This is a genomic window from Microbacterium phyllosphaerae (assembly GCF_050628115.1).
GTDB lineage: Bacteria > Actinomycetota > Actinomycetes > Actinomycetales > Microbacteriaceae > Microbacterium > Microbacterium phyllosphaerae_A.
In genome coordinates, this window is the sequence record NZ_CP192502.1 from 3318204 (window position 1) to 3373182 (window position 54979).

The following is a 54979-nucleotide window of genomic DNA, read 5'->3' on the forward strand; positions in this document are numbered from 1 at the left end:
AGCTCGAGCTCGAGCTCACCCGACAGGAACTGGCGTTCGAACTCCTTGTTCTCACCGACGTAGGACGACGTCATCTTGCGGATGCGCTGAGCGGCCAGCAGGACCCCCAGCCCCCAGTCGTCGACACCGCAGTTGTTGCTCACGATGCTGAGGTCGCGGGTTCCCTGCGCGAGAAGGGCCTCGATCAGGGCGATCGGATTGCCGGAGAGCCCGAATCCGCCCACCGCGAGCGAGGAACCGTCCTCGATGTCCGCGACGGCCTCTGAGGCCGATGCCCACTGCTTGTCGATCACGCGTGCTCCTTCGAAGACGTGCCTGAGTCCAGCATCCGCCCGCGGGCGCCCTTGACGGAAGGCGACTCTTGCGATGTGGACGCTTCACGACGTAGCGTCCACATTATGGAATCCGTTTCGCGCAGCGTCCCCGGCGCCCAGGCCATCGCACGGGCCGCCTCGCTCCTGAGACTGGTCACCGCGGGCGGCCCCGACGGCGCGTCGCTGCAGGAACTCGCCCGCTCTGCGGATCTGTCGCGATCGACCGCCCATCGAATCCTGTCGGCGCTGCGAGCCGAGGGGCTCGTCGACCGCGATGCCGAGAGCACGAGGTGGATGCCAGGGCCCGAGCTGTTCCTGATGGGCTCCGTCGCCGCAGCGCGCTATGACGTGACGGCACTGGCTCGCGACATCGTGCGCTCACTCGCGGTCAAGACGGAGGAGAGTGCCTTTCTCTCGGTGCGGCGCGCGGATGAGACCGTCTGCCTGCTGCGCGAGGAGGGGTCCTTTCCGATCCGCTCCTTCGTTCTGAGTGAGGGCGTGCGCTTCCCCCTCGGCGTCGCCAGCGCGGGGCTCGCCATCCTCTCCTTCCTTCCTGACCACGATGTGGACGCATATCTGGAGAGACATCCCGACCTCGAGACCGCCTGGGGGCGTCCACACGGAGAGAGCCCGCTTCGCACGAGGATCGCCGAGACCAAGGAGCGCGGCTATGCCGTCAATCCCGGGCTGATCGTCGAGGGCAGCTGGGGCCTCGGTGCTGCGGTCTTCGACAGGTCGGGCCGACCCGAATGGGCACTGAGCCTGACCGGTGTCGGCTTCCGGTTCGGCCCCGATCGGATCGCCGATCTGGGGCGCACCCTGCTCGCTCACGCACACCAGCTCTCCGCGCGGATCGCGGGCTCACGGCGTTGAGCCTGCATCCCTTTACATACCATCGGGTATATACTCAATGGTATGCAACGCCAGGAAGTCATCCCCTCGCTCGTGCTCTCCGGGTACGCCCTGGGCCGAATAGCCGCCAAAGACGCCGGGAATGAGGCGCCGGCCGCTCAGTGGCGGGTGCTCAACCTGCTCGAGCAGTCCGGACCGAGACGCGTGGGCGAGCTCGCGGCCGCGGCGCGGACGACACAGCCGGGAATGACCCGGCTGATCGGCACCCTGGAGCGCGAGGGCCTCGTGCTCCGCTCCCCCGTCGCCGAGGACTCCCGGGCGATCGCCGTGGCGATCACGTCTATGGGCTCGGACGCGCTGAAGGCCTGGCGTGCGGAGTTCCGCGACATCCTGACCCCCCGCTTCGCGGGCCTCGACGACGACGAGTGGAGCATCCTCACCCGCGCCGCGGAGATCCTCGCGGCGCACACCGAAACCGACTCGACAGGAGCATCAGAGTGAGCACCACCACCACCTCAGTGTGGAAGCAGCCAGCACAGGTATGGGCGGTCGCCTTCGCCTGCGTCGTCGCGTTCATGGGCATCGGCCTGGTGGATCCGATCCTGCCCGCCATCGCCGAGTCGCTGCAGGCGAGCCCGTTCGAGACGGAGCTGCTGTTCACGAGCTACCTCGCGGTGACAGGACTCGCGATGCTCGTGACCAGTTGGATCTCGTCTCGTATCGGAGCGAAGAAGACGCTCCTGATCGGACTCGCGCTCATCGTGGTGTTCGCCCTGTTCTGCGCGCTCAGCGGCAGCGTCGATGCCGTGATCGGCTTCCGCGCAGGCTGGGGGCTCGGCAACGCGCTGTTCATCTCCACGGCGCTCGCGACCATCGTGGGCGCAGCGTCCGGCGGCAGCTCCGCGGCGATCATCCTCTACGAAGCCGCCCTCGGTCTCGGCATCGCGATCGGACCCCTCCTCGGCGGACTGCTCGGCGAGCAGAGCTGGCGTGCGCCGTTCTTCGGAGTCGTGGTGCTGATGGCGATCGCCTTCCTGGCCGTTCTCGTCCTCCTCCGTGGTCCCGGCGAGAAGCGCACTCCCGTCCCGTTCTCGGCACCCTTCAAGGCTCTCGGCCGCCCCGCGCTGGCGATCCTCGCCGTGGCCGCGTTCTTCTACAACATCGGGTTCTTCATCCTCCTCGCCTTCTCGCCGTTCCCGCTCGGCTTCGGCGCGATGGGCATCGGCTTCACCTTCTTCGGGTGGGGACTGGCTCTCGCCGTCACCAGCGTGTGGGTGGCTCCCCTGCTGATGCGTCGGATGTCGCGTACCAGCGTCATCCTCAGCGTCCTGCCCCTCCTCGCGATCGATCTGATCGTCGCGGGGTTCCTGGTCGAATCCGCGACCGCACTCGTCGTGTGCATCGTCATCGGCGGACTGCTCCTCGGCGTCATGAACACCGTGCTCACAGAAGCCGTGATGGAGGCGACCGACCTGCCTCGTTCGGTCGCATCGTCCGCGTACTCCTCGGTGAGGTTCCTCGGCGGCGCGATCGCCCCGCCGCTCGCCGCGGCCCTCTGGCACGCGTTCAACGCGACGATCCCCTACGTCGTCGCCGCGGTCGCCGTCCTCATCGCAGCCCTCACCGTCTTCCTCGGCCGCAGGATCCTCTCGCACATCGACGACGAGCCCGAGGACGCCACGACCGAGGACGCCGAGGCGATCCTGATCGGCGACGCCGCCTGATCCGCGAGTCTGCTGAGTTCGGTACCGTGAGCCCATGAGCGCCCTCCCCGAACGCAGCAGACTCGTCCAGCAGCATCTCGCAGAGGCGGGCGTCGAGTCGGGTATCCGTATCCTCCCGGACTCCGCCCGCACCGCCGCCGAAGCCGCAGCGGCCATCGGATGCGACGTCGCAGCGATCGCCAACAGTCTCGTCTTCGTCGCAGACGGATCCCCCGTGCTCGTGATGACGAGCGGCGGCCACCGGGTGGACCTCGAGGTCCTCGCCCGGAGCATCGGCGCAGACGCCATCGGGATGGCACCGGCATCCGTCGTCCGCGAGGCGACCGGGCAGGCGATCGGTGGTGTCGCACCGGTCGGGCACCCGGCGCGGTTGCGAACCTACATCGATGAAGCGCTCGGTGACCACCCGCAGATCTGGGCCGCCGCGGGCCACCCGCATACGGTCATGCCGCTCACCTTCGAGAGCCTGAGGATGCTCACCGACGGCGAGGTCATCGCCGTCGACTGAGCGGGTCACTTGACCGTGACGGTGATCTCCGCGGTCTCCTGATCGCTGACCTCCTCGGGAACGGACCCGCGGAACTGGTACTCGAACTGAATCACCGTCGTGCCGTCGCCGACCGGCGCGAAGCGATACGACAGCTGGCTCGGAGCGCCGGCTTCGCCGTCCTCGCCGAGGTACCGGGAGCGTTCGTCTCCCGACCCCAGCACTTGCGGGTCGGGCTCCTGGGTGATGACCCACTCATCGCCGACCGTGTGGTTCACCTCGCCGAAGTCGACGACGAGCGCTTCGCCGGGTGCCAGCGTCACGGAGGACGTCGTGTGGTCGACCGTCTTCTCCATCACCGCGGAACAGCCGCTGAGCGCCAGCCCGACGACCGCCGTGACAGCCACGACGGCGCACCTTGCCACCAGTATCCCCATCGCCATCCCCTTAGCGTTTGCATCAAACTAGCGCACAGGACGCGATCCGGGCAGTAGCACCGCGGACGCGAAAAAGCCCCGATGACTGGCGAGAGTCATCGAGGCTGATCCGTGCACCCCCTCGGACTTGAACCGAGAACCCACTGATTAAGAGTCAGTTGCTCTGCCGATTGAGCTAGAGGTGCGTGGCCCGGTGAATCCCCCGGCCGAGGAATTACATTACCAGCCGATGGCCCCCGTGCGAAATCGAGGCGGGTCCATCGCGTCCGCCGCGCGTGTCGCCATGAGTCCACCCCTCTCTGAGGCCGCCATCGGCCGGTTATCCTAAGAGAGTGACCGCCTCCCCCAGCGCCGACGACCTCTCCCGCGACCTCGAGCTCGCCCTCCGGCTGGCCGACGCCGCCGACGCGCAGTCGTTGCCGCGATTCGACAGTCCCGACCTCGAGATCTCGACGAAGGCCGACCACTCGCACGTAACCGATGCCGACCTCGCGACCGAACGAGCGATCCGCGAGATCCTCGCGTCCGAGCGCCCGGAAGACGGGATCTTCGGCGAGGAGTTCGGCGCACAGGGAAGCACGCATCGTCAGTGGATCATCGACCCGATCGACGGCACGGCGAACTTCCTCCGCGGCGTACCACTCTGGGGCACCATGATCGCGCTCGCGATCGACGGCGTTCCACAGGCCGGAGTCGTCAGCATGCCGGCGCTCGGCCGGCGCTGGTGGGCAGCCGCAGGATCCGGCGCATGGACGGCGACGGATGCCGAGCCCCGCCGCATCCGCGCATCCTCGGTGTCATCTCTCGATGACGCGAGCGTGAGCTTCCAGAGCATCGCGCAGTGGGCGGAGTCCGGACACCTCGATCAACTGCTGAAGCTCGCCGACCGCGTCTGGCGGGACCGCGCATACGGGGACATCTACGCGTACATGCTGCTGGCAGAGGGACGCATCGACATGGTCGCCGAGTTCGGCGTCAAGGAGTACGACGTCGCAGCCGCCGTGCCGATCGTGCGAGAGGCCGGTGGCCGCATGACCGGGTTCGACGGCACCGAGACGATCTCCGATCTCTCGACACTCGCCAGCAACGGCGTCCTCCACGACGCGTTCCTCGAGCTTCTCCACGACTGACGAAGGCACCGCGATGATCACACGCACGACCTCCGCCGCATTCGGCGCACTGCTGCTCGCAGTGGCGCTCACCTCGTGCGCCGGCACACCTGACGCGGAGGCGACCCCGACTCCGAAGGCTCCGAAGCCGTCCCCCACTGCGACCGCTGAGCCGGTCGCGACGCAGCCTCCGGAGACCGCGACGGAGGCGACCTGCGACACGATCGTGTCTGCGGGCACCGTGCAGGCGCTCACGGACGCGGGGTGGACGTTCGAGGAGAAGGAGTTCGTGATCGGTGACGTCACGCTCTCCGAGGGCCTGCTCTGCTTCTGGGCGGACTACACGGTCGCGTCCGATCACGGCCAGCTCTACGGGTGGTCGGAGATCTCCGCCGACGACGCGGCCCAGGCGCAGTCGTCTCTCCTCTCACAGGGGTGGACCCGCGAAGACGGCTCCGACGGCATCTACATCACAGAGAACCCGCAGTTCTCCATGGGCACCGACGAAGACGGCTACGGCATGACGTACCTCTTCGGAGACGGCTGGGTGAAGTTCGCCGACACCCGTCAGGGGCTCATCCTCATCGAGTGGGCCGGCTGACGCCGCTTATCCCTCCTGGGGCGCACGGCCCTCGGTCGACTCGCCGAGCGATCACGGAGCAGGCGTGTCGATGACCTCGTCGACCAGAAGGATGCCACCCGTCGAGTTGACGGACTGCATGAGGTCTTCGATCCACCGCGCGTTCAGCCGCGGCTGCTCCGGCTCGTCGAACGTGAATCGGAGCGGGATGGATGGGTGGATCCAGATCGTGGATCGCCCGCCGGGCTCCCCTTCCGGATGACGCCAGGACAGGGTGAAGCTCTCCTGCCTGCGGAGCTTCGTCGCGATGACGATCTTCAAGTGCGCGAGCGCGCGATCCTCGATATGGATCGGAACATCGGATGCTCCGTAGAACAGCGTTGCCATGCGCCCAGAATACTGGTTGTAGCGCGAGGCGCCGAGCAGAACCGGCGTCACTGAGCTCGGGTTTCTCGCGGTGTATCGTCTCTCGCATGGAGCCCTCTCTCGCAGACATCGCTGTCGAGCTCTATGTCGGGCCTCCGGCTGGATTCGTGGCCGCACGTGACGCCCATGCCGCCGAGACCGCGGATCCGGCCCTGGCAGCTCGAATCCGCGCCCTGAAGAAGCCCTCGGTCGCGGCATGGGTGGTCAATGTGTTCGCACACGAGCGCGCCGCCCAGCTGGCCGAGGCACTGCACCTCGCACAGGAGCTGCGAGAGGCGCAGGAGGATCTGGATGCTCGGGCGCTCTCCCAGCTCGGCCGTGACCGTCGTGCGCTGACGAGCAGGCTCGCGACTGCTGCCACCGAGCTCGCCGAAGCACGAGGCGAGCGGATCACGGCTTCCACTCGGGAGGCTGTCCAGCAGACGATCACCGCTGCGTTCTTCGACCCGACGGCCGCGGCTGCCGTCGCCTCCGGCCGACTCATCCGCGAACTGGAACCCTCGACCGCTTTCGCCGAGCTCGCGGACACCCTCGTCGGCGGAGGTGCGCCCGTCCTGCCCGAGACCACCGCCAGACCTGTCGACGAGGTCAAGGCGCGCCGCGATCGTCGAGATGCGGAACGAGCCGTGCGCGATGCGGACAGGGCGCATGAGCGCGCTGTCCGCGACGCCGCTGCGGCGGACCGCGCTCTGCGCGTCGCCTCGCTGCGAGTCGAAGAGCTGGATCGGCGCCAGCGGGACCTGGAGGCGGAACTTGAGACTGTCCGGAACGACGCGAAGCGCGCTCGCGCCGAGGTGCAGCATGCTGGCGAGGAGCAACAGGAGCTCGCTCAGCAGATCAGCGACACCGAAGCTTCGTCGCAGGCCGCGCAGGCAGCTCTGGATGACCTCGGCCGCTACTGAGCAGAGCTGCGATCGCAACGTCCGTGCACAGAAGAACCCCGAGGTCGACACCTGCGTGCCCATCTCGGGGTTCTCTCTCGTGACAGCGACCTGGTGGAGCTGGGGGGAATCGAACCCCCGTCCAACGCTGAGTCTCCACGCCTTCTCCGGGCGCAGTCTGTGCAGACGTTCTACTCGGCTCCGACCTTTGTCACAGACACCTAAGTCGACAAGCCCAGCCTGGGAAGAGTCCCACGTGACGTCCAGACGCCATCACGCAGCAAGATTCCTAAATGACGCCAGGATCCGTATCGGAATCACATACGGCCTGACGGACTATCGGGCTCGCTTATGCAGCGAGGGCGAAGTCGTTGCGCTTGGTTTCGGCAACTATTGTTTTGCAGAGAGCGTTTACGAGATAACTCTGCATCCTCGGCCCGCTTCTCGTGGATTCACAGGCGCTGTCGAAACCGATCAGCCCCGTGGTCCTTCTCTCGAAGGAGCCGCTGTCACTCTGTGGAATTTCCAACTCGGGAACCGGAGTACCCGAGCATCACAGACTACAACGTTCGTCGCGGCTTCGCCATTCCGCTCGTGCGCCAAGGGCTGGCGTAGAGTCACCCCATGAGCGAAGTCACCGTCACCGTCCGCGGCGAGCATGAGGCGCGGGTCGCGCCGGAGCGCGCCACCATCCGTGTGAGCGTCCGCGCCGAGGGGCCGGAACGTGCCTCCGTGGTCGACCGGGCGATGAAGCTCGCCGAACCGGTGCGCGACGGCATCACGACGCGCAAAGAGGCCGGAACCGTCGTCGAGTGGACGAGCAAGCGGCTCTCGGTTCGCGCCGAGCGCCCATGGAACAACGAGGGCAAGCGACTGGCCCCGGTCTACTACGCGAGCATCGACTTCACCGCGACCTTCGCAGAGGCGTCTGAGCTCTCCATCTGGGTGTCGGACGTGTCGCCCTGGGACGGTGTCGAGGTCGGCTGGGTGAATTGGCACCTCACCCCTGAGACGAACTCCCGGATTGAACGCGAGGTCGCCGCCGAGGCGGTCGGGGTGGCCGTCGCGCGAGCTCAGGCGTACGCGACCGCCCTCGGGCTCGGTGACGTGATGCCGATCGAGATCGCGGATGTCGGACTGATCGCCCCGACGCCCGCGCCGCCGTTCGCAGGCATGGCGAAGGCGCGAGGATCCGCGCTCGCGTCCGCCGATGCCGGCAGCGCATCGATGGAGTACGAGCCGGACGAGATCGTCATTTCCGCCACCGTCGAGGCGCGCTTCCTCGCGCGCTGAGACGACTCAGGCGTCCGCTGCGAAAGGAGCGAGGTCGGCCGCCAGACGCTCGGACACCCGAGCATGCACGGCGGTGCCGTTCTCCCGATGCTCCACCGACAGCAGCATCCCGGTCTCGTGGATCGCCGCGACGAGATCGCCTCGGTCGTAAGGGACGACCGCGTGCACCTCGACCGCGGGCTTCGGAAGAGCCTCCTCGATGGCTGCTCGGAGCTCCTCGACGCCCTCACCTGACCGCGACGAGACGAAATGCGCCTTCGGTTCGAGTCCGCGCAGCACGAGTCGTTCGCTGTCGTCTATGAGGTCGGCCTTGTTGAACACGACCAGTTCGGGCATGTCCCGCACACCCACGTCACCCATCACGTCGCGGACGGTCTGCAGTTGACCGGCGGGATCAGGGTGCGCACCGTCGACCACGTGCAGCACGACATCTGCGTCGCCGACCTCCTCAAGCGTCGACCGGAAGGCCTCGACGAGCTGGTGCGGGAGATTGCGGACGAACCCGACCGTGTCTGTGAGCGTGTAGACGCGCCCGTCCGAGGTCTCGGAACGGCGCACGGTGGCATCGAGCGTCGCGAACAGGGCGTTCTCGACAAGCACACCCGCGCTGGTGAGCGCGTTGAGAAGACTCGACTTGCCCGCGTTCGTGTAACCGGCGATCGCCACGGACGGGATCGTGTTGCGCTTGCGTTCGGCGCGCTTCGCCTCTCGTGCGGGACCGAAGTCGCGGATCTGGCGGCGCAGGAGCGCCATCTTGGTGCGGATGCGGCGACGATCGAGCTCGATCTTCGTCTCACCGGGACCACGTGAGCCCATACCGGCTCCGCCGGCACCGACCTGGCCACCGGCCTGGCGGCTCATCGAATCGCCCCAACCGCGCAGACGCGGCAGCAGGTACTCTAGCTGCGCGAGTTCGACCTGCGCTTTGCCCTCACGACTCTTGGCGTGCTGGCTGAAGATGTCGAGGATCACGGTGGTCCGGTCGATGACCTTGACCTTGACGACGTCTTCGAGGGCGCGTCTCTGGCTGGGCGCGAGTTCGGTGTCGGCGATCACCGTGTCGGCGCCCGTGGCGGCGACGATGTCTTTGAGCTCCTGAGCCTTGCCGCGTCCGATGTAGGTCGCGGCATCCGGGTGCGGGCGACGCTGCAGCACACCGTCGAGCACGACCGCTCCCGCGGTCTCGGCCAGAGCGGCGAGCTCCCGGAGCGAGTTCTCGGCATCCTCCTGGGCGCCCTGCGGGTACACGCCGACGAGCACCACGTTCTCGAGTCGCAGCTGGCGGTACTCGACCTCGGTGACATCTTCGAGCTCGGTCGAGAGACCGCCGACGCGCCGTAGCGCATGACGATCCTCGAGGTCCCATTGGTCGCCGTCCGACGAGGCGTGAGACGCCGTCGATCGATCCCGCAGCGCCTGCGCGTCGCCGAAGACACGCGCTTCGATGCGCGTTTCCGCATTCGCGAGCACGCGATCGACTGCTTCGTCACCGGTGGAGTGTGTGGTGGTCTCCGTCATCCGTCCCTTATCTCTGGGTTTTGTTGCGAGCCTTAACCTTAGCCCGCGCTGTCCGCTACGCTCACGGTATGGGGTCCGACCATTACTTCACCGCGGCCCCGGCAAGCCCCGAGAACCTGCGATCGATCCGTGTGACGCTCGCAGGCCGTGAGCTGGACGTCACCACCGCTGGTGGCGTCTTCAGCCCGGATCGGCTGGATGCCGGTACTGCCGTCCTTCTCGCAAACATGCCTCCCGTTCCGCCGGGAGGTCATCTTCTCGACCTCGGAAGCGGGTGGGGGCCGATCACTCTGTCGATGGCACTCGCTGCGCCCCACGCGACGGTGTGGGCGGTCGATGTGAACGAACGCGCACTCGACCTGGTTCGCCGCAATGCCTCGGCTCTCGGTCTCAAGAATGTCAACGCATCCCTGCCTCAGGATGTTCCCGCCGAGGTGACCTTCCGCTCGATCCGTTCGAACCCGCCGATCCGTGTCGGCAAGAACGAGTTGCACGGCCTGCTGGAGAAGTGGATCCCCCGACTCGACGAGCGCAGCGACGCCTGGCTCGTCGTGCAGCGCAATCTGGGCGCGGATTCCCTGCAGCGGTGGATCGGAGCGACATTCCACCCCGGCTTCAGTGTTCACCGGACGGCGACGGCCAAGGGATACCGGGTGCTGAAGGTGCGCAAGCACGGCACTCCGCCGACCGAGCCCATCACGCTCGTCTGACCGATCGCCTCTTCCTGCTCACCGGCGCAGCAGCCCCGGAAGGTCGAGCATGTCTGAGAAGACGGTCGCTCCTTCGCGCGCCAACCAGTCTGCCGGGGTGAGTCCGCCCGCGTAGCCGAAGACCCGCATCCCCGCGGCGCGTGCGGCCTGGACCCCGAATCGGCTGTCCTCGACCACGGCGCAGCGTTCCGGTACGACACCGAGGTGCTCGGCCGCGTGCAGGAAGAGGTCCGGAGCGGGCTTTCCGCTCTGCACATCGTCTGCGCTGAAGATCCGCCCCACGAAGCGCGGGAGGAGTCCGGTCGATCCCAACGTCCGTCGGATCTTCGCATGTGTCCCGCTCGACGCGACGCAGGTCGCCACCGGGATCTCGTCGAGCGCGGCCTCGACGCCCGGCACCGCCGTCAGATCGCGCTCGAACGCGTCGACATACCAGGACTGGTAGGGCGTCTCCCAGTCGTCCGGAAGCGGTCGACCGAGGTATGCCTCGACCTCGGCGCGGAAATACGCGGAAGAGCGTCCCACGAAGCGGTGCAGGATCTGCTCGCGCGACAGCGGCCACCCGAGATCGGCGAGGACCCGACGGTCGACCTCGATCGAGAGCCTCTCGCTGTCGACGAGGACTCCGTCGCAGTCGAAGATGACCAGGTCGATCGGTTCGATCGGTTCGAGCGGCCGCATCAGATCAGGTCGACCTCGCCGCTGAACACGAGCTGGGCGGGCCCCGACAGCGCGACGTGCTCGCCGTCCTCCGCCGGGAACATACGCACCCCGAGCGTGCCTCCCGGCACCTCGACGCGCCAGTTGTGTGGGGCCTTCTCACCCGCCCAGTGGCGGACGGCGAGAGCCGTGGCCGCGACACCCGTGCCGCAGCTGAGCGTCTCTCCGACGCCGCGTTCGGACACCCGCATGCTGACGTGTCCGACCCCGTCGCGCACGAGCGGCTCGCCCGGGACGACGAACTCGACGTTGGCGCCCGCAGGAAGAACCGGTTCGAGCGCCGGAGCGTGGTGCAGCTCCAGCGAGGCCAGTTCGGCTTCGGATGCGAGAGCGACCACGACGTGCGGGTTGCCTACGTCGATGCCCAGCCCGGGGCGGGTGACCGGAAGGCCGTCGGCCGTGACCAGCGGGTCATCGCCGGAGAGCTTCCACAGTCCGAGATCGACCTGGTATCCCGTCTCACTGCGCGTCACATCACGCACTCCCGCGCGGGTGCCGATCGGAAGCGTCGATCCGGGTTCGATGGTGGCGAGGCCGGACCGCACGAGGTAGTGCGCGAACACACGGATCCCGTTGCCGCACATCTCGGCGATCGACCCGTCGGCGTTCCGGTAGTCCATGAACCACTCGGCGTCCGGTTCCTCAGCGAGCGCCGCCCGGCCGTCGGCGATCGCGGCGGAGCGCACGACACGGAGAACGCCGTCGGCCCCGATGCCGAAGTGTCGGTCGCACAGCACAGCGACCTGCTCAGCGCTCAGATCGAGAGCCCCGTCGGGGTCGGCGATGATGACGAAGTCGTTGCCGGTGCCGTGTCCTTTGGTGAATGCGACCATTCGACCAGTCTAGAGATCCCGGCTATGCGTCGACGATCAGACGCTTTCCCGTGTTCGAGACCGAGAACCGCTCGTACCCGAGAGCGTCGTAGAGACCCAGCACTGTGTCGTTGCCCTCGCGGACCATGAGCTGCACCTTCGGGCACCCCAGCGCGAGAAGAAGTCGCTCGGCCTCTCCGACGAGTGCGCAGGCGATCCCCTGGCGCCTGTGCGTCGTCGCGGTCGCCAGGTAGTAGAGCCACCCGCGATGGCCGTCGTACCCGGCCATGACGGACCCCACGATCGCAGACTCTTGCTCCCCTGCCGCGGAATCCTCGACGACGAGGAAGAGCTCGGGCTGTACCGTGAGCTTGCGCTCGATGTCGAGTCGCGGGTCGTTCCACGGACGAGTCAGACCCGCCTCATCCCACAGCGCGACCACCGATTCCGTGTCGGCGCGTTCGAACGCCCGTACCACCCAATGCATGCCTGCAAGTTTAGGATCGATGCCGCATCAGCCGCGCACCACGCGGTATCGCCCGCACATGAAATCACGGTTGCGCGCGACGTCGATGAGCTCGAGATCCAGGCTCCGTGGGAGGAGCGGAGCCCCGGATCCGAGCGTGACCGGCGCGTACTGCACCCACACCTCATCGAGCAGGCCCGCATCCGCGAACTGCCCCGCCAGGTCTCCGCCACCGACGATCCAGAGATCCTCGCCGTCCGCCGCGTCGACCATCTCGCCGTGGACCTCAGCGACGTCGCCCTGCGCGATGCGGATCGCGGCCCCCTCGGGCACTTCGAGGGCTCGGTGCGTGAACACCCAGGTGGGCTGCGTGTAGCCCCAACGCCCGTCTTCGTGTCGCATGACCCACTCGTAGGTCGAGGCCCCCATCGCGAGAGCTCCGATCGTCTTCTCGAAGGCGGCGTAGGCCATCGGGCCGTCGTGGTCGATGTCCTGCTTCAGGAGCCAGTCGAGAGAATGCTGGTCGGTCGCGATGAAGCCGTCGAGGCTGCTCGCCGTGTAGAAGTGGGTGGCCATGCGCTCACCTTCGCATAGACCACCGACATCGGGCACCGGTCGCGGACGTGGCGTCACACGCACATCATGGCTCAAGGAGCGCGGCGGCGTCGACAGGCGGTTCGTGCCAGGTCAGCCCGGGGTAGCGCTTGAACCACGACACCTGGCGGCGGGCATACCGGCGTGTGAGTGCCTGCGTCTCCTCGATCGCCTCGGCACGGGTCAATCGTCCGTCGAGCTGTCCGAGAGCCTGGGCATATCCGATCGCCCGCGAAGCAGTCGCACCACGCTCGAGCCCCTGCTCACGCAACACCCTCACCTCGTCGACGAGCCCGGCCTCCCACATCCTGTCCACTCGAGCATCGAGTCGGTCGACCAGGGTGCCGCGGTCCACCTGCAGGCCGATCAGTCGTGTGTCGCTCTGCCAGAGAGAAGGCTGCTCCGGAAGCGCTGCGCCGTGTGTCGCGCTCCCCTGCTCGAGGACTTCGAGAGCGCGGATGACGCGCCGGCCGTTCCGGGGATCCACCTTCGAGGCAGCTGCGGGGTCGAGGGCTCTCAGCCGCTCGAGCAACGCACCGACTCCATCGGTCTCGAGCTCACGCTCGAGCCGCTCGCGGATCACCGGGTCGCGCGGGGGGAAGTTGAAATCGAAGACGATGCTGGACACGTACAGACCCGAGCCGCCGACGAGGATCGCATCCCCACCGCGTTCCTGGATGCCAGTGACCGCGGCGCGGGCGAGAGGCTGGTACCAGGCCACTGCGGCGTCTTGGTCGACCTCCCGGACGTCGAAGAGGTGGTGCGTGATTCCTCTTCGGTCGGAGGGCGCGAGCTTCGCGGTCCCAATATCCATGCCGCGGTAGAGCTGCATGGCATCCGCGTTCACGATCTCCGCGGGTATTCCTCTCTCGCGCAGAGTCTCGGCGAGGTCGAGAGCGAGGTCGCTCTTGCCCGTACCGGTCGCGCCGACGATCGCCCACAGTCGTGGCGTTCGTGGAACTCCACTCGACTCCGGATCGCTCATGCGAGGAGCTGCGGTCACACGCCGACGCGAAGCGTCGGCAGTCCGAGGGAGACAGCGCGGAGGCCGTCTCCGGTGCTCGGGGCAGGAACGGCGCACGAGTCCGCCTGAGCCCGATCCCAGGCGTCGCCGCCTCGGGTGCGGCGGATCCGCAGGGGCGCTCCGGTCGGATCGTCCGCGAGCAGGTGGAAGGGTGCGGCGTGGGTGATCGTCACAGAAACCACGTCGCCAGGTCGCGGCACCTCAGAGCCTGCCGTGACCTCGAAGTGGACGAGTCGGTTGTCTTCGCCACGACCGGTCAGGCGGTGGGTCTCGGCATCCTTCTTGCCCTCACCTGTGGAGACCAGCACCTCGACCTCACGACCCACCTGCTTCTGGTTCTCCTCGAGGGAGATCCGCTCCTGGAGCGCGATGAGACGGTTGTACCGCTCCTGCACGACGGCCTTGGGGACCTGGTCCTCCATCGTCGCCGCCGGCGTGCCCTCGCGGATCGAGTACTGGAAGGTGAACGCACTCGAGAAGCGCGCCTTCTCGACGACGCGCATCGTGTCCTCGAAGTCCTCGTCTGTCTCGCCGGGGAACCCGACGATGATGTCCGTGGTGATCGCGGCGTTCGGGATGCGGTCGCGCACCCTGTCGAGGATCCCGAGGAACCTCTCACTCCGGTAGGAGCGGCGCATCGCCTTGAGTATCCTGTCGCTCCCCGACTGCAGTGGCATGTGCAGCTGAGGCATGACGTTGGAGGTCTCGGCCATCGCGTCGATCACATCGTCCGTGAAGGCCGCGGGGTGCGGGCTCGTGAAGCGGATGCGCTCCAGTCCGTCGATCTCGCCCGCAGCGCGCAGCAGCTTGCCGAACGCCTGCCTGTCGCCGAACTCGACGCCGTAGGAGTTGACGTTCTGTCCGAGCAGTGTGACCTCGATGGCGCCGTCTTCGACGAGCAGGCGGATCTCGTTCAGGATGTCACCGGGGCGGCGGTCCTTCTCTTTGCCTCGAAGACTGGGAACGATGCAGAAGGTGCACGTGTTGTTGCACCCGACCGAGATGGAGACCCAACCGCTGTGGGCGGAATCACGCTTGGTCGGGAGAGTCGACGGGAACACCTCGAGCGATTCCAGGATCTCGAGCTCAGCATCGCCGTTATGCCGCGCGCGCTCGAGGAGTCCCGGAAGAGAGCCCATGTTGTGGGTGCCGAAGACGACATCGACCCACGGGGCCTTGTCGAGCACGGCCTGCTTGTCCATCTGAGCGAGGCATCCGCCGACAGCGATCTGCATGCCGTCCTTGCGGCGCTTGACCCCCGCGAGCTGACCGAGCGTTCCGTAGAGCTTTCCCGAGGCGTTGTCACGCACCGCGCACGTGTTGATGATCACGACATCGGCCTCGTCGCCGTCTGCGGCGCGGACGTACCCTGCGCTCTCGAGTGATCCTGACAGTCGCTCGGAATCGTGGACGTTCATCTGGCATCCGAAGGTGCGCACCTCGTAGGAGCGGGTCCGTCCGTCGGCGTCTATTGCTGCCGACGACGAACTGATGATCGTCGGCTCACTGCGCGGGATAGTCATGGTTCCACCATTCTACGAGCGCATCCGACCAGCGTCAGCGGTGGAGCGATGTGTGGCGGATATCGAGGATCAGACGGATCGGTCTCAGTCGGAGTCCACGAAACGCACACCGGACGTCGGCCTCCCGGATGACGCCTCCGTGAGAGCGGCCTTCGCCGCAGTCATCGCGACGGAGCCGTTATAACCGCGGCGCGAGAGCTGACCGACGAGACGCCGCAGCGCTGTGTCGCCGTCGAGACGTGACAGCCCCCGGGCCTTGGTGCGAGCGTACTCGAGCGCACGCTCGGCGTCATCGTCGGGCAGCTCGTCGAGCGCGGCGTCGACCACGTCGCGAGGGATCCCACGCTGCGCCAGAGCCCTCGACAGAGCGACACGACCCTGGCCCTTTCGCTCGACACCCGACGTGACGAGCTGCCCGGCGAGCAGAGCATCATCGAGATACCCTCTTCGACAGAAATCATCGAGCACGTCCTCTAGAGCGCCGGAATCGAGACGGGTGCCGTCTTGCTCATACCCTTTGAGAACCATCCGCGCCTCGGAGATCGAGAGCGACCGAGAGCGCAGCTTTCGCACCAGGAGCTCCTCTGCGGCTTCTCGTACGCGTTCCGGATCGGCTCCTCCCCCGACGTCACCGTCGAGATCGCCCTGCGGCTGGAGCGCCCGCAGACGCGGTGCAGATCGTGCCGCCGCACCGCGCGCCGGATGCCGGTCGCTCGGATCGCGAGAATCGATCGACGCGGCCGGGGTCACGGGTGTCTTCGGGCCGGCGTCACCCCACGTCGAGTTCCACGCCGGGGCGTCATCCACTGGAGCGGGCCCATCTCCACCGAGTCGCCCAGACGCTGTGAGCCCGGCATCCGCGGAGGCATGCCACTCGGAGCGACCGCCCTCCGGCGACTCGGGCGCCGTTCGCCCCGTCACGTCCGCCGAACCTTCGCCCGCCGGCGCCTCGCGTGAGGCATTCCGACCGAACAACGGGATGACGGGGGCGAGCTGATCCTGCCCGCCCCCGCCATCACTCATGGCCCACTCCGATCGCGGAACGACCTGGAACCGTCATGATCACGCCGGGCGACGCTCGGCGAGCTCGTCAGCGGGAGCCTCGACGGCGCCGCCGATCCCGAGCTTCTGCTTGATCTGAGACTCGATCGCGAGTGCGATGTCCGGGTTCTTGAGCAGGAATGTGCGTGCGTTCTCCTTGCCCTGGCCGAGCTGATCGCCGTCGTAGGTGTACCAGGAGCCGGACTTCTTCACAATGCCGTGCTCGACACCGAAGTCGATCAGGCTGCCCTCTCGCGAGATGCCGACGCCGTACAGGATGTCGAACTCGGCCTGCTTGAATGGCGGAGCCATCTTGTTCTTGACGACCTTGACCCTGGTGCGGTTTCCGACCGCGTCGGTGCCGTCTTTCAGCGTCTCGATGCGTCGGATGTCCATGCGGACCGATGCGTAGAACTTCAGCGCCTTTCCACCGGCGGTGGTCTCCGGCGATCCGAAGAAGACGCCGATCTTCTCGCGCAGCTGGTTGATGAAGATCATCGTGGTGTTCGTCTGGTTGAGCCCACCTGTGAGCTTTCGCAGAGCCTGCGACATGAGTCGAGCCTGCAGACCCACGTGCGAGTCACCCATCTCGCCCTCGATCTCCGCGCGAGGCACGAGAGCCGCCACGGAGTCGATCACGATCAGGTCGATCGCACCGGAGCGAACGAGCATGTCGGCGATCTCGAGGGCCTGCTCACCCGTGTCGGGCTGTGACACGAGGAGAGCATCGATGTCGACACCGAGTTTGGCTGCATAGTCGGGGTCGAGCGCGTGCTCTGCATCGATGAAGGCGGCGATGCCACCGGCGCGCTGCGCATTGGCGATCGCGTGCAGCGTGAGAGTCGTCTTACCCGAGGACTCAGGCCCGTAGATCTCGACGATGCGACCACGCGGGAGGCCACCGACACCGAGAGCGACGTCGAGGGCGATGGAGCCGGTCGGGATGACGGCGACGGGGGCGCGCTCATCGCTGCCCAGTCGCATGACGGAACCCTTTCCGAACTGGCGATCGATCTGGGCGAGTGCGGTCTCGAGGGACTTCTCGCGGTCAGCGGGTGATGGCATGACGGGCTCCTTATGCTCGCGTGGTGCCGCCTGTAGGCTGTCGCGGTCCTCCCGGCTGGGCGGAACTCTCCGACAAGGCGTATGGCTCTTCGGCTGTCTTCACCGTACGAGGGACCTCGGACATTGAGTCGTCAGCACCAGGAATCAGGGAGAACAAGATCTCTGAACCACTTGTGCAGAAGACTACGCCCTTTTCGAACACATCTTCGATGACACGCCGGATCGGTGTGTCGGGAGTCCGAACGCGTCGAACGTGTCAGTCGTTCACTTTCTTGCGGGGCTCGAGTCGCCCGGCGCCATGGCGTCGCTCGAGCGGCACATCCGTCTCGGCGCACAGCGCGAGCCAAATGTCGCGCGGCGGGACACCGGCATCCAGAGCCTCGTCGGCGGTGCGGCCGGAGAGCTGGGTCAGGACGAGGTCGCTGACGAGAGAGGAACCCCGGCCACCGAATTCCGCGTCGACGGCGCGGAGGAATTCACTGCGACGCATGAAGAGCGGGAACCCTCGACGCTCAGCGCAGCGAGAGCTCGGGCTCGACCGAGGCGACGAGGTCGTCGGGAACGACGTCGGGGAACACCTGGATGCCCTCGAGGACGGAGATACGATCGCCGACCTCGCGCATGATGATCGAGATGGGAACGTCGAGCGCATCCGCCACGGAAGCGAGGATCTCGCTCGATGCCTCTTTCTGGCCCCGCTCCACCTCGCTGAGGTAGCCGAGCGCCACAGAGGCCTTGCTTGCGACCTGCCGGAGCGTACGCCCCTTCTGCAGGCGGAAGTCCCTCAGCACATCGCCGATTTCCTGTCGTACAAGAATCATCGGAACCTCCTCCCAGATCGTCTTCTCGAGGTCTCCCTCAAGGAGATCGCCAGTCTAGTCCTACCGACCTTCACAAAATCTACCTTCGCACGCTGTGCTTTCGGTGTGAGCACATCGATGACAACGGAACTCATCGCCCGCCTATTCCCGGACGAGTCGAACGAGCAGGGCGAGCGCGGCGTCGACGGCCTGTGCACGGATCTCTGCGCGATCACCGGTGAACACGTGGGGCTCGGTCGCTGATGCGGTCGGCGTCACGACGGCGATGTGCACGGTACCGACGGGTTGACCGTCGGGTGACTCCGGTCCGGCGATCCCCGTGGTCGAGACTCCGACGTCCGCCGGACGGCCGTCGACGCTCACCGCATGCCGCACCCCGTCAGCCATCTGTCGCGCGACCTCGGGATGCACGGGACCATGGGAGGCGAGAAGACTGGCATCGACTCCGAGCAGGGTGCGCTTCACGGGAGTCGCGTAGGCCACCACCGCGCCGAGGAAGGCCGCAGACGCCCCGGCGACGGAGACGAGTTGGGACGCGACGGCGCCGCCGGTCAGGGACTCCGCCACCCCGAGGGTCCATCTGCGGGCGACCAACCCGTCGAGAGCCTCAGATGCGACGGTCACGACGGCTGCCGAGAGCCTCGCACCTGCGCGACGATGTAGTCGATCCCGCTCGCCACCGTGAGGATCAGCACGACGATCATCAGGAACGCCGTCACGACGATCCAGGGGCCGAGTCCGATGAGCACGTGCAACGGGAGAAGCGCCCAGGAGAGCGCGACGGCCTGCACCGCCGTCTTCACCTTGCCCATCCATGCCGCCGCGACCACATGCTCCTTCGCGACGACGAGCCGATGGACGGTGATGCCGACCTCACGGATCAGGATCACGATGACCAGCCACCAGTTCAGTTCGCCCAGCACCGCGAGCCCGACGAAGCCCGCCCCCGTGAGCAGCTTGTCGGCGATCGGATCCCAGAGCTTGCCGAAGTCGCTGACGATGTCGAATCTGCGAGCAAGGTAGCCGTCGACCCAATCGGTCGAGATCGCGACGATGAAGAGCACTGCGGCGATCCACCGCATCGCGAGGTCGTCGACGCCGTATGTCCCGCCGAGGAGGAGCAGGACGAAGAAGATGACCGCCAGTGGGATGCGCGCGACGGTGATCGCGTTCGGAAGCTGCCTCGGAATAGCCATCAGTCGCGCCCCGTCAATCCCCAGGCGTCTTCGTCGCCGTCTCCATCGGCCTCGACCACCGGCAGCCCCTGGAACTGGGCCTCGACCGGATCGTGCGGTGCTCCCGCGGCAGTGGCCGCCTGAGGGGACGGTGGCGCCGCCGGCTTCGCCGGGACGTCATCGCCTCGGAGCTTCGCCATGACTTGAGGGAGCTGCTCGGCCGTGGCCAGCACATCGCGCGCCTTCGACCCCTCGGAGGGCCCGACGATCTCGCGCGACTCCAGCAGATCCATCAGTCGACCGGCCTTCGCGAAGCCGACACGAAGCTTGCGCTGCAGCATCGACGTCGAGCCGAACTGCGACGACACGATCAGCTCGGCGGCCGCGAGGAGGAGCTCGAGGTCGTCCCCGATGTCCTCGTCGACCTCCTTCTTCTTGGCCGGCTCCATCGCCTCCTGCACGTCCGCACGGTAGTCGGGGCGCGCCTGACGGGTCACGTGCTTGACGACCGCGTCGATCTCCTTCTCATCGACCCACGCTCCCTGCAGACGGAACGGCTTCGATGAGCCCATCGGCGAGAACAGGGCGTCGCCCTGACCGATCAGCTTGTCTGCGCCGGGGCTGTCGAGGATCACGCGGCTGTCGGTGACGCTCGTCACAGCGAACGCGAGACGCGAGGGCACGTTGGCCTTGATGAGACCCGTGACGACGTCGACGCTCGGTCGTTGAGTGGCGAGCACCAGATGGATCCCGGACGCACGGGCGAGCTGCGTGATCCGCACGATCGAATCCTCGACGTCGCGCGGGGCCACCATCATCAGGTCGGCGAGCTCGTCGACGACCACGAGGAGGTACGGGTAGGGCTTGAGCACGCGCTCACTCCCGACCGGCAGCTCGACCTCGCCCGCACGTACTGCTCGGTTGAAGTCATCGATGTGACGGAATCCGAACGACGCGAGGTCGTCATACCGCATGTCCATCTCCTTCACGACCCACTGCAGCGCCTCGGCCGCCTTCTTCGGATTCGTGATGATGGGCGTGATCAGGTGCGGAACGCCCGCATAGCTCGTGAGCTCGACGCGCTTCGGGTCGATCAGGACCATCCGGACGTCCGTCGGACGTGCCCGCATGAGCAGGCTCGTGATCATGGAGTTCACGAAGCTCGACTTACCGGAGCCGGTGGAACCCGCGACGAGCAGGTGAGGCATCTTCGCGAGGTTCGCGATGACGATGTTGCCACCGACGTCCTTGCCGACGCCGATGGTCATCGGGTGCGTGCTCTTGTGCGCAGCCGGGGACCGCAGCACGTCGCCGAGCGCGACCATCTCCTTGTCGGCGTTGGGGATCTCGATGCCGATGGCGCTCTTACCGGGGATCGGCGAGAGGATGCGCACGTCGTTGGACGCGACGGCGTAAGCGAAGTTGTTGCTCAACTGGAGGATCTTCTCGACCTTGACGCCGTGTCCGACCTCGACCTCGTACTGCGTGACCGTCGGCCCCCGCGAGAAGCCGGTCACCTTCGCATCGACCTTGAACTGGGTCAGCACGCTCGTGATCTGCTCGATCACCTTGTCGGTGGCCTCGGACCTGGCGACAGGCGGCGGCCCTTCGACCAGCAGCCCCGGAGACGGCAGGATGTACGGAGCCACGGGCGCCTGGGGCCCCCGCTCCCCTGGTCCGGCAGTTCCGAAGCCGTCGAGTCCCGGCAACTCGGGAACCTCTCCGGTGTCGGACTCGTCGTCGAGGAGCGCGGTTGTCTGCTGCCCTGCCAGGGACTCCGTCACCGAGCGGACGTCGGAGAGCACCTCGGTCGCGGCGTCGTACGGATCTTCGACCACGACGGCCTGGTCGTAGGCCGGCGTCGGCTCGGACGTCGTGAGCAGAGCAGTGATGTCGTCGGAGCCGAGAGTCCCCTCGTCGGGGTCCTCTTCACGGCCGGTCTTGTTGCGTCGCCACCAGGGCAGGACGTCCGGATCGTCGACCTTGTCGGCCTCGTCGATCGCGGCTGCCTCCTTCGCGGGCTTCTCGGTGCGCTCGGCATCGAACATCCACGCATACAGGTCGCCCAGTCGCTGGCCGATCCGGTTCGGCGGCGTCTTGGTGAGGATCAGCACGCTGAGCCCCGCGAGGAGTGCGAGCACGATGTAGGCGCCCACGGGAGTGAGGTATGAGAGGGGCTCGCCGACCATCCACCCGAACAGGCCGCCGGCCTCGCTCAGAGCCGGCATGCCGTCCTTCGGCTGAGCGCGCACCAGCAGCCCTGCCGAATCGGCGCGGCCGGCGGCGATGTGGCAGAAGCCCGCGAGCGTGAGCACGAAGAGGCCAAACCCGATGCCGATGCGGCCGTTGTCGTGCACCGAGGACGGATGCCGGAACAGCCACCCCGCGAGCAGCAGGAGCAGCACGGGCATCACGAACGCGACGCGACCGACCAGCAGACCGACCGAGTAGGCGCTGATGTTCGAGGCGACCTCATTGCCGATGAAGAACCATTCGTTGACCGCACCGGCGATCGCGAGCAGCACGAGCAGGAACGGGAAGCCGTCGCGCCGGTCGTCTTTCTCGAGGGTCTCGGGACCGAACGCGCGGAAGAGTCCGCCGACGCCGTGGGCGAGACCGCCCCACGCGCGCACGGCGACGGGAGGCTTGTCGAGTTCGTCGATGTATTTCTTAGGCGCAGCCTGAGCCTTCGGAGCGGCCTGCCTCTTGGGGCGAGGCGTGGCGCTCTCGGACGCGCGCGCTGACTTCGTGGTACTCCTGGCCATGCTCTCACGTTACGACCAGAGGCCGACATTTCCCGTAATGACGCGGCATTCCGGAGTCTTCGCCCGGGTCAGAGGGTGGCGCTCAGGACATCCGATGAACCATCGTGTCGCGGACTTCTCCGGTGTCCGTGACCACGAACCCCTCGGACCGATAGAGCGTTCGTGCGAAGTTGTCGCGTTCGACGCTCAGGCTGATGCGCGGATGCCCCTGCTCTCGTGCGTGCGTCACGAGCCGGCGGAGCAGCAGGCGACCGACACCGTGGGCGCGCCAGATGGGCTGCACGCCGATGATGAGCTCCGGCACTGCCGTTCCGACGAATCCGAACCCCGGATCGTCCTGCGACAGCATCCGGTACCAGGCGGCCCCGATCGGCCTGTCATCGGAGTCGACCGCGACGAAGCCGGCATCCGCGGGGCGCATCCACCCGGCGACGTATCGGCGATGCTCGGTCGCGGTGAGGATCTCGTGACGCGCCCGCGCTCCGCCCGAACGCCAGTTCGCAGCTTCCACGACCATGTCGCCGAGGAAGCTCCCGTCCGCCTGGGCAGCTGGCCTGATCGAGAAGGCGTCTGACATGTCCGGAGCCTACGGTGCGCGCGTTACAGCCGAGTGTCGTCCGACTGTGAACGCGCGCGACCGTCGTGGTCAGGCCTCGATGACGAGGGGGACGATCATGGGACGACGGCGGAGCTTCTGGTTGACCCAGCGTCCGATCGTCCGGCGGATGACCTGCGACAGCGCATGGGTGTCGCGGACTCCGTTGCCGGAGGCCTCCTTGAGCGCCGCGATGATCTTCGGAGTCACGTCGTCGAACACCGAGTCGTCTTCCGCGATGCCGCGTGCATGGATCTCGGGGCCGGAGATGATGCGCCCGGTCTGGGCATCCACGACGACGATGACCGAGACGAAGCCCTCTTCGGCGAGGATCCGGCGGTCCTTGAGGTCGGCGTCTGTGATGGCGCCGACGGTGGATCCATCGACGTACACGAAACCGAGGTCGAGCTGGCCGACCACCCGGGCGTCGCCGTCCTTCAGGTCGATGACGGTTCCGTTCGACGCGATGATCGTGCGCTCGGCCTCGACCCCCGTGTCCTGGGCCAGCTTCGCGTTGGCGATCAGATGACGGTACTCGCCGTGGACCGGAAGGACGTTCTTCGGCTTGAGGATGTTGTAGCAGTAGATCAGCTCACCTGCGGCTGCGTGCCCCGAGACGTGGACCTTCGCGTTCGCCTTGTGGACGACGTTTGCGCCGAGCTTCGTCAGGCCGTCGATCACGCGGTATACAGCGTTCTCGTTTCCGGGGATCAGGCTCGACGCCAGGATGACCGTGTCGCCCGGGCCCGGCTCGATCGCGTGATCGAGGTTGGCCATGCGGCTGAGCACCGCCATCGGCTCACCCTGGGATCCCGTGGACATGTAGACGATCTTGTCGTCGGGAAGATCCCGCGCCTTCTTGTAGTCGATCAGCAGGCCGCTCGGCACCTTGAGGTATCCGAGGTCCTCGGCGATCGTCATGTTGCGCAGCATGCTCCGCCCGAGCAGAGCGACGCGGCGTCCGTGCGCGTGGGCCGCGTCGAGGACCTGCTGCACGCGATGGACGTGACTGGAGAAGCTCGCGACGATCACGCGGCGCGGAGCTTTGCCGATCACCTGGTCGAGCACCGGTCCGATCGAGCGCTCGGTCGGCGTGAAGCCGGGAACGTCCGCGTTCGTGGAGTCGACGAGGAACAGGTCGACTCCCTCCTCACCGAGGCGCGCGAACGCGCGGAGGTCGGTGATGCGACCGTCGAGCGGCAGCTGGTCCATCTTGAAGTCACCGGTAGCCAGAACGAGCCCGGCGGGCGTGCGGATCGCGACGGCCAGGGCATCCGGGATCGAGTGGTTGACCGCCACGAACTCGAGATCGAAGGGGCCGACCTGTTCGCGCTGTCCTTCCTTCACCGTGAGGGTGAAGGCCTTGATGCGGTGCTCCTTGAGCTTCGCCTCGACGAGCGCGAGCGTGAGTCCCGACCCGATGACAGGGATGTCACTCTTCAGACGAAGCAGGTACGGAACCGCGCCGATGTGGTCCTCATGACCGTGCGTGAGCACGACTCCGACGATGTCGTCGAGGCGCCCCTTGATCGGCTCGAAGTCGGGCAGGATCAGGTCGACGCCCGGCTGGTGCTCCTCAGGGAAGAGCACGCCGCAGTCGACGATCAGGATCTTGCCGTCGAACTCGAAGATCGTCATGTTGCGGCCGATCTCGCCGAGGCCGCCGAGCGGAGTGACCCGGAGCGTCCCCTCGTCGAGAGCTGCGGGTTCTGCGAGCGGGATGGACATGGTGTCTCCTCAGTCGGACACTCGACGCGTCCGTTCGTTCATGGTGACGCGGCTCACCGCGTCAGGTGTCAGCGGGTGGTGCCGTGCACCTTCGGCAGGGCGCCGCCCGCGGCCGCGTTGCGGTCGGGGCGGAAGTTGGAGAAGTCGGCGCCGGGGACGTCCTTCACGAGATCGAGCTCGTCCTCGATGAGGGCGGCCTCCCACTCTTCGGGACCGACGAGCGGCAGACGGACGCGCGGGCTCGAGATACGGCCGAGTCCATGCAGGATGTACTTCGCCGCGACGGTGCCCGGCACGTGCGTCATGACAGCACGCACCAGCGGCTCCAGACGCTTGTGCTCCGCGGTCGCGGTCGTGAGGTCGCCGCGGTTCACGGCGTCGATGATGGTGCGGTACGGAGTCGCGGCGATGTTCGCGGTGACGCCGATCAGACCGGTCGCGCCGATCGCGAGGTGCGGAAGGACGTTCGCGTCGTCGCCCGAGAAGTACATCAGGTCGGTCTGGTTGAGCACACGGCTCACCTCGGAGAAGTCGCCCTTGGCGTCCTTCACAGCGAGGATGTTCGGGTGCTTCGCGAGTCGCAGGATCGTCTCGTACTTGATCGGCACGCCCGTGCGCCCCGGGATGTCGTAGAGGATCACCGGGAGGTCGGTGGCGTCGGCCACGAGACGGAAGTGGGTCAGGATGCCGGCCTGCGTGGGCTTGTTGTAGTACGGCGTGACGATCATGATGCCGTCGGCGCCGGCCTTCTCACTGCCCTTGTACAGCTCGATCGCGTGCGCGGTCTCGTTGGACCCTCCACCCGTGATGATCTTGGCGCGGCCGGCCGAGACCGACTTGCCGACCTCGACGAGCTTGAGCTTCTCGGGATCCGTCAGAGTCGAGGTCTCGCCGGTCGTTCCCGTCACGACGATTCCGTCAGCACCGGCGGTGATGACATCATCGATGTGCTTCTCGACGGCGGGCCAATCGACTTCGCCGTCGGCCGTCATCGGAGTGACGAGCGCGACGAGAACCTGTCCGAATGGGTTGCCCGAGTGCGTCATGCCCCCAGCGTATCGGTTCACGTGCCGCTCACCCAGACGACGGACGGCGGATGACAGCTCCGCGGGCGATCGCGATCTTCTCGAGCGGTACCAGACCGGCGAGCTCGCCGACGGCGGCCTCCGTCGACCATAGGGATCCGCATAGGCTCGACTCCATGGCATGGGTCACACGCGAGTCGTCGACGGTGTACGAGAACCGGTGGATCGAGGTGCGGGAGGACCAGGTCACCGGCCCCGGCGGCGATGGGATCTACGGCGTGGTGGCCATGCGGCATCCGGCGGTCTTCATCGTCGCGCTCGATGACGAAGACCGCGTCTGCCTCGTCACGCTCGAGCGCTACACGACCGGCGTCTCGATCGAGGTGCCTGCCGGAGGAAGCGACGGCGAGGATCCGCTCGCGGCCGCGCAGCGCGAGCTGCTCGAGGAGACGGGCTTCGTCGCCGAGGACTGGACGGCACTCGGAACCATGAACGCCCTGAACGGGATCGCCCACGCGCCCGAGCACGTGTTCCTCGCTCGGAGCCTGGCTCCGTCCGACGACTCGACGCACACCCAGGCGGAGGAGGGCATCGACGCCGTCACCTGGGTGCCGTTCTCCGACGTGCTCGGCATGATCGCCGAGGGCCGGATCACCGATGGAGAGACCGTCGCGGCGATCACCTACGCGGGCATCCGGTTGGGTAGATTCCGCTGAGCCCGAGTCCCACCGCTTCGCACAGCACCCGCACACGGTACGGTGCCACCAGCGTGCGGGTCAGACCCGACCCCGACGGGCGACGCCCGAGGTCACCGAGCTCGGCAGCAGGCTCGCGATCGCGACGATCGCCTTGTAGCGCAGTGACGGGATCGAGACGGCCCTGCCTCGCGCCGCATCGCGGAGCCCTTCGCGCACGACATCACGCGCGTCGAGCCACATGAACGCCGGGACGCCCTCATGCCCCGGCGCGAGCCCCATCCGCTCGTGGAAGGTCGTGTGCGTGAAGCCGGGGCAGACCGCGGTCACGCTCACTCCGTCGGGGGCGTACTCGACGTTCGCCCAGCGGCTGAAGCCGATGAGCCAGCTCTTGCAGGCCGAGTACGTCGAGCGGGAAATGAATCCGGCGACGGAGGCGACGTTGATGATGCGGCCGCCGCGGCCTCGCATCGACCCGAGCGCCGCATGCATGAGGCGCATCGACGCCTCGACATGGACGCGGAGGTGCCGCACCTCGGCGTCGATGTCGTTGTCGGCGAATTGCAGCGGCAGGCCGAAGCCGGCGTTGTTGATCAGCAGATCCACCGGGTCGGAGGCGTCGCGGAGGCGATCGGCGACGCGGTCCACATCGGCGGCCCCGGAGAGATCAGCGACGAGGATCTCGACGGCGATGCCGTACTCGCTGCGCAACTCCGCCGCGACGCTCTCGAGAGCATCCGTCGACCGGGCGACGAGCACGAGGTCGGCGCGGCGACGGGCGAGCTGGCGGGCGAACTCGACGCCGAGCCCTGCGCTCGCGCCGGTGATCAGTGCGGTGGGCATCAGCGCTCGTACCCCAGGAAGCGGAAGCGGACGCCCGAGCGGGAGGTCTGCCACTCCCCCTCGTCGACCAGACGCCACCCGGTCTTCGACGGGGCGTAGGCATCGCCCGCGACGTCGAGGTCGAGCTCGGTGACCTCGAGCCGGTCGGCATCGGCGATCACGAGCCGGAAGATCTCGGCTCCTCCGATGATCCAGACCCTCTCGTGTCCGCGCACCGCATCGGTGACGGTCGCTGCGCGCCTGACGCCCTCTTCGGTCCAGTCCTGCTGGCGCGTGATGACGATGTTCTCGCGCCCGGGGAGCGGGCGGAATCGTTCAGGCAGCGAGTCCCACGTCTTGCGCCCCATGATCACGGGCGCCCCGAGGGTCTTCTCCTTGAAGTGCGCGAGATCTTCGGGGACGTTCCACGGCATTCCGCCTTCGGCTCCGATGACGCCGCCCTGGGCTTCGGCCCAGATCAGGCCGACCCACGTCATACCGCCACCGCCGCCCGGATCGGAGCGTGGTGCTGATAGTCCTCGACGATGAAGTCGTCGTAGGCGTAGTCGAAGATCGATTCCGGCTTGCGCGCGAAGCGCAGCGACGGGTAGGGATACGCATCGCGGCTGAGCTGCTCACGCACCTGATCGAGGTGATTGTCGTAGATGTGGCAGTCACCACCGGTCCAGACGAAGTCGCCCGGCTCGAGGCCCACCTGCTCGGCGACCATCAGCGTCAGCAGGGCGTAGGACGCGATGTTGAACGGGACGCCGAGGAACAGATCGGCGCTGCGCTGGTAGAGCTGGCACGAGAGCTTGCCGTCTGCGACGTAGAACTGGAAGAGCGCGTGGCACGGGGCGAGTGCCATGTCGGGGATGTCCGCGGGGTTCCACGCCGAGACGATCAGGCGTCGGGAATCGGGAGCCTTGCGGATCTGATCGATCACGTCGCTCAGCTGGTCGATGCTCTCGCCGTCGGGCGTGGGCCAGGACCGCCACTGCACGCCGTAGACGGGTCCGAGATCACCCGAGGAGTCGGCCCACTCGTCCCAGATCGTGACACCGTGGTCCTGGAGCCACTTGACGTTGGAGTCGCCTCTGAGGAACCAGAGGAGCTCGTAGGCGATCGACTTGAAATGCACGCGCTTCGTCGTGATCAGCGGAAAGCCCTGCGAGAGATCGAAGCGGATCTGCCTGCCGAAGACGCTGGTGGTCCCCGTGCCGGTGCGATCCGACTTGTGCGTGCCGGCCTCCAGCACGTCGCGGAGCAGGTCTTCATACGGCGTCGGGACGGCTGCGCTCATGTCTGCCAGACTACCCGCCCACAAGCGCCGAGAGTCCGTTCGTCACGATGCGACACATCGGCCCCGGCGTGTCCGAGCGGCCCATATTCTCTATCCATGTCGCCCGTAATCGCCCTCGCCGTGATCGGTGCGCTCCTCGTGATCGCCGTCGTCGTCGGGATCGTGCTGCGGATCCTCGACGGACGACGGCGAGGTGGTGGCCATCTCCTGTTCGATCCCGCCGATGCTGATGCCGATCGGCTGGGCTCGCACGCCACGCTCGTGCAGTTCAGCACCGAGATGTGCGCGCGCTGCCCTCAAGTGCGCAGGATGCTGTCGAGCTACGTCGCAGACGCCGACGGCCTGCATCACCTCGAGGTCGACCTCACTCATCGACCCGATCTCTCGGCGCGATACAAGGTCCTGCAGACCCCGACGACGTTCGTCGTCGACGGCTCCGGCGCCGTCCGCGCACGATTCCACGGTGTACCGCACCGCCACGCACTCACCGAAGCACTCTCCGCCGTCTGAGGCGAGAAGGACTGGAGCAGAGATGACCACTCCCGCAGGTATCGACCCGCGCGGCCCTCGCTTCGCCGCGACGATCACGACGGTGCTGCTTCTCGCCGCGACGTTCCTCGGGCTCGTCGGCATCTCGACGGCGCGGTCCTTCGGCTGGTTCGCGTACCAGCCGCTCGCGGCGGCGGACTTCGCCTCGGACACATGGGCGATCGTCACAGCATCCCCCTCCCAGCGCGCACTCGATCCCGGCTTCCTCCTCACGGTCGCGATCGCCCTGCTGTTCCTCTGGAGCGTGCTCTCCCCCGCGACGGCACCCTGGGGTGTCGTGTTCCGCCGGTTCGTGCGGCCACGACTCGCAGCGCCCACCGAGCTGGAGGATCCTCGTCCTCCGCGCTTCGCGCAGGGTGTGGGCCTCTTCGTCGTCACGATCGGACTCGTCCTGCACCTGATCGGTGTGCCGTGGGCACTGCCGATCGCGACGGCCGCAGCATTCGTCGCGGCGTTCCTCAACGCCGCGTTCTCGTTCTGCCTCGGCTGCCAGATCTACCTGCTTCTGCAGCGTGCAGGCATCCTCGGCCGCACGCCCCCCGCGGCCTGAGCGCGGTTCCGCGCGACGTACCCGGTCGATAGGCTGGCCCCACACGCGAGCGCACATCCCGCGACGCGAGAACCGGAGGAATCATGCCCGTCACCAGCGAAGCCACCACCACCTGGACCGGATCCCTCGCGGAGGGCTCGGGCACCGTCGCGTTCTCCTCGTCGAAGCTCGGCACCTTCCCGATCAACTGGAAGGCCCGCAGCGAGGGCAGCGACACCACCACCACCCCGGAGGAGTTGATCGCCGCGGCTCACGCCTCGTGCTTCAGCATGGCCCTCTCGCACGCTCTCTCTGAGAACGGCACCCCGCCGGAGCGTGTCAACACCAGCGCTTCGGTCACCTTCAAGCCGGGTGTCGGAATCACCGGAAGCCACCTCAACGTCAACGCGGTCGTTCCCGGACTCACTCCCGAGGCATTCCAGACGATCGCGGCCGAGGCCAAGGTCGGCTGCCCCGTGTCCCAGGCTCTCGCCGGCATCGAGATCACGCTCGAGGCCACACTCGCCTGAGTCGGATCAGCCCCGCGAAATGCGGATCGCCTCGCGGATGCTGGCGCGGGCGTCCTTGCGACGCCCGGCCGCGTCCTGCACGACGCCCAAACGGTAGCGTGCCCGCCAGTCCCCCGGCGCCGCATCCGCATCCGCGGTGTACCGCTGGATCATCGGATCGGCGTCAGCGCGGGCGATCCGCCCGCTGGGGGTGAGCTCGGTCTCCGCCTCGGGCATGCCGCCCTCGGCATCCAACTCGCGCCCGAGGCGATCGGCCGCGAAGCCGAACTGCATCTCGCGCACGAGTGCCCACGCGCCGATCGGTGCGAGGACGATGAGCGCGACTCCCATTCCGATGGACACCGGCGTCCCGACGGCGAAGAACATCACGGCCAGCCACACGGCGACCGCCAGATAGACGAGAAGCGCCGCGCCCATCAGGCCCACGCCGATTCGCGACATCACGAGCGGAGGCCGATGTCGATCATGCTCTCGAGACCGACGAACACACCGGTGGCACTCGCTGCGAAGGGAACGGCGAGACGAATGCCCGGGGCGTAGGCGAGGGCCGGGTCGACGGTGTCGTGCGTGAAGGTCAGCGATTCTCCGGGGCCGGAGAGGATGACCTCCTGCTTCGCGATGACGCCGGGACGACGCAGCGAATGGATCGGCACGCTGCCGACCTGCTGGCCACGTGCGCGCTGATCAGCATGCGGGGCGCTGACCGGCCCCTGCTCGGCGCGTGCGGCCGCGATCAACTCGGCGGTACGGACCGCCGTGCCGCTCGGCGAATCGACCTTGCCCTCGTGATGGGCCTCGATGATCTCGGCGGAGCCGAAGAACGGTGCAGCGGCCGCGGCGAGAGCGGAACCGAGCACGGACCCCAGCGAGAAGTTCGGAATGAAGACGATGCCGGTGCCGGCGTTCTCGACGAGCGGCCGTACGAGCGCGATGCGCTCCGATGACCACCCGGAGGTGGCCACGAGCACATTGATCTGCCGCTCGACCGCGGCACGCACCACGTCGACGCTCACCTGAGGCGTGGTCGCATCGATCACCAGCCCTGCGCCGTCCAGCTCGGCGAGGTCGCTTCGGGAGGTGAGCACGCGACTCACCTCGAAGCCCTCGAGCTCATCGATCACCGCGTGGATGATCGAGCCGAGCTTTCCGGTTCCGCCGACGAGTGCTACCTGCGTGGTCATGCGTTCAGTCTATTTCGCAGGTGTTCGCCGAACTCCGCGGCGGGCCGCGCACCGCCGAATCAGACCGGCATGGTGTCGGGGATGCCCGTCCTGAGCTCGACCGGCAGGTGCCCGGTGTCGTTGTGGGTGAGCAGAGTCCACGGACGCCCCTGCTTCTGCGCGATGACGGTCAGACCGCAGTGCGCCTGATTGAGGGTCATCCACCGCCACTCAGGAGCTCCGAGAACCTCGCGGACGAACCACGAGATCACGAAGTTGTGAGTGATGAGCACCTCGTGCACGTCGCCCGGCTTTCGCACGAGGAACTCGTTGACGGCGTCGAACATCTGGGCGCGACCCGCATCGAGCTCCGCCTCGGTGATCGAGCCGAAGAACGGCTCGTAGGCGGCAGGTGTCTCGTCGGTCATGCCGGTGGGCACGCAGTCGAACAGCAATGCGGTCGGCGCAGGATCGACGGACGGGAGACGCGCCGCGATCGCTCGGGCCGTCTCGTTCGCACGCAGCAGGGGCGAATGCCAGACCGCATCGAGGGGCAGACCGGAGAGGCGGTCTGCGATCAACTCGGCCTGACGCTGGCCCCGCGGCGACAGGGGCCCGTCTGCGAGACCGTGCTCGGCGTCCTGATGTTCACCATGTCGGACCAGATATATGTAATGCGTCACAAACTCGCTCGCTTCATCGACAGCGCTTGCCGGGAATCACTCCACCCTATGCCAGGTCTGTGACAGGGGCGTTACGACGCTCAGTTGCCGGCGCGAGTGAGCTCGGCGACCTGTGTGCGCGAGAGGGTGACGCCCGCTCCCTGCATGAGCTCGTCGACGTGATCTGTCGCGAAGGTGTTGACGATCGGCGCCGCGATCGTGCGCTGCGCGAGCAACCACGCGATCGAGACGGCGGCGACCGGCACCTCGAGCTCGGAGGCCACCTGGTCGAGGGCTCGGAGGATCTTGGTACCCCGACGGTTGAGATGACCGCGGAGCTGCTCGCCACGCACCCCTCTCGAGGTCAGCGCCTTGCTGCGATGCCTGCCGGACAGGAACCCGTGCTCGAGGGCATGCGACGGCGTGACGGCGAGGCTCTGCGCACCCGCGACGAGTCGCAGATCGCCTTCAAACGGCTGCCGACGGATGAGGTTGTACGGAGAGTCGATGACCTCGATGCGCGGGTACCCGGCGGACGCGAGGATGCGCGCCTCGACGAGTCGCTCCGGAGCGAATCCGAATGCTCCGAGAGCGCCGATCTTGCCAGCATCGACCATCCACTCGACGGTCGCGAGCGTGTCTTCGAGGTTCGTCGTCTTGTCGAGGGTGGCGTCGAGGTAGAGCACATCGATGCGATCGACTCCCAGACGCGTGAGCGATCCCTCGACCGCGCGCACCAGATTGACGGAGCCGAGACCGGGATTGTCGGCGTGCGCGCCGATGCGCACACTGAGCACCGCGCGTTCGCGCTGTCCGCGCGTCTGCAGCCACTGTCCGATGATGTGCTCGCTGCGTCCACCCGAGAAGCCGTCGGCCGTGTGGATCGCGTTGCCGCCGAATTCCACGTAGCGGTCGAGGATCCCGTGGCTCGTCTCGAGATCGACGTTCCAGCCGAACTCCGCCGCACCGAGCATGAGCGGGAACGTGTCGAGACCGGTCTCGCCGAGCGGAACGCGGATGCTCTCCCCTATTCCGGGTCCGACGATCGGGATGGGCGCGGACGGGTGTTCTGCCGCGCTCTGCTGCGCGCGTTCGGGCGACGTACCTGCGCCTACGCTGAACAACCGCATATCCTCACCCCCGCGTCGGTCGGTGCGTACCGACCTGCGTCACTGCCTGTGATTGCACCCCCCGGTGCGTACTTCGAGAGTAGGCGACATCCGCGAACTCGCCGACCAATCCGGGGAACGGCGCAAGAACTTCCCATAACAGTTTGATCACATCGGAGACGACGAGGCCCGAGCCGTCCGTGAGGACAGACCCGGGCCTCGTGTCGAAGCGCTCCGATTACTCGGCTGCGGCCTCTTCAGCAGGAGCTGCGTCCGCTGCGGGAGCGTCGTCGAGCACGGGCTCGAGCGACAGCTTGCCGCGGTCGTCGATCTTCGTGATCTTCACGAGGATCTTCTGACCGACGGAGAGCACGTCGTCGACGTTCTCGACGCGCTTGCCACCGGCGAGCTTGCGCACCTCGGTGACGTGCAGCAGGCCGTCCTTGCCCGGGAGCAGCGAGACGAACGCACCGAACGTCGCGATCTTCACGACGGTTCCGAGGAACTGCTCGCCCACCTCGGGGTTGGTCGGGTTGGCGATCGCGTTGACCTGGGCGCGGGCGGCCTCGGCCGACGGGCCGTCGGTCGCGCCGATGTAGACGGTGCCGTCCTCCTCGATGGAGATCTGCGCACCGGTCTCGTCCTGGATCGCGTTGATCGTCTTGCCCTTCGGGCCGATCAGCTCACCGATCTTGTCGACCGGGATCTGCACGCTGATGACGCGCGGCGCGGTGGGCGCCATCTCGTCGGGAGCGTCGATCGCAGCGTTCAGGACGTTGAGGATCGTCAGACGCGCATCGCGGGCCTGGGTCAGCGCGCCTGCGAGCACCGACGACGGGATGCCGTCGAGCTTCGTGTCGAGCTGGATCGCCGTGACGAACTCGCTGGTACCGGCGACCTTGAAGTCCATGTCGCCGAGAGCGTCCTCGGCACCGAGGATGTCGGTGAGTGCGGCGTAGCGCGTCTCACCGTCGACCTCGTCGGAGACGAGACCCATCGCGATACCGGCGACGGCTGCGCGCAGCGGCACACCCGCGTTCAGGAGCGACAGGGTCGACGCGCAGACGGAGCCCATCGACGTCGAGCCGTTGGAGCTCAGCGCCTCGGAGACCTGACGGATCGCGTAGGGGAACTCCTCGCGGCTCGGCAGCACCGGCACGAGTGCGCGCTCGGCGAGGAAGCCGTGCCCGATCTCGCGACGCTTCGGCGAACCGACCCGGCCGGTCTCACCGGTCGAGTAGGGCGGGAAGTTGTAGTGGTGCATGTAGCGCTTGCTCGTCGTGGGCGACAGCGAGTCGATCTGCTGCTCCATCTTGAGCATGTTCAGCGTGGTGATGCCCATGATCTGGGTCTCGCCGCGCTGGAAGATCGCCGAGCCGTGAACGCGCGGGATGACCTGCACCTCGGCGTCGAGCGGACGGATGTCCGCCAGGCCACGGCCGTCCATGCGCACGCTCTCCGTGAGGATGCGGCCGCGGACGATCTTCTTCGTGACGGACTTGTACGCCGCGGAGAACTCGATCGGGGCTCCAGCGGGCAGGTTGCCGGCCTCGACCGCTTCGATGAGCTGCGCCCTGACGCGGTCCTTGACCTCGTCGTCCTTGCCCTGACGCTCCAGCTTGTCGGCGATCTGGTAGACGTTCACCAGGTCGTCGTAGGAGCGCTCGGCCACGAAGTCGTAGACCTCGCTGGAGTACGGCGGGAAGACCGGGTACACGCCCGGCTCCTTCGCAGCGGTGGCTGCGAGCTCGGCCTGAGCCTTGACGAGCTGCGCGATGAAGGGCTTCGACGCTTCGAGGCCCTGCGCGACGACGGCCTCGTCGGGCTTCGTGGCGCCGGCCTTGATCAGGTTCCAGCTGCCCTCGGTGGCCTCAGCCTCGACCATCATGATCGCGACGTCTTCGGTGCCGTCGGACTTCGTGACGACACGACCGGCGACGATCAGGTCGAACACGGCCTCGCTGACCTGCTCGGCGGTCGGGAACGCGACCCACTGGTCGGCGTGCTCGCCCTGACCCGGGATGAACGCGAGGCGCACACCGGCGACCGGGCCCGAGAACGGAAGACCCGAGATCTGCGTCGACGCGGAGGCCGCGTTGATCGCGAGAGCGTCGTAGAACTCGCCCGGAGCGATCGAGAGCACGGTGATGACGATCTGGACCTCGTTGCGCAGGCCGTCGACGAACGACGGGCGCAGCGGACGGTCGATCAGACGGCAGACGAGGATTGCCTCGGTCGAGGGACGACCCTCACGACGGAAGAACGAGCCGGGGATCTTGCCTGCTGCGTACGAACGCTCTTCGACGTCGACCGTCAGCGGGAAGAAGTCGAAGCCCTCGCGCGGGTGCTTGCCTGCGCTCGTGGCCGAGAGGAGCATGGTCTCGCCGTCGAGGTAGGCGGCGACTGCGCCCTGAGCCTGCTGCGCGAGGCGGCCGGTCTCGAAGCGGATGGTGCGGGTGCCGAAGCGGCCGTTGTCGAGAACGGCCTCGGTGGCGGTGATTTCAGGACCTTCCAAGAGGTCTCTCCTTCTTTGTTTAGACTCGCGAATCCGTATGACGCGCGAGCGTGTTCATGAAGGAGCGGATGCAGCCGGATACGGGCGCGCGGGCAATCCCGCGAATGTCACCTGCGCTGGCCACCAGTAGAAAGCCACCCGACGACCCGCCGAGGAACCCACCACAGGGGACCAGCTCTCCGCCGATCGCTCCATGAGTCGATATGAAGTTGTGCGGCCGACAGACGTCGACCTCGTCCAGCCTACCAGCGGCACCCCGGAAACCCTCTCGACCGCGCGATCCGGATGTTCGGACACGCGTTGTCCACGCCTCGTTCACCGACCGGATGCCGGCTCGTGAGGAGCATCCGCTGTCCTGACGACATGCGCATGTCAGTGATCGGATGCGGGTACCTCGGTGCCGTGCACGCCGCAGCGATGGCCTCGATAGGACACGACGTCGTCGGGATCGACGTCGACGCACAGAAGGTCGCGACGCTGGCGAGCGGCACCGCGCCCTTCTTCGAGCCGCAGCTCACTGAGCTCCTGCAGGAGGGCCTCGCCTCAGGTCGATTGAGCTTCAGCGCCGAGATGTCGAGTGCGACGGGTGCCGCGATCCACTTCATCGCCGTCGGCACTCCGCAGCTCCCGGGCGGGCACGCCGCAGATCTGCGTTTCGTCGACGCCGCAGTGGCCGCGCTGCTCCCCCACCTGCGCCCTGGGGACGTGGTGGCGGGCAAGTCCACGGTACCCGTGGGGACGGCCGAGCGACTGAGCGCGGAGGTCGCCGCGTCCGGCGCGACCCTCGTGTGGAACCCCGAGTTCCTCCGCGAGGGGTGGGCCGTGCATGACACGATCTCCCCCGACCGCCTCGTGGTGGGTGTGCCGTCAGGGACCGACGGCGAGAGTGCCGCGGATGCCCTGCGCGAGGCCTACCGCCCCGCTGTGGAGGCCGGCACCCCGTTCCTCGTGACGGATCTGGCGACGGCCGAGCTCGTCAAGGGCGCGGCCAATGCCTTTCTCGCCACCAAGATCTCGTTCATCAACGCGATGGCCGAGATCGCCGAGGCCTCCGGCGCCGACGTCGCACTCCTCGCGGACGCTCTCGGACACGACACCCGCATCGGGCGCCGGTATCTGGGCTCGGGAATCGGGTTCGGCGGCGGTTGCCTCCCGAAGGACCTCCGCGCCTTCGCCGCCAGGGCCGAGGAGCTCGGACGCGGCGAAGCCGTGGGATTCCTCCGGGAGGTCGACTCGATCAACCTCCGGCGACGCGACAGAGCCGTGCAGCTCGTCGTCGACGCCCTCGGCGGACTGGTGTTCGGTCGCCGCATCGCGGTGCTCGGGGCGGCGTTCAAGCCGTTCAGCGATGACATCCGAGACTCACCCGCTCTCGACGTCGCCGTGCGCCTGCGCGGTTTGGGCGCGGATGTGGTCGTCACCGACCCCGCTGCCCTCGACAACGCCGCGGCGGCGCACCCTCAGCTCGGCTACGCGACCGAACGCGACGACGCTCTCCGCGACGCGGACGCCGTGGTGATCGTCACGGAGTGGGACCTCTACCGCCGCGAGCTGACTCCCGAACACGCCGGGTCGCTCGTCGCGGGCCGGGTCATCGTCGACGGCCGCAACTGTCTGGACGCAGCCGCCTGGCGAGCTGCGGGCTGGACCTACCACGGCATGGGACGGCGCTGATCGAGGCGGTCGCACGGTCGGATGACCCCCACCCCGGTCGCTGAGCCGCGCGTTCGCACCGGTCGCGTCGTCAGCCCACCCGCACCTCGCTGCGCGAGGTCGACCGCCCCAGGTACACGTAGTCGTCGTGCTTCGCACTGCGCCCATCGCCGGCCGCGCGCCCGTGAAGGCGACGCCACACCCACGGCAGTGCGTGTCTGCGCCACCACAGGCCCGCACCGATCGGCTCGTTCTCGTGCAGTGCCGCATCGAGAGCGCCGAGCGCATCCGCGTGCGGGACGGCCAGCAGCTCGCCCGCTCGGTAGGCGAGGAAGCGGTGACCTCGGCTGCTGAGGTGCACGAGGTCCTCGCCCCAGTTCGATCGGTCGGGAAGGGAAGGATGCAGATCGGTGTCGATCAGTATCGCCCCGGTGCGCGCGGCGATGCCTGCGAGCGCCGTCGCGAAGGCAGCGAATCGGCGGGAGTAGATCGCGGCCGCCCGCCGGCGCGGGAGGAACGGGGTGACCAGCACGACGTCGGCTCCGATGCCGCGGAGTCGCCGCACCGCTCCTTCGACCTCGGCGGCGAGCGCGGGCACGTCGACGGTCGGCTTCACCAAGTCGTTCGCCCCGATGAGGATCGACACGAGGTCCGGTTCGAGCTCGAGGGCGCGTGGGAGCTGGATCTCGCAGACGTCGCGGACCCGCTTCGATCTGATCGCGAGGTTCGCGTAGTGCAGTCCGCCGCGAGCGGCGAGCAGCAGTGCCAGGCGGTCCGCCCATCCGCGCAGGGCTCCGTCCGGCGCCGGATCGCACAGCCCTTCGGTGAGGGAGTCGCCCAGCGCCACGTAGCGGTGCCAGCGACGAGTGTCGACGGGAGCAGCGATCTCGGGGCGTGTCAGGCGACGCGCGCGCAGCCCCGAGTCCACTGCACGGAGCGTCCGTGCCTCGTCGAAATGGCCGAGCAGCTGGTCGCATACGCTCGACCAGCTGCGCCCCTGGACCGCCTGGTGTCCTGCCTCGCCGAACGCCACGCGCTTGCGACCGTCTCCGGCGAGGTCGGCGACCCTCATCCGCAGATCCACCAGGTCTCCAGGTCGGTACAGCCATCCGTCGATCCCCATCCGCACGAGGTCCAGGGGACCGCCACGTCCGGTGGCGACGACGGGGACGCCGCTCGCATGCGCCTCCTGCAGGGTCTGGCCGAACGTCTCGCTCTCCCCCGGGTGCACGAACACGTCGAACGATGCGATCGCTGCAGCGAGCGCTTGTCCTTCGAGATGGCCGAGGAAGAGGGCGTGAGGCATCAGGGCGGCCAGCTTCATCCGGCTGGGCCCGTCCCCGACGATCACGAGTCTGGCCCCGGGGATGCTCTGCAGCACAGCGAGGTCCTCGACCTGCTTCTCGGGTGCGAGGCGGCCGACGTATCCGATCACGACATCACCGCCCCACTCCGCTCGCAGCGTCTCACTGCGTCGGGAGGGCTGGAACCGTTCGGCGTCCACTCCTCTGCCCCACCGACGCACCCGATCGACTCCGAGGGAGGCGAGGCGCTGCGCGGAGTCGACCGACGGCGCGAGCGACAGGGTCGAGCGACGGTGGAGCCGGGCGATATGCGCATGCGCGACGCCGGTCGTCACCGGTACGCGGTACCTCTCGGTGTACGCGGCCACATCGGTCTGGTATGCCGCGACCGCGGCGATGTCAAGACGCTCTGCGGCGAGCGCTCCCCGCCAGCCCAGCGCGAAGGGCGAGGCGAGGTGCACGACGTCGGGCTGGAAGCGACGAAGGGATGCGGCGACGCGGTGCGCTGGCGAGGTGCCCACCCGCACGTTGCGGTACCCGGGGAGGGCAATGCTCGGGATGGGCTCGATGACGGCACCGTCGACCTCGGTGGGCATGCCGACGGCATCCGGCGCGATCACATGCGCCTCATGGCCCGTGCGCTCGAGGTGCTTCAGGATCTGCAGGACGGATCCGGTCACACCGTTCATGTGCGGAAGGAAGGACTCTGTCACGATCGCGACTCTCACATGCCCAGGATGCCGTCGACGACGGGTGCCGGCTGCGTGAAATCCCTCAGAGCACCAGAAGTTCACCGGATGCTGGATCGCGCGTCACCGGCTATCCGGTCGTTGGTTCCCGTTCACCTGCGCCGAGCACTCTGGAGACGTGTCCGATCTGCTCGCCGGCCCCTGGGCCCTCGCCGTCATGAGCCTCCTGGTCTTCGGCGACTCTTTCTTCGTCGTCGTACCGGGGGAGATCGCGGTCACCGCTCTCGCGGCCGTCTCTCAGTCATCGGGGGTGCCACCCCTGTGGGCGGTGATCGTCTGCGCAGGGGTCGCCGCCGCCGCGGGAGACGCCGCCTGCTATCTGATCGGTCGCACGGTCGGGACCGAACGGTGGCGGTGGATGCGGGCGCCTCGTGTGCGTCAGGCTCTCGCCTGGGCAGGGCGGCGACTCGACGGCGGAACGGCCACCGTGCTGTTCACAGCGCGCTTCGTGCCTTTCGCACGCCTGGCCATCAACCTCGTCGCCGGCGCCTCGCGCATACATCCCGGCCGGTATCTGTGCCTGGTGGGTGTGGCGGCCTTCGGGTGGGCGGCCTATCAGTCGTCCGTGGGCGCGATCGTCGCCGTTCTCGTCCCCGGTGGCCCTGTGGTGGCTGTCGTGGTGTCCGTGGTGGTCGCACTCGGCCTCGGTGCGATGATCGACCTGCTCTCCCGCAGAGCGCGGAGGTAATTCCCCCACCCGTCAGAGGCGTGCCCTAGGCTGGCGAGCATGAGCACCGAAGAAGGCGCCTCCTCCAACGAGGACATGAAGCGCAAGTTCAAGGAAGCGCTCGAGAAGAAGAACGCGCACCACAGGCAGGGCGAGGCCCACCTGGACGGCGACTCCGCCGTCCACGGCGCACCCGCCCCGCAGACGCGGCGCGAGTTCCGACGCAAGAGCGGTTGACCACACGGATGCGGGAGCCGGCGACTGCCGGCTCCCGCATCCTTCTTGTTCCTGCCGAGGCTCAGTTCTGTGCGGCGCGGAGACGCGCGCGCTCCTCCTTCGCCGCCATCTCGTCGAGGGCGGACTCCTTGAGTCCCTGGACATCGACGGCCTTGCGCTCATCGGCCATCCCGTGCTCGTCGACCCCGTCGAGCTGCGACTCCTCGAACGGAAGCGCGCCGCTGAGCACCTGCTGAACCCGATCACGGTCGATCTGACGGGTCCACGTGCCGATCAGGAGCGTGGCGACCGCGTTGCCGGTGAAGTTGGTGAGCGCTCGACCCTCGGACATGAACCGGTCGATTCCCACGATCACACCGACACCGTCGACCAGATCGGGACGGTACGCCTGCAATCCACCGGCGAGCGTCGCGAGTCCCGCGCCTGTGACGCCGGCGGCCCCCTTGCTCGCGATGATCATGAACACCAGCAGCCCGATCTGCTCGCCGATCGACATCGGCTGCCCCATTCCGGTGGCGATGAACAGCGACGCCATCGTCAGGTAGATCGCGGTGCCGTCGAGGTTGAACGAGTATCCCGTCGGCACCGTGATGCCGACGACCGGCTTCGAGACTCCGATGTGCTCCATCTTCGCGATCAGCCGCGGGAGCGCGGACTCCGACGACGAGGTGCCGACGATGAGCAGGTACTCACGTGCCAGGTACTTGACGAGGCTGAAGATGTTCACCCTGGTGACCGCGAAGAGCAGCGTCCCCAGTACCACGACGATGAACAGGAAGCACGTGATGTAGAAGGCGATCATCAGCACGCCGAGGCTCCAGATCGCCGCGATCCCCGTCTTGCCCACCACCGCTGCGATCGCTCCGAATGCGCCGAGAGGGGCGAGCCACAAGATCATGCCGAGGATGCGGAACACCAGCTTCTGGAGGTTCTTGACCGCATCCATGATCGGGGCACCCTTCTCACCGAGCCCCTGGAGGGCGAAGCCCACGAGCAGGGCGATGAACAGCACCTGCAGGACGCTCTCACCCGTGAACGCCGAGAAGAAGGTCGTCGGGATGATCCCGAGGATGAACTCGGTGGTGGTCTTCGCCTCGGTCTCGGTCGCGTCGTAGCTGGAGTTCGCCATGTCGAGGCCTGCACCCGGGTGGATGATGTTGCCGACGACCAGGCCGATCGCGAGCGCGAACGTGGACATGACCATGAAGTAGAGCAGCGCCAGACCGCCGATCTTCCCGACGGTCGCCGCCTTCGCGATGGACCCGACGCCGACGACGATCGTGCAGAAGATGATCGGCGCGATCATCATCTTGATCAGCGACACGAAGCCCTTGCCGATCGGCTCGAGGCTCTGGCCGACCTCCGGCCAGATCAGGCCGACCGCCGCGCCGAGCACGACGGCGATGATCACCGACACGTACAGCCAGGTGTGCCGATCCCAGGCCTGCTTGCCCCGCCGCCAGTGGAATCCGGGAAGCGAGAACCCTGTGGTGATGGCCATGTTTTCCTCCTTGATCATGAACGTCTTCGTCGCATGCCCTCCGGCGCCGTCGCCTTCGGTAAGCTCACCGTCGCGGACTTCCCCCGACAGCACCATTTGTGGTCGTATTGGTCACCACCGATATCCGGACTCCGCGATCACCGACGATCGGAAGGACGCGATGAGACACGCGCGCGATACGAGGAGCACAGCTTCCCGGGTCTTCCTGGTGCTCCTGGCTGCCGCGATCGTGGTCGGCGCTCTGGTGGCCGTCTTCCTCGTCGTGGATGCGCAGCGCGCCACCCACGCGGAAGCCGAGCGGGTCACGGCGGCGACAGCGGTGACGCTCGCTTCGTCGCCTCTCGTCGTCGAGGCTCTCGCGACGGAGGAGCAGGCGAACGCGACCCGTACGCTCGAGCCGTACGCTCTCGATGTCATCGCAGGCGCCGATCTCGACTTCGTGACGATCATGACGCCCGACGGCACGCGCCTCACACACCCCGACGCCGACCAGATCGGCGGGGAGTACCTCGGAACCATCCCCGGCTCGCCGCGCACACTCACCGAGGTCTTCACCGGCACGCTCGGCCCTTCGGTGCGAACCATCGTGCCGGTGATCGCATCGGGCGGGGAACTGCTCGGCTGGGTGTCATCCGGCGTGACGATCGAATCCATCTCCGAGACGATCGTGCGCCGGCTGCCTCTCTCGGTCGGCATCACCGTCGGACTCGTGGCTCTCGGCGCTCTCGGCGCGTGGATCGCTCGCCGGTTCACACGCGGCATCGCGGGAGACCTGCCGCCGGGTCAGGTGAGGGACGCCGTGTCGTCATACGAATCCCTGCGCACCCTGGGCGACGCGCTGCGCGCTCAGACGCACGAGCACGGCAACCGCATGCACACCGCGGTCGCGCTTCTCGAACTCGGCCGCAGCGAGGAGGCTATCGAGATCCTGACCGAGACGTCACGCCAGAGTCAGTCGCTCGTCGATCAGGTCACCGCACGACAGGCCGGCGACCCCGCCGTCGGCGCGCTGCTTCTCGGCAAGGCATCGCAGGCCAAGGAGCGCGGGATCGACTGGCGGGTGAGCATCGACCCCGACACCCCCGCCTCCCCGCTCTCTCCCGTCGACAGCGTCGCCGTGCTCGGCAACCTGATCGACAACGCCATGGATGCAGCCGCCACCGGCACCGAGCGCTGGGTGGAGGTCTCGCTGCGCCCCTCGAAGGATCGCGGAATCGTCCTCGAGGTTTCCGACGGCGGTGACGGCATCCCCTCCGAGCTGCGCGAGCGCGTGTTCGCCCACGGCTTCTCGACGAAGCCTGCAGGTGCCCAGGGGCGCGGAGTCGGCCTCGCCCTCGTCCGCGCGGTGGTCGTCGGTGTGGGCGGCACCGTGGAGCTCTCCGCTCATCCGACCACGTTCACCGTCATCCTTCCGCCGGCGAGAGGACGCAGGAGCCCATGATCCGCACGCTGATCGTCGACGACGACGCTCTGACGCTCGAGCTCCACCGCTCCTACCTCGAGAGGATCGACGGCTTCATCGTGGGTGGGGAGTGCTCCGGCGCCAGGGCCGCACTGACCGCCGTGCTCGATCAGCCGCACGACGAGCCGTTCGACCTGGTCCTCCTCGACATCACGATGCCCGACGGCTCGGGCATCGATGTGCTCCGTGGGCTCCGCGCCCGATCCGCTGCCGTGGACGTGATCGCGATCACCGGCGTGCGCGACGCGGACACCGTCAGGCAGATGGCAGCTCTGGGCGTCTACCAGTACCTCGTCAAGCCGTTCCCCTTCGCGGTGTTCCACGAGCGCCTCACCGCGTATCGCACACACCGGGAGCAGGCGCGGTCGACGGCCGGCGAGGCGACCCAGGCGGAGATCGATGCGCTTCTCGGGCGCACGACCGGGACGATACCGATTCCCAAGGGGCTGTCGGCCGCGACGCTGCAGAAGGTGACCGCAGAGCTGCGTTCCTCCGGCACCGCGGTGTCGGCGAGCGAGGCGGCTGCGCGGCTCGGGCTGTCACGGGTGTCCGTAAGGAGGTACCTGGAGCACCTCACCGATTCGGGCATCATCACCCGCAGCGCCCGCTACGGCGCGCGTGGGCGCCCTGAGACGGAGTACCACTGGACCCGGCGCGCCGACGGAGACGACTGACGCCGGGTGCGTCCGGCAGTCAGCGAGGGAGGCGCCCCTCGTGGATCAGCGAGTCGGGGTCGGCGGCGGCCCTGATGGCGCGAAGGCGATCGATCGCCGCCGGGTCACCGCAGCGCTCGAGAGTCTCGCCCGGCCCCAGGAACGTCGTGACCGTGTGCGGAGCGATCGCGTGCGCGAGCACCTCTCGGAAGCCCGCCATACTCGCCTCCCCCGGTTCGCTCGGCGATCCGGGGAAGACAGGCACCAGGGCGTGGAGCAGCCAACCGACGCCCTGAAGCGTCGCGAATCCCGCCCGTCGAGGTTCATTCAGCGCGCCACCGAGCATCCGGATGTCGATGCCCATGATCGGCCACTGCTCCGGCAGGTCTCGGAAGCGGAAGAGATCGTCGATCGTCGCGTCGTCGAGCGACGACAGCGCAGCAGACGCGCCTTTGCCCGGCGTCGGTTCGGTGGGTTCACCGCTCGACGCCGCGACGCTCTTCGGCGATGTGGCACCCGACACCTCACGACGAACCGCGCCTACGCGCCGCACCTGCTCGATCAGCTCGTCGGCGGCTCCGACCGTGGACAGCGCCTGAACGGTGAAGAAGCTGCGTCCACGGATCTCGTCGGGAAGCTGCGGGGCGTCAGGCATGCGCATCGAGTTCGCGAACACGTTGAGCGATGCCGGGGCCTCTGCGGACAGATCGCGGACGGCCCGCATCACCGGCCCGGCGTCTGCGGCGTCGAAAGTGAGCTCGGTTCCCCACAGCGTCGGTGCGGGAACCAGGTCGATCTCGAGGGCCGTCACGACTCCGAGGATGCCGCCCGCCCCGCGAAGCGCCCACATCGTCTCGGGGTCGCTCTCATCGTCGACCCGCTCATGGGTCCCGTCGCTGCGCAGCATCCACGCGGCCCTGAGGTTGTCGGACCCGAGTCCCGCTGTGCGACTGAACCAGGAATGGCCGCCGCCCAGGGTGTACCCCGCGACGGCAACGACAGGGCTCGTGCCCGCAGGCGCCACCCAGCCTGTTCCCTCGAGCGCCTCGACGACTGCGCCCCAACGGACACCGCTGCCGACGCGGACCACGCCCGAACCGAGGTCGACCGACAGCTCGTCGAAGGCCGCCATACGGACGATGACCGCATCGGCCAGGTCTCCGCCGGCACCGTGCCCGGTGGGCTGGACAGCGAGTGTCACGCCCGCGTCGCGAGCGGCGTCGAGCAGAGTGCGCAGGTCGCCCAGATCGGCCGGTGCGGCCACGCCCGCCGGATGCTGTTCGATCGCCAGGTTCCACGGACGACGCGCCGCGTCGAAGGAATCGTCGCCGGGGAGGATGAGCGTGCCGCGCAGTGCATGCCGCGCGGGTTCGAGCACAGAGCGAAGGGCCATGAGGTCACCGTACGACGCCCTTCGGACATCGTCTACGGCCTCATGGCCCCGCGCTCGTTCCCGGTCGTGCCGGGGATCGTCATTCTCCGGCGAGACCACCGAGCATGTGACCGAACGATCGCCCTTCACCGAGGTAGGTGGCCGGATCGTACGGATCGGCGACAGCGGTCGTCTCGCGCCGCGCGATGGCATCGGCCAGCTCACGGGCACCCTTCTCGACCCGTTTCGCCAGCGGGGCGACGTCGTCTCCGGCGCCACCCCAGTCGCTGGAGGCCGCGAACACACCGGTCGAGACGGCCTCGGCGTGAAGATAGGCGAACAGCGGGCGGATGGCGTAGTCGATCGCGAGCGAGTGCCGTGCGGTGCCGGCATTGGCGCCGATCAGCACCGGTTTGCCGGTGAGCGCGTCGGGATCGAGCACGTCGATGAACGACTTGAACAGTCCGTTGTAGCTCGTGGAGAAGATCGGCGTGACGGCGATCAGGGCGTCTGCCGAGATGACCGTGTTGACGGCGGTCTCGAGCGCCGGCGGAGCGAACCCGGTGAGCAGGTTGTTCGTGATGTCGTGCGCGTAGTCGCGCAGTTCGATCACGTCGACGCTGGCGTCGATGTCGTGTGCGGCGACCGCCTTCACGGTCTCGGCCGCGAGACGGTCCGCGAGCATCCGCGTCGACGAGGGGTTCGAGAGCCCCGCGGAGACGACTGCGATCCTGCGAGTGGCCATCTCAGGCCTCCTTCCGGCTGAGTCCGAACGCGGCACCGGCCGGAGCCGGGGTGTCCTGGTACGGCGAGTCTCCGGTCAGATTGTCGCCGCGGTTCGCGCCGGGGCGGGCCTGACGCGTGGGTCCGTCACCGAACTCTGCCTTCACCCGCGACGCGTGGGTCGGGGCATCCGGCACGCTCGCCGGGCGATCCTTCGCGAGTTCCTTGCGGAGGACCGGCACGACCTCCGAGCCCAGGATGTCGAGCTGCTCGAGGACCGTCTTCAGGGGAAGGCCGGCGTGGTCGATCAGGAACAGCTGGCGCTGGTAGTCGCCGTAGTGCTCCCGCATCGCGGCGTAGCGGTCGATGACCTGCTGAGGCGATCCCACCGTCAGCGGGGTCATCTCGGTGAAGTCCTCCATGCTCGGACCGTGACCGTACACGGGGGCGTTGTCGAAGTACGGCCGGAACCGGTTCACGGCATCCTGCGACTTCGCCGCCATGAACACCTGCCCGCCGAGCCCGACGATCGCCTGCTCCGGCGTGCCGTGTCCGTAGTGCGCGTAGCGCTGCCGGTACAGCTCGATCAGGCGCTGGTAGTGCTCCTTGGGCCAGAAGATGTTGTTCGCGAAGAACCCGTCGCCGTAGTACGCGGCCTGCTCGGCGATCTCGGGCGTGCGGATGGATCCGTGCCAGACGAACGGAGCGACGCCGTCGAGCGGACGAGGAGTCGAGGTGAAGCCCTGCAGCGGGGTGCGGAACTTGCCCTCCCAGTCGACGACGTCCTCACGCCACAGCTTGTGCAGCAGGGCGTAGTTCTCGATCGCGAGCGGGAGACCCTGACGGATGTCCTGTCCGAACCAGGGGTAGACCGGCCCGGTGTTGCCGCGGCCGAGCATGAGGTCCATTCGACCGTCCGAGACGTGCTGCAGCATCGCGTACTCCTCGGCGATGCGCACGGGGTCGTTCGTCGTGATGAGCGTCGTCGAGGTCGACACGATGAGTCGCTCGGTCTGGGCGGCGAGAGCCGCCAGGAACGTCGTGGGGCTCGAGGACCAGAACGGAGGGTTGTGGTGCTCGCCGATCGCGAAGACGTCGAGGCCGACCTCTTCGCTGTGCTTGGCGATCGCCAACGTGGCTTTGATCCGCTCCTGCTCACTCGGCGTGACGCCGGTGGTGGGGTCGCGGGTGATGTCGCTGACCGACATGATGCCGAACTGCACCGGGACGCCTGCCTGCTCACTCATGATTGCTCCGTCTTCTCCGAACCGATGTCGTGCATCCGGTTCTATTCATTTGAATGTATCTGAGTCAACGCGATGCGAGCAACTTTATTCCCCGAGTAGCCTCGGAGGATGAACACCGCCGGCGCCGACACGACGAACCCCGCCACCGGATCCGTCCCGAAGCCCCGCAAGCGTGTTCCTTTCTGGGACAACGCACGCTACGCGTGCATCGTGCTGGTCGTCCTCGGCCACGCGATCCAGCGCCTCACCTACGACTCCGACATCGCCCTCGCGGCCTACCTGGCGCTGTACGCCTTCCATATGCCCGCGTTCGCGATCATCTCCGGCTACTTCTCGAAGTCGGGCTCCCCCACCCGCGTGCAGATGGCCCGTGTCATCACCGACATCCTCGTCCCGTACGTCATCTTCGAGTTCCTCTGGACCCTCACGAAGTGGCTGGTCGAGGGCCAGGCCGACCCGAACTTCACCAAGCCCTCGTGGACGCTCTGGTTCTTGCTGGCCCTCGGCATCTTCCGTCTCGTCCTTCCCTACCTGGCGCTGCTGCGCTGGCCTCTGCTGTGGACCGTGATCATCTCGATCGGCGTGGGCTATCTGCCCAACGTCGACAGCACCTTCTCGCTCTCGCGAACGCTCGGCCTGCTGCCGTTCTTCGCTCTCGGCTGGTGGCTGCGCGAGCGCGATGTCGTCGCGCGATTCCGCCTGCTCGACTCCCGCCCGTGGTGGATCCGTGGGGTCAGCCTCCTGGTGCTCGGTGCCGCCGGATTCGTCGCCTGGCGCTGGATAGATGTGTGGGAGAAGATCGACCTGCGCCACTGGCTGTTCTACGAGGACGCGTATGCGGACCTCGGCGGAGAGCAGTGGTGGGCCGGCGGTGTGCGTGTCGCGCTGATGCTGCTGGCGGTCATCCTGAGCGTCGCATTCTTCGCCCTCATTCCCCGAGGCACTCACTGGTGGACGAGGTTCGGTCAATACACGATGTACGTCTTCCTGCTGCACTCGTTCGTGCTCTACCCCTTCCGCGAGTCCGGTGCACTGCGCGATCTCGACCCGACCTGGCTGTGGCTGCCGCTGGTGACCCTGCTGTCGGTGGTGCTCGCCCTGGCCCTCGCCACGAAGCCAGTGCGCTGGCTGTTCCGTCCTCTCGTCGAACCCCGCCCCCGGTGGCTCTTCCGGGATCCGGAACTCGCGGCCCGCGAGGGACATCGCAGCGATCCCACCGGATCACGTCGGCCGCGTCAGACCGCAGCCGCTAGCCTGAAGGAGTGACTCGAGCCGAGCAGATCCGCGACCGGATCGTAGATCAGGCGGATGCATCGGGGTTCGGCGCCCACGGCCTCCACGTCCGTGTCGCCAGCGATGTCGCTGAGCACCGGTGGTCCCCCGATGTCCGCGAGGAGATCCACTCCGTCGCGAAGGGCGTGTGCGTGCTCGCCGCAGGTCTCGCTGCCGATGAGCGACTGATCTCGCTGGATGCGCCGGTGGCCGAGTACCTGCCGGACTTCACCCTCGGCGACGGCGTCGATCAGGTCACCCTCCGACACCTGCTGTCCATGTCGAGCGGTATCGACCTCCCCTGGTCCGAGACCCTGATGACCGACTGGCCGGATCTTGCGCGGGAGTTCCTCTCACGCCCGTCGCGCGGACGCGTCTTCCAGTACTCCAACGCCAGCACCTACACCGCCATGACCGTACTCGCCGCGAGAGTCGGCGACATCGTCGACTTCCTGCGCCCGAGACTGCTCGAACCGCTCGGCATCGACGACCTGGAGTGGGAGCGGTGCCCTCGGGGACGTATCGTCGCCGGGAGCGGCATCGCCCTGAGCACCGAGGAGCTCTCACGCCTCGGACGACTCGTCCGCGACCGCGGTGAGTGGGAGGGGCGACGCCTCGTACCTGCTTCCGTGATCGACGCGATGCACTCCGACTGGGTGGTGGCGGGTGCGAACCCCGCCTACGAGCGCTATGCGCTGGCCGGGTGGGACGGCCCAGGCGCTGCGTGGCGTCTGCACGGCGCCTACGGGCAGCTGCTGATCTTCTGCGATGACGCGGTCGTGACGATCACGGCGGACGACCACTTCGGCGCGGACGCGATGTCTGCGTTCGTGGTCGACACCCTCCGGTCCTGAGGGAGATCTCGCGTCAGGAGAAGAGCTCGGCGCCGACGTACGACCCCGGCGTCGCACCGGCGGGGATCGCCCAGATCCCCGAGCCCACGTGCCTGATGTACTCGTTCATGAGATCCGTCGACAGCCGCCTCTGCAGGGTGATGAACTGGGCCGGATCGCGCTGATACGACAGGAAGAACAGCCCGGCGTCGAGGCGCCCGAGGTCGTTGTTGCCGTTGACGTAGTTGAACCCGCGGCGGAGGATGCGGATGCCGTCGTTCTGGTCGGGGTGTGCGAGGCGCACATGCGCGTTGCTGTCGATGGCCGAGCTGCCGAAGTCGGGGGCGGTGAACTCGTCACCGCCCGACAGAGGCGCCCCCACGCCCTTGTCCCGCCCGATGATCGCATCCTGCTCGGAGAGCCGTACGCGATCCCACGTCTCGATCAGCATCGCGATCTTGCGGGCGACCAGGTACGAGCCGCCCGTCATCCATGCGGGCTCGTCGGACGCCCCCACCCAGACGTTCTCGTCGAGGGCGGCGGAGTCGTCGGCGAGGATGTTCGCGGTGCCGTCCTTGAATCCGAACAGGTTTCGCGGGGTCGCCTGATCCGATGTCGTGCGGGAGGTCTTCCCGAACCCGAGCTGCGACCAGCGCAGCTTCGCACGCCCGAAGGCGATGCGGCTGAGGTTGCGGATCGCATGAACGGCGACCTGAGGATCATCCGCGCAGGCCTGGATGCAGAGATCGCCGTGGGATGTCTGCGGATCCAGATCGTCGCCGAGGAAGGCGGGCAGCCGCTCGAGGGCAGCAGGACGACCTGCCGCGATGCCGTACCGGTCGCCGTCCTCGTTCTCGAACAGCCCCGGGCCGAAGCCGATCGTGATGGTGAGACCTGCCGCGGGCAGCCCGAGCGCCTCTCCGGTGTCGTCAGGCGGTACCTCAGCATCGCCGCCGACCGCACCGGTCGCGCTCACTTCGAGCCCCTGGGTCATCCGGGAGGCGGCGTACGTCCAGTCCTGCAGCAGCGTGATCAGGTCATCGCGATCGGTGCGGGGCATCATGTCGAACGATGCGAAGTGCAGATGCTCCTGCACGGGGGTGGTGATGCCGGCCTGGTGCGCGCCGAAGAAGTCGTATGCGTGTTCGGCATCGGCATGGGCCCTTGCACGGCCGAGAGCGACTCCGCCGGTCAGCCCGGCACCCACTCCGACCGCCAGAGAGGCCACTCCGCCGCCGAGCGCCAGGCCGAGGAGTCCTCGTCTGCTGAGACCCGTCGGCGGGGTCGCCGCGGCCGCCTCCTCCGTCACGGAGTCGGCTGCCGCGGCATCCTTCGAGCGTTCTTCCACCTGCGAGATCGTACCCGTCGGATCAGTCGAGGACTGTGCCGGTGAGCTGCGAGAGCGGCTCGGCGAGGGCGTTGATGAGGTCGGTGAACTCGCGCTTGTCGGCATCGGTCAGCGCGGCGTATCCGACGAACCCGTCGGCGAGCGAACCGTGAGCCGCCAGGGACGCCTCGAGAGCCGCGTATCCGTCCTCGATCTCGGTGACGAGTGCCTCGCCGTCGTCACCCTGCGCCGTGGCGAAGTCCTGCACGAGCGAGAACGCCATCTTGGAGCCTTCGACGTTCGCCGCGAAGTCGTAGAGGTCGGTGCCGGACCACCAGTCCTCTTCGCCGGAGATCTTTCCGGTCGCGACCTCATCGAGCAGCGCGATCGCACCGTTCGAGATGCCGCCGATGCCCTGGTCGTCGAGCGCCGTGGTGAAGTCATCCGAGTGCACGTAGTCGTACAGCTCCTGCACGTCGGCGAGCAGCTGGTCGCCGTACTCGGCCCGCTCCTCAGTCGTGGACGGCGCCCAGTCCTGCCAGGCGGGCGTCTCACCGTCGGCGTTGAGCGCGTCCTGCGCGGGCACCCACAGGTCTTTCTCGATGCGATGGAATCCCGTCCAGTCCAGGCCCTCGGCGACCGCATCCACCTCGCGGTAGTCGATCCGCGGGTCGAGCGTGCCGAGAGCCTCGGCGACGGGCTCGATGCGCTCGTAGAAGGCGCGCGTCTGGGGGAAGAGGGCGCGTGCCGTCTCGTCGTCGCCCGACTCGTAGGCGGCGACGAGTTCGTCGACCGAGGGCACGAGCTGTCCGACCTGGTCCTTCACGAACGCGGCGTACAGATGGACGGCCTGCTGCTTCTGCTCGGCATCCTCGCCTGCGACTGCGACGCGGTCACCGGTCACGGTGAACTCCGACTTGCCGACGCCTTCGCCGATCATGCCCGGCTTGCAGAGCGTGAAGTACGTGCCGGGCTGGGCCACGACCGTCAGCGTTCGCGATGCAGAGGGCGCGATGTTCTCGACCTCTCCGACGATGCGCAGCCCGTCGTCCGCGAGCAGATAGAACTCGGACGTCTGACCGCTGTCGTTCGTGACGTCGAACGTGAGCGTTCCGCTCTTCGCGGTCGCGCCGGACACGGCGCACTCCGAGTCGGTCGACGAGACGTCGAAGGCCGCGCCGGCTGCGACGTCGCTCTTGGCGACGCAGCTGCTCAGGAGAAGTGCGGCAGCGCCGGCGGCTGCGACGGCACCGAGGATTCGGCGAGAGGTGGTCATGCTGCTCCTTGCTGGGTGAGAGTGGATGCCGACGCGTCTTCGTCTGCGGAGGTCGGTGGACGAGGCGTGACGGCCCGACGGGTGCGGAGCCCCCGGACGAAGAAGAATCCGACGACGGCCAGATAAAGAGTCCATGCGGTGACCTGGAGCCAGGTCATGCGTGGCATGAATCCGACGGTCGCCTGGAGGATCGTCGCCCAGACACTGTCGGGGGCGATGACGTTCGTGACATCGAACGCCCAGCCGAACGGGAAGCCCGCCCAGCCGAGGGCGACGGCACCGGTCACAGCATCGATCGGGGCGACGGCGGTGAAGGGTCCTGGCAGCGCGCCGGCCTCCTGCAGGTCCATGATCGCGTAGGCGAGCACGCCCGCCGCGACGACGACGAGGAAGCCGCTCGTCCAGGTGAAGAAGCGACGAAGATCCAGCCGCACGGCGCCGCGCGCGAGCAGCCATCCGATCACGACGGCGGCGAGAAGACCCAGTAACGCACCGAGCAGCGCCGAGGGCGCGTCCCCGAAGGACTGGACCATCGACCACAGCAGCAGCGTCGTCTCGATCCCCTCTCGCGCGACCGAGACGAAGCCGATCGCGATCAGGGCCCAGATGCCGCCCTGCGTGAGAGCGCGGTCGAGCCCGCCCTCGAGCGTCGCCTTCATCGTGCGGCCGGCCTTCTGCATCCAGAAGATCATCCAGGTGACCATGCCGACGGCGAGCAGCGAGAGCAGCCCGCCGATGAGCTCCTGCGCCTCGAACGTCAGGGAGTATGCGCCGAACGTGAGAACCGCTCCGATCCCCAGAGCAAGGGCGATCGCGAGCGCCACACCTGCCCAGAGCCGGGGCAGCGCGTCACCTCGACCGAGGCGTCGGAGGTAGGCGATGAGGATGCCGACGACCAGGGCGGCTTCAAGGCCTTCGCGGAGACCGATGAGGAAAGTGGCGAGCACGGGAGGGAGACTCTCTGAGAAGAATGAGGTAAGGCATCCCTTACCTCAGAGAGATTAGCACCCCGTCCGCGCTGTCCTTTCACCCGCACCTGCAGGCGGTGGTAATTCGACGCAACACTCGACCGCACTCCCCCGCGACCGATCTACGCTCGGTGGATGGCTGATCTCTCGCTCCCCATCCTCGACCTGTCCCAGCTCGACGCCGGCCCCGAGGCCGCCGCGCGGTTCCGCGACGACCTGAGGGCAGCCACCCACGACGTGGGCTTCTTCTACCTCACCGGCACGGGCATCTCACCCGAGCTCGAAGCGCGTCTGCACCGGGCCGCCCTCGATTTCTTCGCTCTGCCGGAGGAGGACAAACTCGCGATCGAGAACGTCAACAGCCCCCACTTCCGGGGATACACCCGCATCGGCGGCGAGCGGACCCAGGGCAAGGTCGACTGGCGCGAGCAGATCGACATCGGTCCGGAGCGCGAACCCATCGAGGGCGGACCGGCGTTCAACCGCCTGGTGGGCCCGAACCTGTGGCCGTCGGCGCAGCCCGAACTCAGAGCGGTCGTCACCGAGTGGCACGACACACTGACCGAGATCGCGCAGAAACTGCTGCGGGCCTGGGCCACGACCCTCGGAGCCGAGGAGACGTATTTCGACGAGCCGTTCCGCGACCCGTCGACGCTGATCAAGATCGTCCGCTACCCGGGGAGCAAAGAGCCGGAGCCCCAGCAGGGCGTCGGCGCGCACAAGGACTCCGGTGTGCTCACCCTGCTCTGGGTCGAGCCGGGCAAGGGCGGGCTGCAGGTGGAACGGAACGGCGAGTGGGTGTCGGCTCCCCCGGTACCCGGCGCGTTCGTCGTCAACATCGGCGAGCTGCTGGAGTACGCCACAGGCGGCTACCTCAAGGCGACCAATCACCGCGTGATCTCACCCAAGGCGCCGGAGGAGCGCATCTCGATCCCGTTCTTCTTCAACCCGGCTCTCGACCAGCAGCTGCCGCTCCTCGAGCTTCCGGCAGACCTGGCCGCCGAGGCGACCGGCATCACCGAGGACCCGAGCAACCCGATCCATGCCACCTATGGCGAGAACGCCATGAAGTCGCGACTGCGTGCGCATCCCGACGTGGCTGCGATCCACCACCCCGATCTGGTCGGCACGAACGCCTGACCCGGGTCACAGCGCCGCGCCTCCTCCGAGCGCGACGATCTCGCGCAGGGCCTGCAGGTGTCCGGCGAAGGCTGCGCGGCCGGCTGCGGTCGAATGGACCCACGTGCGAGGGCGACTGCCGAGGCTTCCCTTGCGCGCGACGACGTACCCCGCGGCCTGAAGGTGCGAGATGGCCTTGCTCAGCGGTGAGTCACCGCACTGGAGGACCTCACGCAGCGTCGCGAAGTCGAGCTCGATGCCCTCACCGAGCGACGCGAGGACCGAGAAGCGGATCGGCGACGCGAAGTTGTCGTCGAGTCGGGTCCGCGGGTGCGGCACCGATGGGGTGTCAGTCACGGAGATCACGTCCGGGGACGAACGACACGGCGACGAACAGCGCGATGATGCCCAGGCCGCCGGCGAATCCGAGGCCGATCGGAACGCCGTCGAGCAGGACGAGCAGAGCCAGTGCACAGCCAGCCGCGGCGAAAGCGAGCACGTGCGGCCAACGCCACGAGGCGCCGACCGCGGGAAGGCCCATCTCACTGCGAGCGGCCACGAGCCAGACGAAGGTCATGAGCAGGACGAGCAGAAGGAGCGTGCTCGCGAGCACCCCGTCTGGCGCGGAGCCGAGCATGGCCATCACTCCGAGAGCGACTCCCACGCAGATGGTTCCCCACCGCATCGCCCGCGGAAGCGGCTTCGGCATGGATCGCAGGGGGCGCGGGTCACCCGACGCCAGAGCGAGCTGAACTGCGCCGTAGCCACCGAATCCGACCAGCATGAGGATGGCCGGGATCCACACGCCGATGGCCGGGAACCCGGGATAGAAGACAGCGAAGCCGAAGACGACGAGCACCACGACAGTCAGAGCACTGCCGGCCAGCAGTATGGGCCAGCGCGACCACGTCAGGCGCAGTTGCATCCCGCTCCGCTGAGCCATGCCTGTGGAGAGCTGCCCCCATACGAGAAAACTGAAGACGAAGACCTGCGGCGTCACGCCGCCGTGATCACGTATCGCCGTGACCAGAGCGACGAGATACACCGCAGTGACGGC

General features: G+C 67.6%; 59 protein-coding genes, 1 tRNA gene and 1 other RNA gene (2 of these 61 only partly in view). 21 read left to right on the forward strand and 40 right to left on the reverse strand.

The window, feature by feature from the left end; translation table 11 throughout:
• Nucleotides 1-293, reverse strand: the beginning of a protein-coding gene (locus ACQ4LY_RS15940) for a CoA transferase subunit A (RefSeq protein WP_431073049.1). It extends 481 nt beyond the left edge of the window; only the first 293 of its 774 coding nucleotides appear in the window; its start codon is at nt 291-293; its stop codon lies beyond the left edge, outside the window.
• Between the two features lie 105 nt (nt 294-398).
• Here ACQ4LY_RS15940 and ACQ4LY_RS15945 point away from each other — a divergent pair, with 105 nt between their 5' ends.
• From ACQ4LY_RS15945 to ACQ4LY_RS15960, 4 genes are read left to right on the forward strand one after another with little or no spacing between them, the layout of a single operon-like run.
• The gene (locus ACQ4LY_RS15945) at nt 399-1187 is read left to right on the forward strand and encodes an IclR family transcriptional regulator (RefSeq protein ID WP_431073051.1); all 789 of its coding nucleotides are present in this window, start codon (nt 399-401) and stop codon (nt 1185-1187) included.
• A gap of 42 nt (nt 1188-1229) precedes the next feature.
• Nucleotides 1230-1667 (forward strand): MarR family winged helix-turn-helix transcriptional regulator, encoded by a 438-nt coding sequence (locus ACQ4LY_RS15950; protein ID WP_431073053.1) that lies wholly within the window; start codon nt 1230-1232, stop codon nt 1665-1667.
• Nucleotides 1658-2890, forward strand: coding sequence for an MFS transporter (locus ACQ4LY_RS15955; protein WP_431075709.1), 1233 nt, complete (start codon nt 1658-1660; stop codon nt 2888-2890). The genes ACQ4LY_RS15950 and ACQ4LY_RS15955 overlap by 10 nt, the downstream gene beginning before the upstream one ends.
• A gap of 34 nt (nt 2891-2924) precedes the next feature.
• Nucleotides 2925-3398, forward strand: a complete 474-nt coding sequence (locus ACQ4LY_RS15960; RefSeq protein WP_431073055.1) for a YbaK/EbsC family protein — start codon at nt 2925-2927, stop codon at nt 3396-3398.
• 5 nt (nt 3399-3403) lie between these two features.
• Here ACQ4LY_RS15960 and ACQ4LY_RS15965 read toward each other — a convergent pair whose 3' ends face one another.
• Together ACQ4LY_RS15965 and ACQ4LY_RS15970 are read right to left on the reverse strand one after the other, a co-directional pair.
• The gene (locus ACQ4LY_RS15965) at nt 3404-3784 is read right to left on the reverse strand and encodes a hypothetical protein (RefSeq protein WP_431073057.1); all 381 of its coding nucleotides are present in this window, start codon (nt 3782-3784) and stop codon (nt 3404-3406) included.
• Nucleotides 3785-3926: 142 nt separating this feature from the next.
• Nucleotides 3927-3999: transfer RNA gene (locus ACQ4LY_RS15970), tRNA-Lys, on the reverse strand.
• A gap of 147 nt (nt 4000-4146) precedes the next feature.
• Here ACQ4LY_RS15970 and ACQ4LY_RS15975 point away from each other — a divergent pair.
• Both ACQ4LY_RS15975 and ACQ4LY_RS15980 read left to right on the forward strand, forming a co-directional pair.
• Nucleotides 4147-4944: an inositol monophosphatase family protein gene (locus ACQ4LY_RS15975; protein ID WP_431073059.1), complete on the forward strand. Its 798-nt coding sequence runs from the start codon at nt 4147-4149 to the stop codon at nt 4942-4944.
• A 13-nt stretch (nt 4945-4957) separates the two neighbouring features.
• Entirely contained in the window at nt 4958-5524 is a 567-nt protein-coding gene (locus ACQ4LY_RS15980) for a hypothetical protein (protein ID WP_431073061.1), read from the forward strand.
• 51 nt (nt 5525-5575) lie between these two features.
• Here ACQ4LY_RS15980 and ACQ4LY_RS15985 read toward each other — a convergent pair whose 3' ends face one another.
• Nucleotides 5576-5890 carry a hypothetical protein gene (locus ACQ4LY_RS15985; RefSeq protein WP_431073063.1) on the reverse strand — a complete coding sequence of 105 codons (315 nt, stop codon included), beginning with the start codon at nt 5888-5890 and terminating at the stop codon, nt 5576-5578.
• A gap of 86 nt (nt 5891-5976) precedes the next feature.
• Between ACQ4LY_RS15985 and ACQ4LY_RS15990 the strand changes: the two genes are divergently transcribed.
• Nucleotides 5977-6831: a transposase gene (locus tag ACQ4LY_RS15990; RefSeq protein WP_431073065.1), complete on the forward strand. Its 855-nt coding sequence runs from the start codon at nt 5977-5979 to the stop codon at nt 6829-6831.
• A gap of 91 nt (nt 6832-6922) precedes the next feature.
• Here the strand turns inward: ACQ4LY_RS15990 and ssrA are convergent.
• Nucleotides 6923-7292, reverse strand: a transfer-messenger RNA (tmRNA) gene (gene ssrA, locus ACQ4LY_RS15995).
• Nucleotides 7293-7434: 142 nt separating this feature from the next.
• Here ssrA and ACQ4LY_RS16000 point away from each other — a divergent pair.
• Nucleotides 7435-8103, forward strand: coding sequence for an SIMPL domain-containing protein (locus ACQ4LY_RS16000; protein ID WP_431073067.1), 669 nt, complete (start codon nt 7435-7437; stop codon nt 8101-8103).
• 6 nt (nt 8104-8109) lie between these two features.
• Here ACQ4LY_RS16000 and hflX read toward each other — a convergent pair whose 3' ends face one another.
• Nucleotides 8110-9621, reverse strand: a complete 1512-nt coding sequence (gene hflX / locus ACQ4LY_RS16005; protein WP_431073069.1) for a GTPase HflX — start codon at nt 9619-9621, stop codon at nt 8110-8112.
• Between the two features lie 68 nt (nt 9622-9689).
• On the opposite strand from hflX, the gene ACQ4LY_RS16010 reads away from it, so the two are divergent.
• The gene (locus ACQ4LY_RS16010; RefSeq protein ID WP_431073071.1) at nt 9690-10331 is read left to right on the forward strand and encodes a class I SAM-dependent methyltransferase; all 642 of its coding nucleotides are present in this window, start codon (nt 9690-9692) and stop codon (nt 10329-10331) included.
• A gap of 18 nt (nt 10332-10349) precedes the next feature.
• On the opposite strand, the gene ACQ4LY_RS16015 is transcribed toward ACQ4LY_RS16010, so the two are convergent.
• From ACQ4LY_RS16015 to dapA, 16 genes are all read right to left on the reverse strand, one after another.
• The gene (locus ACQ4LY_RS16015) at nt 10350-11012 is read right to left on the reverse strand and encodes an HAD family hydrolase (RefSeq protein ID WP_431073073.1); all 663 of its coding nucleotides are present in this window, start codon (nt 11010-11012) and stop codon (nt 10350-10352) included.
• Nucleotides 11012-11884, reverse strand: a complete 873-nt coding sequence (gene dapF, locus ACQ4LY_RS16020) for a diaminopimelate epimerase (RefSeq protein WP_431073075.1) — start codon at nt 11882-11884, stop codon at nt 11012-11014. Before dapF ends, ACQ4LY_RS16015 begins: the two co-directional genes overlap by 1 nt.
• 22 nt (nt 11885-11906) lie before the next feature.
• Entirely contained in the window at nt 11907-12350 is a 444-nt protein-coding gene (locus ACQ4LY_RS16025) for a GNAT family acetyltransferase (RefSeq protein WP_431073077.1), read from the reverse strand.
• Nucleotides 12351-12377: 27 nt separating this feature from the next.
• Entirely contained in the window at nt 12378-12905 is a 528-nt protein-coding gene (locus ACQ4LY_RS16030; protein ID WP_431073079.1) for a dihydrofolate reductase family protein, read from the reverse strand.
• Between the two features lie 64 nt (nt 12906-12969).
• On the reverse strand, nt 12970-13908 hold the full coding sequence (gene miaA, locus ACQ4LY_RS16035) for a tRNA (adenosine(37)-N6)-dimethylallyltransferase MiaA (RefSeq protein WP_431075710.1): 939 nt from the start codon (nt 13906-13908) through the stop codon (nt 12970-12972).
• Nucleotides 13909-13922: 14 nt separating this feature from the next.
• Complete coding sequence (miaB, locus tag ACQ4LY_RS16040; RefSeq protein ID WP_431073081.1) at nt 13923-15470, reverse strand: tRNA (N6-isopentenyl adenosine(37)-C2)-methylthiotransferase MiaB; 1548 nt, start codon at nt 15468-15470, stop codon at nt 13923-13925.
• 84 nt (nt 15471-15554) lie between these two features.
• Nucleotides 15555-16493, reverse strand: a complete 939-nt coding sequence (locus ACQ4LY_RS16045) for a RecX family transcriptional regulator (RefSeq protein WP_431073083.1) — start codon at nt 16491-16493, stop codon at nt 15555-15557.
• Nucleotides 16494-16532: 39 nt separating this feature from the next.
• Nucleotides 16533-17576, reverse strand: a complete 1044-nt coding sequence (gene recA, locus ACQ4LY_RS16050; protein ID WP_431073085.1) for a recombinase RecA — start codon at nt 17574-17576, stop codon at nt 16533-16535.
• A gap of 256 nt (nt 17577-17832) precedes the next feature.
• Nucleotides 17833-18066, reverse strand: coding sequence for a DUF3046 domain-containing protein (locus ACQ4LY_RS16055; RefSeq protein WP_431073087.1), 234 nt, complete (start codon nt 18064-18066; stop codon nt 17833-17835).
• A 22-nt stretch (nt 18067-18088) separates the two neighbouring features.
• Nucleotides 18089-18397 carry a helix-turn-helix domain-containing protein gene (locus ACQ4LY_RS16060; protein ID WP_056308102.1) on the reverse strand — a complete coding sequence of 103 codons (309 nt, stop codon included), beginning with the start codon at nt 18395-18397 and terminating at the stop codon, nt 18089-18091.
• Between the two features lie 141 nt (nt 18398-18538).
• Nucleotides 18539-19021: a CinA family protein gene (locus ACQ4LY_RS16065; protein ID WP_431073089.1), complete on the reverse strand. Its 483-nt coding sequence runs from the start codon at nt 19019-19021 to the stop codon at nt 18539-18541.
• Nucleotides 19018-19593: a CDP-diacylglycerol--glycerol-3-phosphate 3-phosphatidyltransferase gene (pgsA, locus tag ACQ4LY_RS16070; protein ID WP_431073091.1), complete on the reverse strand. Its 576-nt coding sequence runs from the start codon at nt 19591-19593 to the stop codon at nt 19018-19020. Before pgsA ends, ACQ4LY_RS16065 begins: the two co-directional genes overlap by 4 nt.
• Nucleotides 19593-22337 (reverse strand): DNA translocase FtsK, encoded by a 2745-nt coding sequence (locus ACQ4LY_RS16075; protein ID WP_431073093.1) that lies wholly within the window; start codon nt 22335-22337, stop codon nt 19593-19595. The genes pgsA and ACQ4LY_RS16075 overlap by 1 nt, the downstream gene beginning before the upstream one ends.
• Nucleotides 22338-22419: 82 nt before the next feature.
• On the reverse strand, nt 22420-22914 hold the full coding sequence (locus tag ACQ4LY_RS16080; protein WP_431073095.1) for a GNAT family N-acetyltransferase: 495 nt from the start codon (nt 22912-22914) through the stop codon (nt 22420-22422).
• A gap of 69 nt (nt 22915-22983) precedes the next feature.
• Complete coding sequence (locus ACQ4LY_RS16085; RefSeq protein WP_056308111.1) at nt 22984-24660, reverse strand: ribonuclease J; 1677 nt, start codon at nt 24658-24660, stop codon at nt 22984-22986.
• A 68-nt stretch (nt 24661-24728) separates the two neighbouring features.
• Nucleotides 24729-25706: a 4-hydroxy-tetrahydrodipicolinate synthase gene (dapA, locus tag ACQ4LY_RS16090; protein WP_431073098.1), complete on the reverse strand. Its 978-nt coding sequence runs from the start codon at nt 25704-25706 to the stop codon at nt 24729-24731.
• 155 nt (nt 25707-25861) lie between these two features.
• Here dapA and ACQ4LY_RS16095 point away from each other — a divergent pair, with 155 nt between their 5' ends.
• Nucleotides 25862-26401 carry an NUDIX domain-containing protein gene (locus tag ACQ4LY_RS16095; RefSeq protein WP_431073100.1) on the forward strand — a complete coding sequence of 180 codons (540 nt, stop codon included), beginning with the start codon at nt 25862-25864 and terminating at the stop codon, nt 26399-26401.
• A gap of 60 nt (nt 26402-26461) precedes the next feature.
• Here ACQ4LY_RS16095 and ACQ4LY_RS16100 read toward each other — a convergent pair whose 3' ends face one another.
• From ACQ4LY_RS16100 to ACQ4LY_RS16110, 3 genes are read right to left on the reverse strand one after another with little or no spacing between them, the layout of a single operon-like run.
• Nucleotides 26462-27223, reverse strand: a complete 762-nt coding sequence (locus ACQ4LY_RS16100) for an SDR family NAD(P)-dependent oxidoreductase (RefSeq protein WP_431073102.1) — start codon at nt 27221-27223, stop codon at nt 26462-26464.
• The gene (locus ACQ4LY_RS16105; protein ID WP_056308119.1) at nt 27223-27699 is read right to left on the reverse strand and encodes a dihydrofolate reductase; all 477 of its coding nucleotides are present in this window, start codon (nt 27697-27699) and stop codon (nt 27223-27225) included. The genes ACQ4LY_RS16100 and ACQ4LY_RS16105 overlap by 1 nt, the downstream gene beginning before the upstream one ends.
• The gene (locus ACQ4LY_RS16110) at nt 27696-28505 is read right to left on the reverse strand and encodes a thymidylate synthase (protein ID WP_431073104.1); all 810 of its coding nucleotides are present in this window, start codon (nt 28503-28505) and stop codon (nt 27696-27698) included. Before ACQ4LY_RS16110 ends, ACQ4LY_RS16105 begins: the two co-directional genes overlap by 4 nt.
• Before the next feature lie 96 nt (nt 28506-28601).
• On the opposite strand from ACQ4LY_RS16110, the gene ACQ4LY_RS16115 reads away from it, so the two are divergent.
• The 3 genes from ACQ4LY_RS16115 to ACQ4LY_RS16125 all read left to right on the forward strand — a co-directional run bounded on the left by ACQ4LY_RS16115 (nt 28602) and on the right by ACQ4LY_RS16125 (nt 30113).
• A complete protein-coding gene (locus ACQ4LY_RS16115; RefSeq protein ID WP_431073106.1) occupies nt 28602-29015 on the forward strand; it encodes a thioredoxin family protein in 414 nt (137 codons plus the stop codon).
• Between the two features lie 22 nt (nt 29016-29037).
• Nucleotides 29038-29604 (forward strand): DUF4395 domain-containing protein, encoded by a 567-nt coding sequence (locus ACQ4LY_RS16120; protein WP_431073108.1) that lies wholly within the window; start codon nt 29038-29040, stop codon nt 29602-29604.
• 83 nt (nt 29605-29687) lie between these two features.
• Nucleotides 29688-30113, forward strand: a complete 426-nt coding sequence (locus ACQ4LY_RS16125; RefSeq protein ID WP_056509444.1) for an OsmC family peroxiredoxin — start codon at nt 29688-29690, stop codon at nt 30111-30113.
• Nucleotides 30114-30119: 6 nt separating this feature from the next.
• Here ACQ4LY_RS16125 and ACQ4LY_RS16130 read toward each other — a convergent pair whose 3' ends face one another.
• The 5 genes from ACQ4LY_RS16130 to ACQ4LY_RS16150 all read right to left on the reverse strand — a co-directional run bounded on the left by ACQ4LY_RS16130 (nt 30120) and on the right by ACQ4LY_RS16150 (nt 35559).
• Entirely contained in the window at nt 30120-30554 is a 435-nt protein-coding gene (locus tag ACQ4LY_RS16130; RefSeq protein ID WP_431075711.1) for a hypothetical protein, read from the reverse strand.
• Entirely contained in the window at nt 30554-31294 is a 741-nt protein-coding gene (dapB, locus tag ACQ4LY_RS16135) for a 4-hydroxy-tetrahydrodipicolinate reductase (protein WP_431073111.1), read from the reverse strand. The genes ACQ4LY_RS16130 and dapB overlap by 1 nt, the downstream gene beginning before the upstream one ends.
• A 59-nt stretch (nt 31295-31353) precedes the next feature.
• A complete protein-coding gene (locus ACQ4LY_RS16140) occupies nt 31354-31956 on the reverse strand; it encodes a histidine phosphatase family protein (RefSeq protein WP_056509436.1) in 603 nt (200 codons plus the stop codon).
• A gap of 80 nt (nt 31957-32036) precedes the next feature.
• Nucleotides 32037-33065, reverse strand: coding sequence for an aldo/keto reductase (locus ACQ4LY_RS16145; RefSeq protein WP_431073113.1), 1029 nt, complete (start codon nt 33063-33065; stop codon nt 32037-32039).
• Nucleotides 33066-33282: 217 nt separating this feature from the next.
• A complete protein-coding gene (locus ACQ4LY_RS16150; protein WP_431073115.1) occupies nt 33283-35559 on the reverse strand; it encodes a polyribonucleotide nucleotidyltransferase in 2277 nt (758 codons plus the stop codon).
• A 363-nt stretch (nt 35560-35922) separates the two neighbouring features.
• Here ACQ4LY_RS16150 and ACQ4LY_RS16155 point away from each other — a divergent pair, with 363 nt between their 5' ends.
• On the forward strand, nt 35923-37233 hold the full coding sequence (locus tag ACQ4LY_RS16155) for a UDP-glucose dehydrogenase family protein (protein WP_431073117.1): 1311 nt from the start codon (nt 35923-35925) through the stop codon (nt 37231-37233).
• Between the two features lie 70 nt (nt 37234-37303).
• Here the strand turns inward: ACQ4LY_RS16155 and ACQ4LY_RS16160 are convergent, their stop codons facing one another.
• On the reverse strand, nt 37304-39229 hold the full coding sequence (locus ACQ4LY_RS16160) for a GDSL-type esterase/lipase family protein (protein ID WP_431073119.1): 1926 nt from the start codon (nt 39227-39229) through the stop codon (nt 37304-37306).
• Nucleotides 39230-39383: 154 nt separating this feature from the next.
• Here ACQ4LY_RS16160 and ACQ4LY_RS16165 point away from each other — a divergent pair, with 154 nt between their 5' ends.
• The gene (locus ACQ4LY_RS16165; RefSeq protein WP_431073121.1) at nt 39384-39953 is read left to right on the forward strand and encodes a DedA family protein; all 570 of its coding nucleotides are present in this window, start codon (nt 39384-39386) and stop codon (nt 39951-39953) included.
• 39 nt (nt 39954-39992) lie between these two features.
• Nucleotides 39993-40169, forward strand: coding sequence for a DUF5302 domain-containing protein (locus ACQ4LY_RS16170; protein ID WP_431073123.1), 177 nt, complete (start codon nt 39993-39995; stop codon nt 40167-40169).
• Nucleotides 40170-40230: 61 nt separating this feature from the next.
• Here the strand turns inward: ACQ4LY_RS16170 and ACQ4LY_RS16175 are convergent, their stop codons facing one another.
• A complete protein-coding gene (locus ACQ4LY_RS16175; protein WP_431073125.1) occupies nt 40231-41670 on the reverse strand; it encodes a cation:dicarboxylate symporter family transporter in 1440 nt (479 codons plus the stop codon).
• Nucleotides 41671-41878: 208 nt separating this feature from the next.
• Between ACQ4LY_RS16175 and ACQ4LY_RS16180 the strand changes: the two genes are divergently transcribed.
• Nucleotides 41879-43111, forward strand: a complete 1233-nt coding sequence (locus tag ACQ4LY_RS16180; RefSeq protein WP_431073127.1) for an ATP-binding protein — start codon at nt 41879-41881, stop codon at nt 43109-43111.
• On the forward strand, nt 43108-43806 hold the full coding sequence (locus tag ACQ4LY_RS16185; protein ID WP_431073129.1) for a response regulator: 699 nt from the start codon (nt 43108-43110) through the stop codon (nt 43804-43806). The genes ACQ4LY_RS16180 and ACQ4LY_RS16185 overlap by 4 nt, the downstream gene beginning before the upstream one ends.
• Before the next feature lie 19 nt (nt 43807-43825).
• Here ACQ4LY_RS16185 and ACQ4LY_RS16190 read toward each other — a convergent pair whose 3' ends face one another.
• From ACQ4LY_RS16190 to ACQ4LY_RS16200, 3 genes are all read right to left on the reverse strand, one after another.
• Nucleotides 43826-45178, reverse strand: coding sequence for an FAD-binding oxidoreductase (locus ACQ4LY_RS16190; RefSeq protein WP_431073131.1), 1353 nt, complete (start codon nt 45176-45178; stop codon nt 43826-43828).
• Between the two features lie 79 nt (nt 45179-45257).
• A complete protein-coding gene (locus ACQ4LY_RS16195) occupies nt 45258-45902 on the reverse strand; it encodes an FMN reductase (protein WP_431073133.1) in 645 nt (214 codons plus the stop codon).
• 1 nt (nt 45903) lies between these two features.
• Entirely contained in the window at nt 45904-47127 is a 1224-nt protein-coding gene (locus ACQ4LY_RS16200; RefSeq protein ID WP_431073135.1) for an LLM class flavin-dependent oxidoreductase, read from the reverse strand.
• A gap of 108 nt (nt 47128-47235) precedes the next feature.
• On the opposite strand from ACQ4LY_RS16200, the gene ACQ4LY_RS16205 reads away from it, so the two are divergent.
• Nucleotides 47236-48393 (forward strand): acyltransferase family protein, encoded by a 1158-nt coding sequence (locus tag ACQ4LY_RS16205; protein ID WP_431073137.1) that lies wholly within the window; start codon nt 47236-47238, stop codon nt 48391-48393.
• The gene (locus ACQ4LY_RS16210) at nt 48390-49253 is read left to right on the forward strand and encodes a serine hydrolase domain-containing protein (protein WP_431073139.1); all 864 of its coding nucleotides are present in this window, start codon (nt 48390-48392) and stop codon (nt 49251-49253) included. Before ACQ4LY_RS16205 ends, ACQ4LY_RS16210 begins: the two co-directional genes overlap by 4 nt.
• Nucleotides 49254-49266: 13 nt before the next feature.
• Here the strand turns inward: ACQ4LY_RS16210 and efeB are convergent, their stop codons facing one another.
• The 3 genes from efeB to efeU are packed head-to-tail and all read right to left on the reverse strand — an operon-like array spanning nt 49267 to nt 52782.
• Nucleotides 49267-50580, reverse strand: coding sequence for an iron uptake transporter deferrochelatase/peroxidase subunit (gene efeB, locus ACQ4LY_RS16215; protein ID WP_431073141.1), 1314 nt, complete (start codon nt 50578-50580; stop codon nt 49267-49269).
• Nucleotides 50581-50602: 22 nt separating this feature from the next.
• A complete protein-coding gene (gene efeO / locus ACQ4LY_RS16220) occupies nt 50603-51835 on the reverse strand; it encodes an iron uptake system protein EfeO (protein WP_431073143.1) in 1233 nt (410 codons plus the stop codon).
• Nucleotides 51832-52782, reverse strand: a complete 951-nt coding sequence (efeU, locus tag ACQ4LY_RS16225; protein WP_431073145.1) for an iron uptake transporter permease EfeU — start codon at nt 52780-52782, stop codon at nt 51832-51834. The genes efeO and efeU overlap by 4 nt, the downstream gene beginning before the upstream one ends.
• A 156-nt stretch (nt 52783-52938) precedes the next feature.
• On the opposite strand from efeU, the gene ACQ4LY_RS16230 reads away from it, so the two are divergent.
• Entirely contained in the window at nt 52939-53943 is a 1005-nt protein-coding gene (locus ACQ4LY_RS16230; protein ID WP_431073147.1) for an isopenicillin N synthase family dioxygenase, read from the forward strand.
• Between the two features lie 6 nt (nt 53944-53949).
• Here the strand turns inward: ACQ4LY_RS16230 and ACQ4LY_RS16235 are convergent, their stop codons facing one another.
• Nucleotides 53950-54279 (reverse strand): transcriptional regulator, encoded by a 330-nt coding sequence (locus ACQ4LY_RS16235; RefSeq protein ID WP_431073149.1) that lies wholly within the window; start codon nt 54277-54279, stop codon nt 53950-53952.
• Nucleotides 54272-54979, reverse strand: the 3' portion of a protein-coding gene (locus ACQ4LY_RS16240) for a hypothetical protein (RefSeq protein WP_431073151.1). It continues 153 nt past the right edge of the window; the window shows 708 of its 861 coding nt (coding positions 154-861); the start codon falls outside the window, past its right edge; its stop codon occupies nt 54272-54274. Before ACQ4LY_RS16240 ends, ACQ4LY_RS16235 begins: the two co-directional genes overlap by 8 nt.

Coding starts and splice junctions, on each gene's coding strand:
- ACQ4LY_RS15980 (WP_431073061.1), top strand. CDS start 4,958: ATGATCACACGCACGACCTCCGCCGCATTCGGCGCACTGCTGCTCGCA.
- ACQ4LY_RS16030 (WP_431073079.1), bottom strand. CDS start 12,905: ATGGCCACCCACTTCTACACGGCGAGCAGCCTCGACGGCTTCATCGCG.
- ACQ4LY_RS15960 (WP_431073055.1), top strand. CDS start 2,925: ATGAGCGCCCTCCCCGAACGCAGCAGACTCGTCCAGCAGCATCTCGCA.
- ACQ4LY_RS15950 (WP_431073053.1), top strand. CDS start 1,230: ATGCAACGCCAGGAAGTCATCCCCTCGCTCGTGCTCTCCGGGTACGCC.
- ACQ4LY_RS16145 (WP_431073113.1), bottom strand. CDS start 33,065: ATGCGGTTGTTCAGCGTAGGCGCAGGTACGTCGCCCGAACGCGCGCAG.
- ACQ4LY_RS16170 (WP_431073123.1), top strand. CDS start 39,993: ATGAGCACCGAAGAAGGCGCCTCCTCCAACGAGGACATGAAGCGCAAG.
- miaA (WP_431075710.1), bottom strand. CDS start 13,908: ATGAGCGATCCGGAGTCGAGTGGAGTTCCACGAACGCCACGACTGTGG.
- dapF (WP_431073075.1), bottom strand. CDS start 11,884: ATGGTCGCATTCACCAAAGGACACGGCACCGGCAACGACTTCGTCATC.
- ACQ4LY_RS15985 (WP_431073063.1), bottom strand. CDS start 5,890: ATGGCAACGCTGTTCTACGGAGCATCCGATGTTCCGATCCATATCGAG.
- ACQ4LY_RS16190 (WP_431073131.1), bottom strand. CDS start 45,178: ATGGCCCTTCGCTCTGTGCTCGAACCCGCGCGGCATGCACTGCGCGGC.
- ACQ4LY_RS16000 (WP_431073067.1), top strand. CDS start 7,435: ATGAGCGAAGTCACCGTCACCGTCCGCGGCGAGCATGAGGCGCGGGTC.
- ACQ4LY_RS16110 (WP_431073104.1), bottom strand. CDS start 28,505: ATGAGCGCAGCCGTCCCGACGCCGTATGAAGACCTGCTCCGCGACGTG.
- ACQ4LY_RS15990 (WP_431073065.1), top strand. CDS start 5,977: ATGGAGCCCTCTCTCGCAGACATCGCTGTCGAGCTCTATGTCGGGCCT.
- ACQ4LY_RS16055 (WP_431073087.1), bottom strand. CDS start 18,066: ATGCGTCGCAGTGAATTCCTCCGCGCCGTCGACGCGGAATTCGGTGGC.
- ACQ4LY_RS16080 (WP_431073095.1), bottom strand. CDS start 22,914: ATGTCAGACGCCTTCTCGATCAGGCCAGCTGCCCAGGCGGACGGGAGC.
- ACQ4LY_RS16230 (WP_431073147.1), top strand. CDS start 52,939: ATGGCTGATCTCTCGCTCCCCATCCTCGACCTGTCCCAGCTCGACGCC.
- ACQ4LY_RS16105 (WP_056308119.1), bottom strand. CDS start 27,699: ATGACGTGGGTCGGCCTGATCTGGGCCGAAGCCCAGGGCGGCGTCATC.
- ACQ4LY_RS16120 (WP_431073108.1), top strand. CDS start 29,038: ATGACCACTCCCGCAGGTATCGACCCGCGCGGCCCTCGCTTCGCCGCG.
- ACQ4LY_RS15945 (WP_431073051.1), top strand. CDS start 399: ATGGAATCCGTTTCGCGCAGCGTCCCCGGCGCCCAGGCCATCGCACGG.
- ACQ4LY_RS16130 (WP_431075711.1), bottom strand. CDS start 30,554: ATGTCGCGAATCGGCGTGGGCCTGATGGGCGCGGCGCTTCTCGTCTAT.
- ACQ4LY_RS16125 (WP_056509444.1), top strand. CDS start 29,688: ATGCCCGTCACCAGCGAAGCCACCACCACCTGGACCGGATCCCTCGCG.
- ACQ4LY_RS16195 (WP_431073133.1), bottom strand. CDS start 45,902: ATGGCCACTCGCAGGATCGCAGTCGTCTCCGCGGGGCTCTCGAACCCC.
- ACQ4LY_RS16010 (WP_431073071.1), top strand. CDS start 9,690: ATGGGGTCCGACCATTACTTCACCGCGGCCCCGGCAAGCCCCGAGAAC.
- dapA (WP_431073098.1), bottom strand. CDS start 25,706: ATGACGCACTCGGGCAACCCATTCGGACAGGTTCTCGTCGCGCTCGTC.
- ACQ4LY_RS16200 (WP_431073135.1), bottom strand. CDS start 47,127: ATGAGTGAGCAGGCAGGCGTCCCGGTGCAGTTCGGCATCATGTCGGTC.
- ACQ4LY_RS16085 (WP_056308111.1), bottom strand. CDS start 24,660: ATGTCCATCCCGCTCGCAGAACCCGCAGCTCTCGACGAGGGGACGCTC.
- ACQ4LY_RS16205 (WP_431073137.1), top strand. CDS start 47,236: ATGAACACCGCCGGCGCCGACACGACGAACCCCGCCACCGGATCCGTC.
- ACQ4LY_RS16155 (WP_431073117.1), top strand. CDS start 35,923: ATGCGCATGTCAGTGATCGGATGCGGGTACCTCGGTGCCGTGCACGCC.
- recA (WP_431073085.1), bottom strand. CDS start 17,576: ATGCCATCACCCGCTGACCGCGAGAAGTCCCTCGAGACCGCACTCGCC.
- dapB (WP_431073111.1), bottom strand. CDS start 31,294: ATGACCACGCAGGTAGCACTCGTCGGCGGAACCGGAAAGCTCGGCTCG.
- ACQ4LY_RS16100 (WP_431073102.1), bottom strand. CDS start 27,223: ATGCCCACCGCACTGATCACCGGCGCGAGCGCAGGGCTCGGCGTCGAG.
- hflX (WP_431073069.1), bottom strand. CDS start 9,621: ATGACGGAGACCACCACACACTCCACCGGTGACGAAGCAGTCGATCGC.
- ACQ4LY_RS16015 (WP_431073073.1), bottom strand. CDS start 11,012: ATGCGGCCGCTCGAACCGATCGAACCGATCGACCTGGTCATCTTCGAC.
- miaB (WP_431073081.1), bottom strand. CDS start 15,470: ATGACTATCCCGCGCAGTGAGCCGACGATCATCAGTTCGTCGTCGGCA.
- ACQ4LY_RS16060 (WP_056308102.1), bottom strand. CDS start 18,397: ATGATTCTTGTACGACAGGAAATCGGCGATGTGCTGAGGGACTTCCGC.
- ACQ4LY_RS16045 (WP_431073083.1), bottom strand. CDS start 16,493: ATGAGTGATGGCGGGGGCGGGCAGGATCAGCTCGCCCCCGTCATCCCG.
- ACQ4LY_RS16075 (WP_431073093.1), bottom strand. CDS start 22,337: ATGGCCAGGAGTACCACGAAGTCAGCGCGCGCGTCCGAGAGCGCCACG.
- ACQ4LY_RS16095 (WP_431073100.1), top strand. CDS start 25,862: ATGGCATGGGTCACACGCGAGTCGTCGACGGTGTACGAGAACCGGTGG.
- ACQ4LY_RS16025 (WP_431073077.1), bottom strand. CDS start 12,350: ATGCATTGGGTGGTACGGGCGTTCGAACGCGCCGACACGGAATCGGTG.
- efeO (WP_431073143.1), bottom strand. CDS start 51,835: ATGACCACCTCTCGCCGAATCCTCGGTGCCGTCGCAGCCGCCGGCGCT.
- pgsA (WP_431073091.1), bottom strand. CDS start 19,593: ATGGCTATTCCGAGGCAGCTTCCGAACGCGATCACCGTCGCGCGCATC.
- ACQ4LY_RS16185 (WP_431073129.1), top strand. CDS start 43,108: ATGATCCGCACGCTGATCGTCGACGACGACGCTCTGACGCTCGAGCTC.
- ACQ4LY_RS16175 (WP_431073125.1), bottom strand. CDS start 41,670: ATGGCCATCACCACAGGGTTCTCGCTTCCCGGATTCCACTGGCGGCGG.
- ACQ4LY_RS16115 (WP_431073106.1), top strand. CDS start 28,602: ATGTCGCCCGTAATCGCCCTCGCCGTGATCGGTGCGCTCCTCGTGATC.